The 55754-nt window shown below is 65.4% G+C and carries 53 protein-coding genes, 1 tRNA gene and 1 pseudogene; 23 read left to right on the forward strand and 32 right to left on the reverse strand.

Features of this window, described 5'->3' with window-relative positions; all coding sequences use genetic code 11:
* Window positions 1-254: 254 nt before the first annotated feature.
* Window positions 255-602, forward strand: a complete 348-nt coding sequence (locus AC1D34_RS11630) for a hypothetical protein (protein ID WP_441493071.1) — start codon at window positions 255-257, stop codon at window positions 600-602.
* Window positions 603-743: 141 nt separating this feature from the next.
* Here AC1D34_RS11630 and cimA read toward each other — a convergent pair whose 3' ends face one another.
* The 3 genes from cimA to cysS all read right to left on the reverse strand — a co-directional run bounded on the left by cimA (window position 744) and on the right by cysS (window position 4532).
* Window positions 744-2339 carry a citramalate synthase gene (gene cimA / locus AC1D34_RS11635; RefSeq protein WP_476824269.1) on the reverse strand — a complete coding sequence of 532 codons (1596 nt, stop codon included), beginning with the start codon at window positions 2337-2339 and terminating at the stop codon, window positions 744-746.
* A 112-nt stretch (window positions 2340-2451) separates the two neighbouring features.
* Complete coding sequence (locus AC1D34_RS11640; protein ID WP_476824295.1) at window positions 2452-2829, reverse strand: endonuclease domain-containing protein; 378 nt, start codon at window positions 2827-2829, stop codon at window positions 2452-2454.
* A gap of 173 nt (window positions 2830-3002) precedes the next feature.
* The gene (cysS, locus tag AC1D34_RS11645; RefSeq protein ID WP_476824270.1) at window positions 3003-4532 is read right to left on the reverse strand and encodes a cysteine--tRNA ligase; all 1530 of its coding nucleotides are present in this window, start codon (window positions 4530-4532) and stop codon (window positions 3003-3005) included.
* Between the two features lie 314 nt (window positions 4533-4846).
* On the opposite strand from cysS, the gene AC1D34_RS11650 reads away from it, so the two are divergent.
* Window positions 4847-5179, forward strand: coding sequence for a hypothetical protein (locus AC1D34_RS11650; RefSeq protein WP_476824271.1), 333 nt, complete (start codon window positions 4847-4849; stop codon window positions 5177-5179).
* Window positions 5180-5188: 9 nt separating this feature from the next.
* On the opposite strand, the gene AC1D34_RS11655 is transcribed toward AC1D34_RS11650, so the two are convergent.
* A complete protein-coding gene (locus tag AC1D34_RS11655; RefSeq protein WP_441493075.1) occupies window positions 5189-5716 on the reverse strand; it encodes a CreA family protein in 528 nt (175 codons plus the stop codon).
* Window positions 5717-5791: 75 nt separating this feature from the next.
* On the opposite strand from AC1D34_RS11655, the gene AC1D34_RS11660 reads away from it, so the two are divergent.
* Complete coding sequence (locus AC1D34_RS11660; RefSeq protein WP_476768790.1) at window positions 5792-6397, forward strand: GNAT family N-acetyltransferase; 606 nt, start codon at window positions 5792-5794, stop codon at window positions 6395-6397.
* On the opposite strand, the gene AC1D34_RS11665 is transcribed toward AC1D34_RS11660, so the two are convergent.
* Genes AC1D34_RS11665 through AC1D34_RS11690 form a run of 6 tightly spaced genes read right to left on the reverse strand, consistent with a single transcriptional unit; the run spans window position 6378 to window position 11258 of the window.
* Entirely contained in the window at window positions 6378-6911 is a 534-nt protein-coding gene (locus AC1D34_RS11665; protein ID WP_441493077.1) for a hypothetical protein, read from the reverse strand. The genes AC1D34_RS11660 and AC1D34_RS11665 overlap by 20 nt on opposite strands.
* A 33-nt stretch (window positions 6912-6944) precedes the next feature.
* Entirely contained in the window at window positions 6945-7142 is a 198-nt protein-coding gene (locus AC1D34_RS11670) for a DUF2783 domain-containing protein (protein ID WP_441507906.1), read from the reverse strand.
* Complete coding sequence (locus AC1D34_RS11675) at window positions 7139-8737, reverse strand: FAD-dependent oxidoreductase (protein ID WP_476824272.1); 1599 nt, start codon at window positions 8735-8737, stop codon at window positions 7139-7141. The genes AC1D34_RS11670 and AC1D34_RS11675 overlap by 4 nt, the downstream gene beginning before the upstream one ends.
* Entirely contained in the window at window positions 8734-9288 is a 555-nt protein-coding gene (locus tag AC1D34_RS11680) for a DinB family protein (protein WP_476824273.1), read from the reverse strand. The genes AC1D34_RS11675 and AC1D34_RS11680 overlap by 4 nt, the downstream gene beginning before the upstream one ends.
* Before the next feature lie 4 nt (window positions 9289-9292).
* Window positions 9293-10255, reverse strand: coding sequence for an MBL fold metallo-hydrolase (locus AC1D34_RS11685; RefSeq protein WP_476824274.1), 963 nt, complete (start codon window positions 10253-10255; stop codon window positions 9293-9295).
* Complete coding sequence (locus AC1D34_RS11690; RefSeq protein ID WP_476824275.1) at window positions 10245-11258, reverse strand: fumarylacetoacetate hydrolase family protein; 1014 nt, start codon at window positions 11256-11258, stop codon at window positions 10245-10247. The genes AC1D34_RS11685 and AC1D34_RS11690 overlap by 11 nt, the downstream gene beginning before the upstream one ends.
* A 62-nt stretch (window positions 11259-11320) precedes the next feature.
* On the opposite strand from AC1D34_RS11690, the gene AC1D34_RS11695 reads away from it, so the two are divergent.
* Window positions 11321-12406 carry a TRAP transporter substrate-binding protein gene (locus AC1D34_RS11695; RefSeq protein WP_476824276.1) on the forward strand — a complete coding sequence of 362 codons (1086 nt, stop codon included), beginning with the start codon at window positions 11321-11323 and terminating at the stop codon, window positions 12404-12406.
* A gap of 31 nt (window positions 12407-12437) precedes the next feature.
* On the opposite strand, the gene AC1D34_RS11700 is transcribed toward AC1D34_RS11695, so the two are convergent.
* Window positions 12438-13370: a CHAD domain-containing protein gene (locus tag AC1D34_RS11700; RefSeq protein ID WP_476824277.1), complete on the reverse strand. Its 933-nt coding sequence runs from the start codon at window positions 13368-13370 to the stop codon at window positions 12438-12440.
* A gap of 80 nt (window positions 13371-13450) precedes the next feature.
* Window positions 13451-14809 (reverse strand): homogentisate 1,2-dioxygenase, encoded by a 1359-nt coding sequence (gene hmgA / locus AC1D34_RS11705; protein ID WP_476824278.1) that lies wholly within the window; start codon window positions 14807-14809, stop codon window positions 13451-13453.
* Between the two features lie 105 nt (window positions 14810-14914).
* On the opposite strand from hmgA, the gene AC1D34_RS11710 reads away from it, so the two are divergent.
* From AC1D34_RS11710 to AC1D34_RS11720, 3 genes are all read left to right on the forward strand, one after another.
* Window positions 14915-15415: a MarR family winged helix-turn-helix transcriptional regulator gene (locus tag AC1D34_RS11710; protein WP_441493086.1), complete on the forward strand. Its 501-nt coding sequence runs from the start codon at window positions 14915-14917 to the stop codon at window positions 15413-15415.
* Window positions 15416-15596: 181 nt separating this feature from the next.
* A complete protein-coding gene (locus AC1D34_RS11715) occupies window positions 15597-16760 on the forward strand; it encodes a DUF2865 domain-containing protein (protein ID WP_441493087.1) in 1164 nt (387 codons plus the stop codon).
* Window positions 16761-17005: 245 nt separating this feature from the next.
* The gene (locus AC1D34_RS11720) at window positions 17006-18325 is read left to right on the forward strand and encodes an MFS transporter (protein ID WP_441493088.1); all 1320 of its coding nucleotides are present in this window, start codon (window positions 17006-17008) and stop codon (window positions 18323-18325) included.
* An 83-nt stretch (window positions 18326-18408) separates the two neighbouring features.
* On the opposite strand, the gene gltX is transcribed toward AC1D34_RS11720, so the two are convergent.
* From gltX to AC1D34_RS11735, 3 genes are all read right to left on the reverse strand, one after another.
* Window positions 18409-19749, reverse strand: a complete 1341-nt coding sequence (gene gltX, locus AC1D34_RS11725; protein WP_476824279.1) for a glutamate--tRNA ligase — start codon at window positions 19747-19749, stop codon at window positions 18409-18411.
* Between the two features lie 41 nt (window positions 19750-19790).
* Window positions 19791-21530 (reverse strand): NAD+ synthase, encoded by a 1740-nt coding sequence (locus tag AC1D34_RS11730; protein ID WP_476824280.1) that lies wholly within the window; start codon window positions 21528-21530, stop codon window positions 19791-19793.
* Between the two features lie 85 nt (window positions 21531-21615).
* Window positions 21616-21909 (reverse strand): Dabb family protein, encoded by a 294-nt coding sequence (locus AC1D34_RS11735; RefSeq protein WP_069877173.1) that lies wholly within the window; start codon window positions 21907-21909, stop codon window positions 21616-21618.
* Window positions 21910-22485: 576 nt separating this feature from the next.
* Here AC1D34_RS11735 and AC1D34_RS11740 point away from each other — a divergent pair.
* Window positions 22486-22746 (forward strand): PsiF family protein, encoded by a 261-nt coding sequence (locus tag AC1D34_RS11740; protein ID WP_476824281.1) that lies wholly within the window; start codon window positions 22486-22488, stop codon window positions 22744-22746.
* A gap of 464 nt (window positions 22747-23210) precedes the next feature.
* A complete protein-coding gene (locus AC1D34_RS11745; RefSeq protein ID WP_476824282.1) occupies window positions 23211-24059 on the forward strand; it encodes an outer membrane protein in 849 nt (282 codons plus the stop codon).
* A 74-nt stretch (window positions 24060-24133) separates the two neighbouring features.
* On the opposite strand, the gene AC1D34_RS11750 is transcribed toward AC1D34_RS11745, so the two are convergent.
* A complete protein-coding gene (locus AC1D34_RS11750) occupies window positions 24134-25501 on the reverse strand; it encodes a class II 3-deoxy-7-phosphoheptulonate synthase (RefSeq protein ID WP_476824283.1) in 1368 nt (455 codons plus the stop codon).
* A gap of 355 nt (window positions 25502-25856) precedes the next feature.
* Between AC1D34_RS11750 and AC1D34_RS11755 the strand changes: the two genes are divergently transcribed.
* Entirely contained in the window at window positions 25857-26888 is a 1032-nt protein-coding gene (locus AC1D34_RS11755; protein ID WP_476824284.1) for an alpha/beta hydrolase, read from the forward strand.
* A 36-nt stretch (window positions 26889-26924) separates the two neighbouring features.
* Here the strand turns inward: AC1D34_RS11755 and gor are convergent, their stop codons facing one another.
* Together gor and AC1D34_RS11765 are read right to left on the reverse strand one after the other, a co-directional pair.
* Window positions 26925-28289: a glutathione-disulfide reductase gene (gene gor, locus AC1D34_RS11760; protein ID WP_476824285.1), complete on the reverse strand. Its 1365-nt coding sequence runs from the start codon at window positions 28287-28289 to the stop codon at window positions 26925-26927.
* Complete coding sequence (locus AC1D34_RS11765) at window positions 28282-29520, reverse strand: O-antigen ligase family protein (protein ID WP_476824286.1); 1239 nt, start codon at window positions 29518-29520, stop codon at window positions 28282-28284. The genes gor and AC1D34_RS11765 overlap by 8 nt, the downstream gene beginning before the upstream one ends.
* Before the next feature lie 182 nt (window positions 29521-29702).
* Between AC1D34_RS11765 and AC1D34_RS11770 the strand changes: the two genes are divergently transcribed.
* From AC1D34_RS11770 to AC1D34_RS11780, 3 genes are all read left to right on the forward strand, one after another.
* Window positions 29703-30668, forward strand: coding sequence for a Bug family tripartite tricarboxylate transporter substrate binding protein (locus AC1D34_RS11770; RefSeq protein WP_441480839.1), 966 nt, complete (start codon window positions 29703-29705; stop codon window positions 30666-30668).
* A gap of 149 nt (window positions 30669-30817) precedes the next feature.
* Complete coding sequence (locus AC1D34_RS11775; protein ID WP_113512879.1) at window positions 30818-31294, forward strand: tripartite tricarboxylate transporter TctB family protein; 477 nt, start codon at window positions 30818-30820, stop codon at window positions 31292-31294.
* A 12-nt stretch (window positions 31295-31306) separates the two neighbouring features.
* A complete protein-coding gene (locus AC1D34_RS11780; RefSeq protein WP_476824287.1) occupies window positions 31307-32806 on the forward strand; it encodes a tripartite tricarboxylate transporter permease in 1500 nt (499 codons plus the stop codon).
* Between the two features lie 265 nt (window positions 32807-33071).
* Here the strand turns inward: AC1D34_RS11780 and AC1D34_RS11785 are convergent, their stop codons facing one another.
* From AC1D34_RS11785 to AC1D34_RS11800, 4 genes are all read right to left on the reverse strand, one after another.
* Window positions 33072-33596 carry a DUF2059 domain-containing protein gene (locus tag AC1D34_RS11785; RefSeq protein WP_441489223.1) on the reverse strand — a complete coding sequence of 175 codons (525 nt, stop codon included), beginning with the start codon at window positions 33594-33596 and terminating at the stop codon, window positions 33072-33074.
* 185 nt (window positions 33597-33781) lie between these two features.
* Window positions 33782-34483: a ribose-5-phosphate isomerase RpiA gene (gene rpiA, locus AC1D34_RS11790; protein ID WP_441489222.1), complete on the reverse strand. Its 702-nt coding sequence runs from the start codon at window positions 34481-34483 to the stop codon at window positions 33782-33784.
* Window positions 34484-34500: 17 nt separating this feature from the next.
* A complete protein-coding gene (locus AC1D34_RS11795; RefSeq protein ID WP_476824288.1) occupies window positions 34501-35952 on the reverse strand; it encodes an NAD-dependent succinate-semialdehyde dehydrogenase in 1452 nt (483 codons plus the stop codon).
* A gap of 108 nt (window positions 35953-36060) precedes the next feature.
* Window positions 36061-36465, reverse strand: coding sequence for a hypothetical protein (locus AC1D34_RS11800; protein ID WP_476824289.1), 405 nt, complete (start codon window positions 36463-36465; stop codon window positions 36061-36063).
* A gap of 131 nt (window positions 36466-36596) precedes the next feature.
* Here AC1D34_RS11800 and gph point away from each other — a divergent pair, with 131 nt between their 5' ends.
* The gene (gene gph / locus AC1D34_RS11805; protein ID WP_441489219.1) at window positions 36597-37298 is read left to right on the forward strand and encodes a phosphoglycolate phosphatase; all 702 of its coding nucleotides are present in this window, start codon (window positions 36597-36599) and stop codon (window positions 37296-37298) included.
* A gap of 165 nt (window positions 37299-37463) precedes the next feature.
* Here the strand turns inward: gph and AC1D34_RS11810 are convergent.
* Window positions 37464-37538, reverse strand: a tRNA-Val gene (locus AC1D34_RS11810).
* A gap of 351 nt (window positions 37539-37889) precedes the next feature.
* Between AC1D34_RS11810 and AC1D34_RS11815 the strand changes: the two genes are divergently transcribed.
* Window positions 37890-38195, forward strand: a complete 306-nt coding sequence (locus AC1D34_RS11815) for a hypothetical protein (protein WP_113514830.1) — start codon at window positions 37890-37892, stop codon at window positions 38193-38195.
* A gap of 84 nt (window positions 38196-38279) precedes the next feature.
* Here the strand turns inward: AC1D34_RS11815 and AC1D34_RS11820 are convergent, their stop codons facing one another.
* From AC1D34_RS11820 to AC1D34_RS11830, 3 genes are all read right to left on the reverse strand, one after another.
* Complete coding sequence (locus AC1D34_RS11820; RefSeq protein WP_476824290.1) at window positions 38280-38726, reverse strand: hypothetical protein; 447 nt, start codon at window positions 38724-38726, stop codon at window positions 38280-38282.
* Between the two features lie 88 nt (window positions 38727-38814).
* Window positions 38815-39024 (reverse strand): hypothetical protein, encoded by a 210-nt coding sequence (locus AC1D34_RS11825; protein ID WP_476824291.1) that lies wholly within the window; start codon window positions 39022-39024, stop codon window positions 38815-38817.
* 104 nt (window positions 39025-39128) lie between these two features.
* Entirely contained in the window at window positions 39129-39329 is a 201-nt protein-coding gene (locus tag AC1D34_RS11830) for a hypothetical protein (RefSeq protein ID WP_441489215.1), read from the reverse strand.
* Window positions 39330-39445: 116 nt separating this feature from the next.
* On the opposite strand from AC1D34_RS11830, the gene AC1D34_RS11835 reads away from it, so the two are divergent.
* Together AC1D34_RS11835 and AC1D34_RS11840 are read left to right on the forward strand one after the other, a co-directional pair.
* Entirely contained in the window at window positions 39446-40441 is a 996-nt protein-coding gene (locus AC1D34_RS11835; protein ID WP_441506568.1) for a lytic transglycosylase domain-containing protein, read from the forward strand.
* Window positions 40442-40613: 172 nt separating this feature from the next.
* Complete coding sequence (locus AC1D34_RS11840) at window positions 40614-41195, forward strand: L,D-transpeptidase (protein WP_113514822.1); 582 nt, start codon at window positions 40614-40616, stop codon at window positions 41193-41195.
* A gap of 94 nt (window positions 41196-41289) precedes the next feature.
* Here AC1D34_RS11840 and AC1D34_RS11845 read toward each other — a convergent pair whose 3' ends face one another.
* Complete coding sequence (locus AC1D34_RS11845; protein ID WP_441489213.1) at window positions 41290-41658, reverse strand: gamma-butyrobetaine hydroxylase family protein; 369 nt, start codon at window positions 41656-41658, stop codon at window positions 41290-41292.
* Window positions 41659-41832: 174 nt separating this feature from the next.
* Between AC1D34_RS11845 and moaA the strand changes: the two genes are divergently transcribed.
* Window positions 41833-42834 (forward strand): GTP 3',8-cyclase MoaA, encoded by a 1002-nt coding sequence (gene moaA / locus AC1D34_RS11850; protein WP_476824296.1) that lies wholly within the window; start codon window positions 41833-41835, stop codon window positions 42832-42834.
* 190 nt (window positions 42835-43024) lie between these two features.
* Here moaA and AC1D34_RS11855 read toward each other — a convergent pair whose 3' ends face one another.
* On the reverse strand, window positions 43025-43558 hold the full coding sequence (locus AC1D34_RS11855) for a GrpB family protein (protein ID WP_441506569.1): 534 nt from the start codon (window positions 43556-43558) through the stop codon (window positions 43025-43027).
* Between the two features lie 127 nt (window positions 43559-43685).
* The gene (locus AC1D34_RS11860) at window positions 43686-45458 is read right to left on the reverse strand and encodes a methyl-accepting chemotaxis protein (RefSeq protein ID WP_476824292.1); all 1773 of its coding nucleotides are present in this window, start codon (window positions 45456-45458) and stop codon (window positions 43686-43688) included.
* 212 nt (window positions 45459-45670) lie between these two features.
* On the opposite strand from AC1D34_RS11860, the gene solA reads away from it, so the two are divergent.
* The 5 genes from solA (at window position 45671) to AC1D34_RS11885 (ending at window position 51495) form a co-directional block, all read left to right on the forward strand.
* Window positions 45671-46813, forward strand: coding sequence for an N-methyl-L-tryptophan oxidase (gene solA, locus AC1D34_RS11865; protein ID WP_476824293.1), 1143 nt, complete (start codon window positions 45671-45673; stop codon window positions 46811-46813).
* 63 nt (window positions 46814-46876) lie between these two features.
* Window positions 46877-47779 carry a DMT family transporter gene (locus tag AC1D34_RS11870; protein ID WP_441489209.1) on the forward strand — a complete coding sequence of 301 codons (903 nt, stop codon included), beginning with the start codon at window positions 46877-46879 and terminating at the stop codon, window positions 47777-47779.
* Complete coding sequence (locus AC1D34_RS11875; RefSeq protein WP_476824294.1) at window positions 47776-48966, forward strand: multidrug effflux MFS transporter; 1191 nt, start codon at window positions 47776-47778, stop codon at window positions 48964-48966. The genes AC1D34_RS11870 and AC1D34_RS11875 overlap by 4 nt, the downstream gene beginning before the upstream one ends.
* A 118-nt stretch (window positions 48967-49084) precedes the next feature.
* Entirely contained in the window at window positions 49085-49684 is a 600-nt protein-coding gene (locus AC1D34_RS11880; protein WP_441489207.1) for a TRAP transporter small permease subunit, read from the forward strand.
* A 104-nt stretch (window positions 49685-49788) separates the two neighbouring features.
* Window positions 49789-51495 (forward strand): TRAP transporter large permease, encoded by a 1707-nt coding sequence (locus AC1D34_RS11885; protein WP_441489237.1) that lies wholly within the window; start codon window positions 49789-49791, stop codon window positions 51493-51495.
* A 75-nt stretch (window positions 51496-51570) separates the two neighbouring features.
* Here AC1D34_RS11885 and AC1D34_RS11890 read toward each other — a convergent pair whose 3' ends face one another.
* The 3 genes and pseudogenes from AC1D34_RS11890 to AC1D34_RS11900 all read right to left on the reverse strand — a co-directional run.
* Complete coding sequence (locus tag AC1D34_RS11890; RefSeq protein ID WP_441489206.1) at window positions 51571-51951, reverse strand: porin family protein; 381 nt, start codon at window positions 51949-51951, stop codon at window positions 51571-51573.
* Window positions 51952-52143: 192 nt separating this feature from the next.
* Window positions 52144-53238 carry a TRAP transporter substrate-binding protein gene (locus AC1D34_RS11895; protein WP_113514737.1) on the reverse strand — a complete coding sequence of 365 codons (1095 nt, stop codon included), beginning with the start codon at window positions 53236-53238 and terminating at the stop codon, window positions 52144-52146.
* A 1509-nt stretch (window positions 53239-54747) separates the two neighbouring features.
* Window positions 54748-55647 (reverse strand): annotated as a pseudogene (locus AC1D34_RS11900) (IS110 family transposase); the annotation flags it as partial.
* Between the last annotated feature and the right edge of the window lie 107 nt (window positions 55648-55754).

Below are 55754 nucleotides of genomic sequence, written 5' to 3' on the forward strand. Positions count from 1 at the left end.
CTGAAGAGAGTGATCGCCATCCTTGGCGCTGGGCCGCTCATTCTGGCGATGCGGACCTGAAAGGGTCGCCGCGACTCTCGTCCAACTTCACCCGCAGACGACGCGGCGCACACCTCAGGCATCCCAATAGCGCGTTTGCACACGGCCTCCGGGGATTGCGGAACACGCGCGCCGGCTTGGCCTTGTTCTCGTCGAAGGACCGGTGTGAGATGGCGTCGGAGCGGTCAACGCTCGGATCGGGGAAAGAAACAGCCATGAGAGCTCAACGGGTTATCCTTGCCGGCCTGATCGGCGCCAGCGTCTCACTCTGCCTCGCGACGCTTCCCGCCCTGGCGCAATCAGCGCGGCCGCCGGCACAGATCAAGGTAACCAATGCCCGCAGCGTGCCATTGAACACGCTCGAAATCACCACCTCGGGTGAACAGCCCCGCCTCGTCGCCAAACTCGCCAAGCCGCTCGCTCCCGGAAAGAGCGCCGTGCTGAAACTCAACAAGCCGGCGGGCTGCAGCTATTTCGTGCTCGGTCGCTTCAGCGACGAGGTCGAAAACGACAATGACGGCGTCGATCTCTGCAGGGAAAAGACGATCCGCCTGACGGATTGAGCCGCCAGGGCCATCATGGCCGGGCCTCGTCCCGGCCATTCCCGACCGCGGCGGCACCGCCGAACGCTCATCCGCAGAATGATTGCCAGGTGGGCGCTGCGCCTCACCCGGGAATCGCGGCGGATCAAAAGCCCTCGTCGCTTACGCCGTCGCGCCGGCCCGCATCAGCTTGTAGGTGATCGAGTCGACCAGCGCCTGGAACGAGGCGTCGATGATGTTGGCGCTGACACCGACCGTGGTCCAGCGTTCGCCGGTCTCGTCAGCGGATTCGATCAGGACGCGCGTCACTGCATCGGTGCCGCCCTGGAAGATGCGGACCTTGTAGTCGACGAGCCGCAAGCCACCGATCAGCGACTGATAGCGGCCGAGATCCTTGCGCAAGGCGACGTCGAGCGCATTGACCGGACCGGCAGAGCCCTCGGCAGCCGAGATCAGCAGCTCGTCGCCGACCTGCACCTTCACGATCGCCTCGGAGAAGGTGACGAGCTCGCCATTGGCGTTGTAGCGGCGCTCCACATTCACCTTGAAGCGCTCGACCGTGAAATAATCCGGCACCTCGCGCAGGATCCGCTTGGCGAGCAGGAAGAAGGAGGCGTCGGCCCCCTCGAAGGCGTAGCCTTGCGCCTCCTTGTCCTTGAGCTCGTCGAGCAGGCGCCCGAGCCGCGGATCGTCGCGCCCAAGCGTCACGCCGATGCGCTCCAGCTCGGCAACGAGGTTGGACTTGCCGCCCTGGTCGGAGATCAGGACCTTGCGGATATTGCCGGTCGCTTCCGGCGCGACATGCTCATAGGTGCGCGGGTCCTTCAGCACCGCTGAGGCATGGATGCCGGCCTTGGTCGCGAAGGCAGACGAACCGACGAAGGGCGCGTGCCGGTTCGGGGCGCGGTTCAGCATCTCGTCGAGGGTCCGCGAAACATGGGTCAGCTCGCCGAGCTGCTGCTCGTCGACATTGATGCTGAAGCGCTCGCGATACCTGTCCTTCAGTTTCAGCGCGCCGATCAGCGTCACCAGATTGGCGTTGCCGCAGCGCTCGCCGAGCCCGTTCAACGTGCCCTGGATCTGGCGGACCCCCGCCTCGACCGCCGCCAGCGAATTGGCAACGGCGCAGCCGCAATCGTCATGGGCATGGATGCCGAGATGATCGCCCGGCACGACCTTGGCGACCTCGGCAACGATGGCGCCGACCTCGTCCGGCAAGGTGCCGCCATTCGTATCGCAAAGCACGACCCAGCGTGCGCCCGCCTCATAGGCTGCCCGCGCGCAGGCCAGCGCATAATCGGGATTGGCCTTGTAGCCGTCGAAGAAATGCTCGCAGTCGAGCATCACCTCGCGTCCGGCCGCCTTCGCGGCCTTCACGCTGTCGGTGATCCCCTCGAGATTGTCCTCGAGCGAGATCTCGAGCGCGACATGGACATGGTAGTCCCAGCTCTTGGCGACGAAGACGATGGCGTCCGCCTTCGCCTCGAGCAGGGCCGCGATGCCCGGGTCGTTGGCGGCCGAGCGCCCTGCCCGCTTGGTCATGCCGAAGGCAGCGAACTTGGCCTTCGAAGTCGGCTTCTCCGCGAAGAAGGCGGTATCGAGCGGGTTCGCTCCGGGATAGCCGCCCTCGACATAGTCGATGCCGAGCTTGTCCAGCATGGCGGCGACCGCGCGCTTGTCGTCGAGCGAGAAGTCGACTCCGGTAGTCTGGGCGCCGTCGCGCAGCGTCGTATCGAAAAGATGGACGCGGGCGCTCATCGCCCGGCCCTCATCCGATAGCGCAGCACACGCGGCATCACCATGGCGAGCATGACGAGTTTCATGGCGACCGAGAGCGCACCGGCGCGCCGGATCTTCGGGGCATCCCGGTTCATCGTTTCACTTCCCATGTCATGTCCGTCTCATGGAGCGTCGCTCCATCGAGATCGTGCCAAAGCGTGTCCTGGACCTCGTCGCCACGACGAAGAATATCGGCGTTCCAGAAGCGACGAATGCGAAAGCCCTGCTCTTTCAGCCAAGCGTCCCGAACGGCGTCATACGTGCTTTCTGCATGCTGGCCGCCATCGGCTTCGACGATCAGTCGCTTCGACGGACACACGAAATCGACGATATAGGAACCGATCTGGACCTGCCGACGGAACTTGAAACCGCTGAACCGCCTGTCGCGCAGGAGGTGCCAAAGCTTGCGCTCGGCCTCCGTCGGCTCCTTGCGCATCGAGCGCGCGCGCTGGCCGAGCTTGGCACGCAGCGACGGCGCATGCTCCCCTTCTCCCCCTGCGGGAGAAGGTGGCCGCGCAGCGGCCGGATGAGGGGTCGCGCTTCCCTCTCCGGTTGGAGCAGAATGAGACGAAGGCCGGCAAGCGTCGCGCGACCCCTCACCCCAACCCTCTCCCGCAAGGGGAGAGGGGGTTTGGTCGCGGTTCATCGTTTCACTTCCCATGCTGTCGTGGGCTCGCCGGTCGCCGGGTCCTTGCCATCCTTGAGTTGGATGCCCATCGCCGCAAGTTCGTCGCGGATGCGGTCGGACTCGGCAAAGTCCTTGGCGCGACGCGCTGCAAGCCGGCGCTGGATCAGATCGTCGACACGCGTCGCGAAGCCGTCATCGGTCGCCGTCCGGATGAGGAACTCCTGTTCCTTCCGCCCCCAGGCCTGACGATTCAGGCCGAGGAAATCGACGCTTGCCGCCAATGCGCGCGCAGCCTTCGGATCGCCGGCCTTCGCTTCGCGTGCGAGACCATGAAGCCGCGTCATCATCTTGGCCGTGTTCAGGTCATCGGCCAGCGCGGCGATGATTTCGGCATCCACGTCGCTTGGAGCGGCCTGCGGTTCCGTCGGAATGCCACGCAGGACTTCCTCCCAGCCACCGATGATGGACTCGACCTCCTCCAGCGACTTCACCGTCCAGTCGATCGGCTGACGATAATGCGTCTTCAACATCGCAAGGCGCAGCACTTCGCCCGGCCATGTCCGGCCGCCGAAGACATCGGTCTGCAGCAACTCGTTGATGGTGACGAAGTTGCCGAGCGACTTCGACATCTTCTCGCCTTCGACCTGCAGGAAGCCGTTATGCATCCAGATATTCGCCATGCGGCCGGCGCCGTCGGCCCCGCCGAAGGCGCAGCAGCTCTGGGCGATCTCGTTCTCATGATGCGGAAAGACGAGGTCGATGCCGCCGCCATGGATGTCGAAGACATTTTTGGTGGGGTCATCGCAGGCGAGCCCGCCGCCGAAGGGCGCGAGCAGCTTCGCCATCGACATGGCCGAGCACTCGATATGCCAGCCGGGGCGGCCGAGCGTGGCGATGCCGGCCGGGGACGGCCAGCCGGGGTCGATGCCGTCGCGGCTCGGCTTCCACAGCACGAAATCCATGGCATCGCGCTTGTAGGGCGCGACATCGACACGAGCGCCGGCCATCATCTCGTCCAGCGAACGACGGGCGAGCGAGCCGTATTTCGGCGCCTTCCCCAGGCTCGCCACCGCCGGCACGTGGAACAGGACATGCTCCTCGGCGACATAGGCGATGCCACGGGCGATGAGGCGCTCGATGATCGCCTTCATCTCCTCGATATGGTCGGTGGCGCGCGGCTCGGCATCGGGGCGCAGATTGCCCAGCGCATCGACATCATTGTGGAACTGCGCCGTCGTGGTCTGCGTGACCCTGGCAATCGCCTCGTTCAGCGGCAGGCCCGGAAAGTCGCGGGCGGCGCGCGCATTGATCTTGTCGTCGACGTCCGTGAGGTTGCGGGCATAGGTGACATGCTCGGGGCCATAGAGATGGCGGAGCAGCCGGTAGAGCACATCGAAGACGATGACCGGGCGGGCATTGCCGATATGGGCGTAGTCATAGACCGTCGGACCGCAGACATACATGCGGACATTGCCGGGATCGATCGGCGCGAACGTCTCTTTCGTCCGCGTCAGCGTGTTGTAGAGCCTTAAAGTCGGCGTCATCGAAACGGTCCTGGCGAATAGGCGACGAGAAGCGTGGTCCGGGCCGCTGGCCGGGGGCGCTTTCTGTCGGGTCGTTTCAGGACGATGACGTGAGCAGCCGGCCAGCGAAAGCTAGCGGCAAATAATGCAAATCCGGATGGCGGCCTGCGTCATGAAAAACTGATTGCCTGTGCGCGGGCTTTGCGTCAAGAGGGCGCCCGAGTTTGTTGCGCCGCAACATAGCTGACGCCGAATTCATTCAAATTTAACGGACTGGAACCATCCTCATGCTTCGAAGGTTCTTTGGCCTGTCGGGTCACGAGGAAAGATCGAGAATGCGCCGCGCCATCGCCCTGATCGGCCTGTTCGGAATCGTCGGAGCCGGCCTCTCGCTCGCAGTCCTGCCGACCTCGAAGACGGTGGCCGCATCCAACGACCAGCGCATTTTCCTGATTCCGGCGAGCGACGGTTATGGCGTGGCCGACTGCCTGTCCTCGAAGACCTCGGAATGCGGCAAGATCGTCGCCKATGCCTGGTGCGAGGCCCAGGGTTTTGCGAAGGCGACAGCCTTCGGCATCGCCTCGCGCGAAGATTTCACCGGTTCGGTCTCGAAGCCTGTCATCACCGAACCGGCCGAACAGCCGCTCTCGATCACCTGCGGCGGCTGAGCCTGCGGCTCACCTCACCCAATCCGAGCATTTCGGCGCCTCGCCTACCCCGCCCCAGGGCATGATCGGGACGGTGGATGTCGAATTCTGCGGCGACCCGTCGATCAGCTTGTCGGAATAGACGAGATAGACCAGCACGTTGCGCTTGATGTCGCAGCCGCGCACGATCTGCATCTTCTTCCAGACCATCGAGCGGCGCTCGCGGAAGACGACATCGCCCTGCTCGAACTTCTCCTTGAACTTGATCGGACCGACCTGACGACAGGCGAGCGAGATCTCCGAGACCTCCTCCGCCACCCCGAACATGCCGGAGACGCCGCCCTTCTCGGGGATAGTGTAGTGGCAGGCCACACCCTCGACGATCGGATCGTCGACGCCATAGACGGCGAGCTTGTCGTTCGGCGTCAGCATCTTCCAGACGGTCGATTTCCTGAAGATCAGGTCCTCCTGGGCCTGTGCGGCCCCGGTCAGACCGAGCCCTAGCGCCAACAGAGCCAGGGCCAGGGCGCGTGAAGACGTGGTACCACAGGCGCGCATTCTCGATCTCCTGACTGTTCCGCGTAGCCGGCGCCGCATATGGGTTCTGAGGCGAAGCAATGCCAGAGGCGTCCGATGCAGACCAGCAAGATGCCGGCGACGACGCAGCCGATCCTCGCGACGGACCGCCTCATCCTCAGGCCGAGAACCATTGAGGATCTCGACCATGTCATTGCAATGAATTCCGATCCGGAGGTGATGCGACACATCGCGCCAGTCGGCACCGCCTTCATGAGCAGGGAGGCAGTGGCGAAGCGCAGCTTCACCCATGTCGATCGGGGGCTGGGCTACTGGTCGATCAGCCCGCGCGAAAGCCCTGGCGCGTTGCTGGGCTATGTCGCGCTGTTCCCCGGCGCTCCGGCGACGGCGCAGATCGAGCTGAGCTACCGCTTCGAGACGCGCCATTGGGGCCGGGGTTATACGACGGAGGCRGCCTCGCGCCTGCTCCAGCACGGTTTTGGCCCATTGGACCTAACCGAGGTGGTCATCCTCACGCACCCGTTGAACGCGGCATCCCTTCGTCTGGCGGAGAGGCTCGGTTTCCAGCGCGAGAGCGACCGGTGCTCATGGCTGATGGGCGATCCGCACTTCCTCTGCGCCTTCTTCCGCCTCGGCCGCGCCGGCTGGCTTGCCACCCATGACGCAGCCGCGGCACCGGTCGTCACACCGCCAGTGGCTTGAACACCAGATAGGCCGCGGCCAGCGCGCCGAGCACGCCGAGCGTGAACAGCACCAGCTTCAACTGCGTGAAGCCGCTCGCCATGGCGACATCGCCCGCCTCGACCCGGGGGTATTTGTCGAGCAGCCGGGCAATGACAAAATTCTCGACGACATCGCAGAGCCCGCCGAAGAGCCAGCCGCCGCCGCATAATGCCGCCACCCACCAGGGATAGCCGCGCATCGCGACGCCCGCGACGATGATCGCGCCGACGATCGCATAGGTCAGGGCGAAGGCGACATCGGCCGGCAGCACCCGGTGACGGTAGCGGTTGCGGCGTTCCTCGCCATAAGCTGCGAAGAGCTTTTCGACATCGGCAGCGTTGAAGCCGTTCCAGTCGCTCTCGAGCATGCGGGCCACGCCCTGACGGCTCGCCCAGAGCCCGGTGAGCCAGAACATCAACATCACCAGCGCCGGCCCCCACAGGAAGAACGAGAGCGGGATGGCGCTGGAATAGAGCGGAACGGGATCGATCATCGCGGCCAAGGCTCCGGCAGAGGAAATGCGACGTTACCGCGCCTCGCGCGCCAGCGCCAAGGCCTGACGCAAGATCTCCACGTCACCGATATGATTGACGAAGATCAGGACGAGCCTTGCATTGAGCGCCACGCTCTCGGCCTCGGAGAGATCGCGATGCGCCTCCGCGATCATCCGGAACGCCGCGTCGGGATCGGAGAGATTCGGTTCCGTGACAAGTTCGCTGCTCATGCTGCGGCGCGCCCTTCCAGCCTCTCGATCGCGGCCGCCAGTTGCACAGGTGTCGCCTGGCGAAACCGCGCCGCGACATGGCCGTCAGGACGCAGCACGACGGCATCGCCCGGCGTCAATCCGTAACGTCGCGCCAGGGGCTCGTCTCCCCCATCTCTGGCGGGAACGTCGACCCACAAGGCGGCGGCAGGCGTCATGCCCTCGGCCGCCACCCCGCAGGCGATGATGACCGGCCGGCCCTCGGCCAGCGTCTCGCTCAGCCAGCGCCGCCCGCCGGCTGTGGATGGCAGCGCAGCGTCGTGGAAGGAGGTGCCCGCCGCGAGCCCCCCCTGCCAATCCGGGCCAGGCGTCGAAAGCGGCGACGCCAGATAGGTCGTCGGCTGCGAGAGACGCCCGGAATTGACGAAGCCCCGGGCGAAGCCGGCCTTGCCGGCCAGGGCAAGGGCCGCATCGCGCAAGACCCGCTCGCCTGGCGAGCGCGGCGCGATGAAATCCGTGGCGCGGGTCGAATGCAGGATATTCTCCTGCGCTGCTTCGACACGCTCCCTGTCATAGCTGTCGATCAGAGAAGCGGGACTCTGCCCTTTCACGACCAATGCCAGTTTCCAGCCGAGATTGTCGGCATCCTGGATGCCGGAATTGGCGCCGCGCGCGCCGAAGGGCGAGACCTGATGCGCCGCATCGCCGGCGAAGACCACCGGACCATGAACGAAGCGCGCGAGCCTGCGGCACTGGAAGCGGTAGACCGAGACCCATTCCAGCGCGAAATCGTCATGGCCGAGCATCTGCCGGATGCGCGGCCGCACGATCTCGGGCTGTCGTTCATGCTCGGGGTCGGCGTCGCGATCGAGTTGCAGATCGATGCGCCAGACATCGTCCGGCTGCTTGTGCAGCAGGGCCGACTGTCCGGAATGGAAGGGCGGCGCGAACCAGAACCAACGCTCGGTGGGGAATTCCGCCCGCATCTTCACGTCTGCGATGAGGAACTTGTCCTCGAAGGCCTCACCGCGAAACTCCAGGCCAAGCAGCGCGCGCGTCGGCGATCGCGCTCCGTCGCAGGCGACCACCCAGCCGGCATCGAACTGGTAGGGCCCATCCGGCGTCGCGATGGTCAGGAGCGCACCGTCGCTACGAGGCTGGATGCCGGTGAGACGGTTCGACCAGCGCAGATCGATCAGCGCCTCCGCAGCCGCAGCGTCGGCCAACGCCGCTTCGACGTAATATTGCTGCAGGTTGATGAAGGCCGGCTGCTTGTGGCCAGGCTCGGGCAATAGATCGAACTCATAGAGCTGCTCCTGCCCGCGAAAGACCCTGCCCCGCTGCCAGGTGACGCCTTTCGCGACCATGCCTTCCGCGAGGCCGAGCCTGTCGAAGATCTCGAGCGTACGCTTGGCAAAACAGATCGCGCGCGAGCCCTCGCCGATGCGATCGGAATCATCGATCAGCACGACGGGAACGGCACGGCGCGCCAGATCGAGCGCGAGCGTCAGCCCGACCGGGCCGGCGCCAATGATGACAACCGGATGATGGGCCGGTTCGCGTGCATCCTGGTCAGGGCTGCGGCGATAGGCGAAACGGCGCAGCTCCGTCGTCATCCGATCGCCTCCGGCCCCTCGATCCCGAGCCCCCGCAGATCCGAGGCACGCCGGCCGGCATCGAAAGCGAGGAAATACTCATCGAGCTGCGGCGGCGCGACCGTCGTGCCGGCGAGCATGGCGTGGGCCTGGCCGCGATGATGGATCTGATGCTGGAAGAGATGCGCGAGCAGATCGTCGATCCGCCCGGGCACCTTGCCGTCATCGCCGCGATCGGTCTCGACCTGCCGTGCCAGCTCTGCCTCGCTCAACGCATCGCAGAAGGCGATCAGGCGGCGATCGGTCTGCCCCTGCACGATGAGGAGCGCGGCCGCGTCGAGCGGCCGGAAGGTATCGAAGACGGCGAGCCCGCGCCCGCCCTGCTCCAGGGCGTCGAGATAGAACTGATCGACCGAGAGATTGTGGTTCAAGGTCTCGTGGAGCGAGGGAAAGAAGCTCGTTCGCGTGGCCCTGAATGCCTCGTCGTCCAGTTCGGCGCAGGCGCGCAGCAGCCGGTCATTGGCCCAGCCATTGTTGCGGGCCGCCTTGCGCAGATAGGCGACGAGCGACACCGCCCTACCCTCGCAGGTCGAGCCACATCTGGCGATCGCGCTCGTCGGTCCAGATGCGCGGATGATCGAGCCCGTTGGCCTCGTCATAGGCACGCGAAACATTGAAGGGCAGGCAATGCTCGAAGATCACCCAGTCGCCATAGCCTGGCTTCAAAACGGCATGGACACGCTCGAAGGTCTCGCGGAGCGAGCGGCCCGCGCCGGCGTTCTGCTTCACCGCGTCATAGAGGTCGCTGAGAAAGGCGCGCGTGCCGCTGATGCCATCGGCGACCATCGCCGCATCGGTCAGCGCAGCGCCCCGGCCAGGCACCATCGCGACCGAGCCGAGGGCCGACAAATGGTCGAGCGTCGTCGGCCAGTCCTCGAAATGGGCATCGCCACAATAGGGCGTCGCACCATATTCGACGAGATCCCCCGCGAAGGAGACCTCGGCATCGGGAATCCAGGCGACGATGTCGCCTGCGGTATGACCGCGCCCGAGCTTCATCAGCCTGACCTCGCGCTTGCCCAGCCAAATCGAGGCGGTGTCGGAAAAGGTCATGGTCGGCCAGGTCAGGCCCGGGCGGATCGAATCTGCGCCCTGGAAGAGCCGCGGAAACCGGCCGATCTCGCTCGCCTTGTCCTGTTCGCCGCGTTCCACGATCATCTCGCGGGCGACATCGGAGGCGACGATCTCGCGGGCGCCGTAGGCTGGCGCCCCCAGCACGCGGACCGCGTGGTAATGCGAGAGCACGACATGGCTGATCGGCTTGTCGGTGATCCTGCGGACGCGTTCGATCACGGTTTCCGCCATCTTCGGCGTCGCCTGCGCATCGAAGACGAGCACGCTCTCGTCACCGACGACGACCCCGGTATTGGGGTCGCCCTCGGCGGTATAGGCGTAGATGCCCCGGCCGATCTCATCGAAGGAAATGGTCTTCTCACCGAGATCGGCACTGGAGGCGAAGGCGGGCTTGTCAGTCGACATGGGGCAGCACGTCCTGTTCGATCGCACCGAAAACGGAAGAACCATCCCCGTCCTTCATCTCGATACGAACCGTATCGCCGAAGCGCAGGAAAGGCGTTGCCGCGGTGCCCGACTTGATGATCTCGACCATGCGCTGCTCGGCGATACAGGCGTAGCCGACGCCACCCTGCGCGATCGGGCGCCCCGGGCCACCTTCGTCGTCGCGGTTTGAGACCGTGCCGGAGCCGATGATCGTGCCGGCCGAAAGCGGGCGTGTCCGCGCGGCATGAGCAATCAGTGTGCCGAAATCGAAGGTCATGTCGATGCCGGCATTCGGCTGTCCGAAGGGCTGGCCGTTGAGCAGCGAGAGCAGCGGCAAGTGCAGCTTTCCGCCCTGCCATGCCTCGCCCAGTTCATCCGGTGTCGCGGCCACCGGCGAGAAGGCCGTCGGCGGCTTCGACTGGAGAAAGCCAAAGCCCTTCGCCAGTTCGTCCGGAATCAGGTTGCGCAGGCTGACGTCATTGACGAGCATCACGAGGCGGACATGGCCATGCGCCGCTTCCGCAGAGACCCCCATCGGCACGTCGCCGGTGATGACGGCGATCTCGGCCTCGAAATCGATGCCGTCCTCCTCCCTGCGGGTCCGGATCGGCTGGCGCGGCCCCAGCACGGCGTCGGATCCGCCCTGATACATCAGAGGGTCGCTCCAGAAACTCTCGGGCATCTCGGCGCCCCTCGCCTTCCTGACGAGCGCGACATGGTTCACATAGGCCGAGCCGTCCAGCCACTGATAGGCGCGCGGCAAGGGGGCTGCGCRATCATGCTCGTGGAAACGGAAGGATGGGACGGAGCCATGCTCCAATCCTTCTGCTAGATCGGCCAGGCGCGGCGCATGGCGGCCCCAGTCGTCGAGCGCGGCCTGCATGGTCGCGACCACGGGAAAAGCGTCCGTGGCGCGCGTCAGGTCTTTGGAAACCACGACAAGGCGGCCATCACGACCGTGCATGAGGGAAGCGAGTTTCATCTCTTTCCAATCCGTGACGAACACGCGAGATTGCGCGCAACAAACCTCTGGGAGATCAGCTTATGAAACGCCGCGACTTTTTGAAAACCGGTGCGCTGGCAGCGGCTGCGACGCCGGTCGCGATGCCGGCGATCGCGCAGTCGCAACCTGAGGTGAAGTGGCGCCTGACCTCGAGCTTCCCGAAGGCGCTCGACACGATCTACGGCACGGCCCAGCAGTTCGCGAAATACATGTCGGACGCGACCGACGGCAAATTCCAGGTCCAGACGTTCTCCGCCGGCGAGATCGTGCCGGGCCTGCAGGCCCTCGACGCGGTCACCTCCGGCACGGTCGAATGCGCGCATACGCCGACCTATTTCTATATCGGCAAGGAGCCGGCACTCGGACTCGGCACCGGCATCCCGTTCGGTCTCAATGCGCGTCAGCAGCATTCCTGGTGGTTCTTCGGCGGCGGCGAGGAGATCATCAATTCGGCGCTGGCCAAATTCAATGCCTATTCGATCCCCTGCGGCAACTCCGGCTGCCAGATGGGCGGCTTCTTCCGCAAGGAACTGACCTCGCTCGATGATCTCAAGGGCCTGAAGTTCCGCATCGGCGGCATGGGCGGAGCCGTGCTCGCCAAGCTCGGCGTGGTGCCCACGCAGATCGCAGGCGGCGACGTCTACCCGGCGCTGGAGCGCGGCACGATCGACGCCGCAGAATTCGTCGGCCCCTATGATGACGAGAAGCTCGGCTTCGTGCGCGTTGCCAAATACTACTACTATCCCGGCTGGTGGGAGGGCGGCGCCATGCTGCATCTCGTCGTTGGTCAGGAGGCCTGGAACAAGCTGCCGAAGCACTACCAGGCCATCGTCCACAACGCCTGCGAGGCTGCCAATAACTGGATGCTGGCCAAGTATGATGCGGTGAACCCGGGTGGCCTGCGCCGGCTGGTCCAGCAGGGCGCACAGCTCAAGGCCTTCCCGATGCCGATCATGGAAGCGGCTCTCAAGGCGGCGGACGAGTACTATGCCGAGACCTCCGCCAAGAGTGAGTTGTTCAAGAAGGGCTACGACTCGATGGTCGCCTTCCGCGGTGAGAACCTGCTCTGGTGGCAGGTCGCCGAGCTGTCGTATGACTCGTTCATGAACCGGCTGCGGTCGCGCTGAGGCGCCGCCGGGACCACTAGATGGCGCCGGGTCAGACAAGTTTGATCCGGCGCGGTGCATGCGCCACCATCGCCTCGGCCAGGTGGGCGCAGACGGCTTTCGGGCGTGTGTCGAGCACGGGCTCGACCATCCCCGCCGCCTTGCCACGCTGCTTGCCGGCGCGCCGGCGCAGTTTCTTCCTGACCTTCCTCAGGGGCTTGATCGCGGCGGTTTCCGCCAGTTGCCGTTCTGCCAGGTCGAGATCGACGACCGCGCCGAGATGGGTGCGTAAGCGCTCGACCGCCTCGATCTGCTCCTTGTAGTGACCGGGATCGGCGGGCTGGAAGAAGCTGAGCTGATAGCCGAGATCGATGATGCGGGTGCGCCAGGCGTGCAGGTGCTTCAGGCTCATCCGACGCGGATCACGGCGGGCCGCGCGTCGGGCCTTGCGATAACTGCGCCGGAATGCCGCGAGCAGGAAGCCACCGCGCTCGCCGGCGACCGACCATTCCTCCATCCTGGCGGCGAGACGGTCGAGCTCCGTCTGCATGGACACGATGGTTTCCGGCAGCGGCATCGGGTCCGGCGGGGGCTCGAGCAGCCTGCCGCGTTCGCCGGGCAGCAGCTCCTGCAAGGTCCGCGCGACGACCGCGGCATCACGCGTCGCGCCGAAGTTCTGACGCAGGCGCTTGATATCGGCCCGGAGCTGCGCCGAATCCTGCTCCAGTGCGGCCGGCGAGAGCTTCAGCAGGGAACGCCACGCCTTCATCAGTCGCCGGAAATCATGAATGCCCTTGGCCGGATCGTTCTCCAGGCGGTCGAGCAACCGCCGGCCGTGCAACGGCATCTCGCGACAAACTGCGAGCCAATGCTGGGCCCAGAGCCGCATCAATGCCGGACCGCTGGGCACCGCAGTGCGCGACGTCCGGGCGCGCGGGCTCCTGCCGCGGCTCGGCCGAACCGGTGCTTTCGCGGGTGTCGCCAAGGCGCGCTCCTTGCGAAGTTCGGGAGCGCATTGAGCGATAAGCATTCGGGCTCCGCAAGTGCCTTGCAGGGATCGGAACGCTACCAGGCCTCGCGTCTCGTCGGATCGAAACGCTTCTTCAGGCCCTCCCAGCAGGCGCTGTAGTCCGGCTGCAGGGCCGGCAGGCTCGCGGCGTAGCCGGTGACGCGCTGGGGGAAGCGGGTCTCGAACATGAAGGCCATGGTCCCGGTCAGCTTCACGGGTTTGAGCTCGACCGTGCTTGCATGTTCGAACGCCTGCGCGTCCGGGCCATGCGGCAGCATCATGTTGTGGAGGCTGAAGCCGCCAGGCGTGAAGCCCTCCGGCTTGGCGTCATAGACGCCGTAGATCAGCCCCATGAACTCGGACATGATATTGCGATGATACCAGGGCGGGCGGAACGTGTTCTCCGCGACCATCCAGCGCTCGGGGAAGATCACGAAGTCGATATTCGCAGTGCCGGGTGTCTCCGAGGGCGCGGTCAGGACCGTGAAGATCGACGGGTCGGGATGGTCGAAGGAGATCGCCCCGACCGGCGAATAATGGCGCAGGTCGTATTTGTAGGGCGCGTAATTGCCATGCCAGGCCACGACATCGAGCGGCGACTGGCCGATCGGCGTGGAGAAGAGTTCCCCGCCCCATTTCGCATAGAGCGTCGACGGCGTCTCGTCGTCTTCATAGGCCGCGATGGGAGTCAGGAAATCGCGCGGATTGGCCAGGCAATTCGCGCCGATCGGGCCGCGATCCGGCAAGGTGAAGGAGCCGCCATAGTTTTCGCAGACATAGGCGCGGGCCGGTCCGCCCATCAGCTCGCAGCGGAAGACGACGCCGCGCGGAATGATGCAGATCTCGCCGGGCTCGATCTCGATCACGCCGAATTCGGTGCAGAAGCGCAACGCCCCCTCCTGCGCCACGATGAGCAATTCGCCATCGGCGCAGAAGACGTATTCGCGTTCCATCGAGGCCGTGACGAAAACCATATGGGCGGCCATGCCGGCCTGGGTCTCGGCATCGCCAGCGGTCGTCAGCGTGCGCAGCCCGGTCAGGAAGGTCAGCGACTCCGATGGCATCGGAATCGGGCTCCAGCGCAGCTGTCCGATCGGCAGCTCGGCCTCGTCGCGGCAGGGCGCACTGCGGATCAGCCCCTTATCGACCTTCTTCCAGCGCCCGCCATGCTTGACACTGGGCCGGATGCGGTAGAGCCAGGACCGCTCGTTCGAGGAGCGCGGCGCGGTGAAGGGCGAGCCGGAAAGCTGCTCGGCATAAAGGCCATAGGCGGGCCTCTGCGGCGAATTGCGGCCGACCGGCAAGGCGCCGGGCAGCGCCTCGGTCTCGAAACTATTGYCGAAGCCCGACATGTAGCGCGTGCCGGTCGCGGCCTGGCGCAGCGGGGCTGTATGAATCTGTGCCTGGACATTCATGAGCATTTCCCCTTCCGCTGCCGGACCGCTTTGACAAGAACGCAGGTTCCGGAAAGATCGGAGCGGGCATCCCGCCCCGACCTCAGCTAGTTACAGATGAAACTAATGTCAACGCAGCCCGAGCCTCCCCCACCCGGCGACGAAACGACCTTGCGGCTGGAGCAGTTTCTGCCCTATCGGCTGAACGTCGTCGGCCATTTCGCCAGCCGCGCGCTCGGACGAATCTATAGCGAGCGCTTCGGCATAGGCATTCCCGAATGGCGTGTGATCGCGCAGCTCGGCGAATTCGGAAAGCTGACCTCGCGCGACATCGGCGAGCTGTCCCAGATGCACAAGACCAAGGTTTCGCGCGCCGTCAGCGAACTCGAGAAGCGCGGCCTGACGTCGCGCAGCGAGAATCGCGAGGACCGGCGCGAGGCCTTCATCAGCCTTACCCCCCGCGGCTCCCGAACCTATGCCGAGATCGTGCCGCTGGCGCTCGCCTTCCAGGCGCGCTGGACCGAGGGACTTCCGGCAGAGGAGCTGCGCGTGTTCGAACGCGTGCTTTCGATTCTCACCGAACGGGGCCGCCATCTCGCCGGCAGCTATCACGAACGCGAAGGCTGAATTGCCGCTTGCCGCCAAATATGGCATGCCGGGCCTTGCCATGGCCGTCCGCCCGAATCCGCGCCGCGCCATCGCAGGACCCGTCCTTAGTTCCGTCGCGTTTGGCAGGTGAAACTCCCGCAAAGCGATTGCCCGGTTTCCGGGGCGGATCGAACAAGCAGGTAATATGGCCCGACCGGCGATGAGACTACGACTAACCCGGCGCCTCGGCGCGATGCTGCTGGCCTTCTCGGCGATGGGTGGAGCGGCGCTGGCGCAGTCGCCCGCGTGCAATGCCTGGCGCAGCGAACTCGCGAGCCTGCAGGGCCAGCGCGGCGGCGATCCGCGCGCCGCGCAGCAGGCGCAGCGCGTCGGCGCCCAGCTCTCGCAAAGCGTCAGCCAGTTCCGCGCAATGGGCTGCGAACGTGGCGGTTTCCTCTTCTTTGGTGCGCAGGCGCCCCCGCAATGCGGCGGCCTGCAGGCACAGATCAACCAATTGCAGTCCCAGTACACGGCACTCCAGCGCCAGGCACAGGGCGGAGCTGCCGAGCAGCGCCGCATGCAGCTCGCCGCAGCGATCGAGACCAATTGCCGGGGGGGCGGGCAGCAGCGCGGCTTCTTCGAGACGATCTTCGGCATCGAGCCTCGCCGCGGTGAGATCGATTCGACCATACCCGAACTCGATCCGGACATGCAGCCGCTCGATTCGGAGAAGCCCCGCCAGGGCGGCCCCAATACGGTCTGCGTCCGGACCTGCGACGGCTATTTCTTCCCGCTCGCCAACAGCCCCGGCGGCCGCGACGGCCAGGATGAAATGTGCCAGGCGCTCTGCCCCGGGACGGAGACGCTGGCCTTCGGCATGAGCACCGGCGGCGACATTCAGAATGCGGTCGCCCGTGGGAGCGGGACGCCCTATTCGTCGCTGGCGAACGCCGGAAAATACATTCGAAGCTTCGATTCCGCCTGCACCTGCCGGGCGCCGGGCCAAAGCTGGTCCCAGGCGCTGCGCAATGCCGAGGAGCTTCTCGACAAGCGCAAGGGCGACGTCATCGTCACCGAACAGCGCGCAGCCGAGCTGTCGCGGCCCAAGCCCGATCCCAAGCGCAGGACCGCGACTCCCGCGCCGGCTCAACAACAGCCGATCCTGTCTGATGCCGACGACAAGCCGATGCCGTCAGAGAATTCGCCGACTTCGGGCACGGAGTCGGCCGGCATGGGTCCGCAGAACGTCGAGCCCGAGAAGGTCGTGCAGCAAGGCGACGGCGTGAAGAAGGAGAGCCGCAGCGTCACCGGCGAGCGGCGCACGGTCAGGATCGTTGCGCCCAACCTCGCACCCAATCTGGGCCCCGCAGTCGCGCGGCCCTGACGCCGGCAGCGCCGCCGCAACGGCGCCTCGTCCGTCGGCGGCGAAGGCTGCGGCATGCGCCAGAGCGGAGAGCGGCGTTTAAATACCCCGCGGATCAAGCGCTGGACGCATGACGCCGACAGGCGCATATACAGGCAAGACCACCCCGGCCGGCCTGGATACGCGCCAGATCTCGTCAGGATTGCTCTTCCAGCGCGCAATCCTACTCTGACGGCCTCCTTGGCAGAGCCCAGCAGAGGCGTCCCATGTCAGAGACAACCGCCAACACGCATACCGGAATGGATCTGGCCGACACCCGTCGTCGCCTGAAGGCGATCTTCATGGGCTCGGTCGGCAATCTCGTCGAATGGTATGATTTCTACGCCTACACGGCCTTCGCACTTTATTTCGCGCCGCATTTTTTTCCGTCGCACGATCCGGTCGTCCAGCAGCTCAACGCCGCGACGCTGTTTGCCGCCGGCTTCATCGTCCGCCCGATCGGCGGATGGCTGTTCGGTCACATCGCCGACCGCTATGGCCGCCGGCTTTCGCTGACGATCTCGGTGCTGATGATGTGTTTCGGCTCGCTGATCATCGCGCTGACGCCGACCTATGCGACAATCGGATTTGCAGCGCCCGCGCTGCTCGCTCTCGCGCGGATCATCGAAGGCCTGAGCCTCGGCGGCGAGTACGGGGCAAGCGCGACCTATCTCACCGAGATCGCCGACCCGAACCATCGCGGGTTCTATTCGAGCTTTCAGTACGTCACGCTGATCGGCGGCCAGTTGACCGCCATCGTGGTACTGCTGCTGCTCCAGAACGTGTTCCTGACCCATGAACAGCTCGTCGCCTGGGGCTGGCGCATTCCTTTCGTGATCGGAGCCCTGCTCGCGATCACCGCGATGTTCATGCGCCGCCACATGCATGAGACGGAATCCTTCGTCGAAGCCAGCAAGACGAAGAAGCGCGAAAGCTCGCTGCGCGGGCTGCTGAAATACCCGCGCGAGGTTGCGATCGTGGTCGGCCTGACGGCCGGCGGCACCGCGGCCTTCTATACCTTCACCACCTATATGCAGACCTTCGTGAAGCAGACCGTCGGCCTGTCCGACATCACGACGACCTATGTCATCGCCGGTTCGCTGATCTTCGCCTCAATCCTGCAGCCGATCTATGGCGCCATCTCGGACAGGATCGGCCGCAAGCCGCTGCTGATCTTCTTCGGCGTTGCCGGCTCGCTGCTGACGGTGCCGATCCTGACGATGCTGTCCCAGACCAAGTCGCCCTGGATGGCGTTCCTGCTGATCTCCGGAGCCTGGATATTCGTCGCCGGCTATACCTCGATCAACGCCGTGGTGAAGGCCGAACTGTTCCCGACCGCGATCCGCGCCACAGGCATCGCCGTGCCCTACGCCGTGACGGTCTCGATCTTTGGCGGCACGGCGCCTGCGATCGCGCTGTTCTTCAAGCAGCAGGGCCACGAGCAGTGGTTCTTCTACTACCTGGCGGGCGTGATCTTCCTGTCGCTGCTGGTCTACGCGACCATGCGCGACACCAAGCATGAATCGGCGATGCACCGGCACGAGTGATCCACGGCGCCATTGCCCGCTGGACCGATGTCGTTCCCGGACACGTAGCGCAAGCCGCGCTGATCCGGGGCGATGCGAAGCCTTCAGGCCGCCTCGCCCCCGAGCCGCTTCAGCGCTTTGTCACGGCCAATGAGCGGCAGCAGTGCAGCCAGCTCCGGCCCGTGCTCGAGGCCGGTCAGCGCCTGGCGAAGCGGCATGAAGAGCCCCTTGCCCTTGGTGCCGGTCGCCGCGCCGACGGCCTGTGTCCAGCTCTTCCAGGTTGTCGCATCGAAGGGCTCGGCCGGGAGCAGTGCGGCTGCGCTCGCGGCAAAGCCGGCATCGGTGATCACGGGCGTGATCGGGCCACGAACGACCTGCCACCAGGCCTGCACCTCGGGAAGCTTTGCGAGATTGCCGCGCACCGCCAGCCAGAAGGGTTCGCCGGCCGCGATCCCAAGCTCCTGCAACCGGTGCGACACCGCCTCGAACGGCAGCTGATGCAGCGTGCGCGCGCTCAGTGCTTCAAGCTCATGCTCATCGAACTTGGCCGGTGCGCGCGAGACATGGGCGAGGTCGACGAGATCCGCGAGCTCATCCAGGCTCGCGACCGGCCTGACGGCGTCGGAGGAGCCGACCAGGACGGCCAATGCCGCGACGGCGAGCGCCTCCACCCCGGACTCGCGCAGGCCGCGCAGCGAGAGATGGCCGAGCCGCTTCGACAGCCCCTCCCCGCTCGCCGTGGTCAGCAGGTTGTGGTGGCCGAACGCCGGAAGGGCGGCGCCCAGCGCCTCGAAGATCTGGATCTGGACCGCGGTGTTGGTGACATGGTCCTCGCCGCGAATGACATGGGTGACGCCGGTCTCGACGTCATCCACCACCGAGGGAAGCGTGTAGAGATAGCTGCCATCCTCACGCACCAGCACCGGGTCGGAGAGCGAGGCGCAGTCGACATGCGACGCGCCGCGCACGAGATCATCCCAAGCGACCTCGCGGGCCTCGAGCAGGAAGCGCCAATGCGGCTTGCGCCCTTCCGCCTCGAGCGCCGCCCGCCGCTCGGCCGTGAGCTTTAGCGCAGCGCGGTCGTAGATTGGCGGCAGGCCGCGAGCGAGCTGGCGCTTGCGGCGGCGATCCAGTTCGTCGGCGGTCTCAAAGCAGGGGTAGAGTCGTCCGGCGGCGCGCAGCCGGTCGGCCGCCGCATCATAGATCGGCAGCCGTTCCGACTGGCGAATGACGAGATCGGGTTCGATGCCGAGCCAGCCGAGATCCCCGGCAATCGCATCCGCGAATTCCGGCTTCGAGCGCGCAAGGTCGGTGTCGTCATAGCGCAGCAGGAAACGCCCACCATGGCGGCGGGCAAAGAGCCAGTTGAACAGCGCCGGACGGGCATTGCCGATATGGAGATAGCCGGTCGGCGACGGCGCGAAGCGAACGAGTGGYGTTGTCATGACGAGGCTTATGACGCCTTTGCGCGAGGCCGACAATCGGCTCAGAAATCGAAGCTCTCGCCCCCGGCCTTGCCGACGCCCTTGACCAGCGCAGCGTCCGGCCGATGCGCAGGTTCGCCGGGATCGCGGAAGCGATTGACGATCRGGTAGCGCCGGTCGCGGCCGAAATTCTTGCGCGTCACCTTCACGCCGGGCGCGGCCTGGCGGCGCTTGTACTCGGCGAGATAGAGCAGGCGTTCGACCTTCTTGACCGTCTCGAGATCGTGGCCACGGGCGACGATGTCGGCGAGGCGCATTTCGTGCTCGATCAGGCAGGCGAGGATATCGTCCAGCACGTCATAGGGCGGCAGGGAATCCTGATCCTTCTGGTTCTCGCGCAGCTCGGCCGTCGGCGGCTTGACGATGATATTGTGCGGAATGACCTCGCCGTCCGGCCCGAGCGCACCGGCGGGCTTCCAGCGGTTGCGCAGCGCCGACATGCGAAAGACCTCGGTCTTGTAGAGGTCCTTGATCGGGTTGTAGCCGCCATTCATGTCGCCATAGAGCGTGGCATAGCCGCATGACATCTCGGATTTGTTGCCGGTGGTCACCACCATCGGCCCGAACTTGTTCGAGATCGACATCAGCAGCGTGCCGCGCACGCGGCTCTGCAGGTTCTCCTCGGTGACGCCGCGATTGGTTCCGGCGAAAAGGCCGGCGAGCGCCGCTTCGAAGCCCTCGACCGGCTCGGCAATCGGCACGATCTCGTAGCGGACGCCGAGCGCATCGGCGCAGCGCTTCGCATCGTCCAGGCTCTCCTGCGAGGTGAAGCGATAGGGCATCATCACGCAGCGGACCTTGTCGGCGCCGAGCGCATCGACCGCCATCGCCGCGCAGATCGCGGAATCGATGCCGCCGGAGAGGCCAAGCACCACGCCGGGAAAGCGGTTCTTCTCGACATAGTCGCGCAGGCCCAGCACGCAAGCCGCGTAATCAGCCTCGTCGCTGCTCTCGATGGGCGTGATCTCGCCCGGCAGGCAGCGCCAGGACCCGTTCTCGCGCACCCAATCGGTCAGGCGCAGCACTTCGCGAAACGCCGGGAGCTGGTGAGCAAAGGTCTTGTCGGCATTCAACACGAAGGAGGCGCCCTCGAAGACGAGTTCGTCCTGGCCGCCGAGCTGGTTCAGATAGACCATCGGCAGCCCGGCCTCGACGACGCGAGCAACCGCGACATTCAGGCGTTCCTCGGTGACGCCGCGCCGATAGGGCGAGCCATTGGGAACAAGCAGGATCTCGCCGCCGGTCTCGGCGATGCACTCGACGACCTCCTCGCCCCAGATATCCTCGCAGACCGGCAGGCCAAGGCGGATATGGTTGCGGAAGACGACAGGACCGGGCAGCGGGCCGGGTTCAAAGACGCGTTTCTCGTCGAATACACCGTAATTCGGCAGGTCGACCTTGAAGCGCACCGACTGGATCATCCCGGCGTCGAGCAGCGCGTAGGCGTTGTAGAGCTTGCCGTCCTCAAGCCAGGGCAACCCGACCAGCAGAGCTGGACCACCATCGGCGGTCTCGCGCGCCAGATCCTCGCAGGCCCTGCGGCAGGCATCCTGGAAGGCGGGCTTCAGCACCAGATCTTCCGGCGGATAGGCCGACAGGAAGAGTTCCGGGAACATCACCAGATCGGCGCCGGCGGCCGCTGCGTCGCGCCGCGCAACGCGCACCATGTCGGCATTGCCGGCGACATCGCCGACGATGGGATTGAGCTGGGCCAGAGCCAGGCGGAACGAGGTCGCTGTCATGCTTCGGCTTTACCGCGCGGCGGCAGGGCCAGCAACGGGCGCGCGCCCTGCCCCGACCTGCATTTGCGCGTGATCAGCCCTTCGATCAACGCAAGGTCGAACGGAAATCGGCGGAATAGCGCAGCTCGCGCAGCGGACGCACGCGGCGCGTCGTTTCGTCATAGATCGGATGGGCCTTGTAGGCCGCCAGCGCCGCCTCATCGGCAAATTCGCCGTAGACGACGACATCGATGTCATTGCCCAGCGGATCGACCTTGGCATTGGCCACGACCTCGAAGGCGAGCGAATGCGGGATATCGCCGAGCCGGGACAGAGACAGGCGGATCGTCTCGACATCCTCGCGCCGCTGCGCCGTGAAGAATACGATGTGGCGGATCATGCGCCCTCCCTCGCAGGCAGCCGGGAATCGCGCCGCCCTTTCGGGCCGATGTCTTCCCGACGGTGCGCAAAACGCAACCTGCGTTAACGCCGCATCGGCATCGATCCAGCCAAGCGCTTAATCTTGCTTGCCTCCGCTTCCCGCGGTCGCCGGAACAGCCGCGTACGAACGCGGAATCGCGCGGCACGCTGAAAACTCCCTCTCGCCCTGTTCACCCCTCCGCGAGGTGGCGCCATGAGCAGGCGCGCGCCTCAACTGACCGCCAAACGGATTGCCGTGCTCAAAATCCTGGCTCGGCATCGCGGCGCGGAACATCCGGTGACCTGCGCCGAGATCGGCGCCAAGAGCGTCCCGCACGGCCCCCCCAGCGGCTGCCGTGAATGGGCCTGCTCGGGTTCACGGTCTCACCTCAAGGAAACGCCCCGCCGGAGCGAGGCTGAAAATGCCACAGGTCGAAGACGTGGCCAGCCAGCTGTTCAGTAGCCATTCAAGTCGGGCAGCGCGATCATTCGCCATCCGACAGCCGACCCGGCGACTGCCTGGAACCGATCATCCGGGTTGATGGCGGACGTTGCCATGAACCTCTCGCACTATCTGCTGCCGGTTGCCGCGCTCGCGATGATGACGGGATACGGGTTTGCGCAAACACCCGTACAGATGGGTCCTGACACAAAGCCGGCCATGACCTCCCCGGCACCCGCGGCGCCTGCCAAGAAGGCTACGGCGACCTCCTCCGACAGGACCGCCAAGTCAAAGGCGTGCTCTGTCCAAGCCGATCAGAAGGGGCTTCATGGGAAGGCCAGGAAGAAGTTTCGCGACGAGTGCAAGAAGGCCTAGGCTCGATGAAATCGGGCGCCATCGTGGATGTCAGGTGGGGCCAATTTGTCAGCCGGCCGTCAGTTTAGCTTTCCTTCGGCGCCGCACTTACGAACTGAGTAGACGCCCCGGAGCGCTTCGGAGACAGGTGGAACGGCATCACATAGCTCTCGCCCCGGTCGTCGCAGACGATGGCATGAGTGACTTGCCGCCCTGTTCGGCATGTCGATTGGCATGGTCGAGCGCTACACGAAGCACATCAATTGAGAGGCTTTGGCCCGCAAGGCGCGGTCTGGAATGAGACGCTGAGGGAACGAGGCTGCAAACTTTCTCTAATGAATCTGCAAACTCTGACGCCTCCCCCGAGAAAAGAAGGCCTGACAGAAATGAGCACGTTAACGCAGCATTAGGGTTACCAATGCATCAATCTCCCCCAGAGCAGTGCGACAAGGGCCGGGTTGCGGCCCCTGCTCGGGGAGACCACGATGCGTATCCGCTCCATTGCGCCGGCCCTGGGCCTTGCCGCGCTCGGACTGTCCATCGCCGCCGTGCCGGCGGCTTCGGCCGACTATCCGGTGCTGCGTGGCTCCCAGATCGAAGATGTACCACCGCCGCCCTCGGATTACTTCTCGGGTGGGTTCAATTGGACGGGCTTCTATGTCGGCGGCCTCGTCGGGGGGACCCAGACCAGGTTTGAAACCGATCGCGGGTTGTTCGAGCTCGCACGGTTTGCCTACAACGCGACAACAATCGGCAACCAGTTCAATCCGGACGCGCTGGTGATCAGCCGTCCGACCCGCGACAGCGGCCCCTCCTATGGCGGGTATATCGGGTACAACCTGGCCTTTGGCGACGCGATGATCGGCATCGAAGCCGACTACTCCCGTCTCGACCAACGCGTCGCAGCCTCGACATTCGAGGCGCGCCGCATCGGCGGCGACTATGTCGCGATTGCCACGAACCAGGACATCAAGCTCGAAGATTACGCATCCCTGCGTGCCCGGTTCGGCTACGCCTTCGGCCGGTTCATGCCCTATCTCACCGTCGGCGCTGCCGCAGGTCGCTTCACCACCAATATCGCGCTCGCCGCCGATTGGGGCCAGGTAGGCCCGACCGGAGGGAGGGTCGGCAGCTATATTGGGTGGCCTCGCAGCTTTGGCGGCCCGAAGAACGATGTCTGGGGGTTTGGCGCCGTCGCCGGCGGCGGCATCGAAGCCGCCCTTGCGGAGAACATCGTGCTCAGAGCAGAGTATCTCTATACCCGCTTCGACAATGTCGAGGGCGTCACCGCCAGCCTAAATACGGCCCGGGTCGGCGCTGCGATCAAGTTCTGAGCCTTACACGGGACGCAAGGAAAAGGCCGCGGCTCACGCCGCGGCTTTCTTGTTTCTGCCAGGGTGACGCCTGCTTATTCCGCCGCCTCGGCCTCGGGCCGGGCCCGGCCCGAGCGTGCAACCAGGAACGCCATCTCCAGCGCCTGCTCCGCATTGAGGCGCGGGTCGCAGAAGGTGTGGTACCGGTCGTTCAGGTCGGCGTCGGTCATGCCGCGTGCACCACCCGTGCATTCCGTCACGTTCTTGCCGGTCATTTCCAGATGCAGGCCGCCGGCATAGGTGCCTTCGGCCTGGTGCACGGCGAAGAAGTTCTTCACCTCGCTCAGGATCAGGTCGAAAGGCCGCGTCTTGTAGCCGCTCGCAGCCTTCACCGTGTTGCCGTGCATCGGATCACAGGACCAGACGACATTGCGCCCTTCCCGCTTGGTGGCGCGTACCAGGGCCGGCAGATGGTCGAAGACCTTGTCGGCGCCGAAGCGTGCGATCAGCGTCAGGCGTCCGGCCTGGTTCTGCGGATCGAGCGTGTCGATCAGCCTCATCAGGTTGTCCGGGGTCAGGGACGGGCCGCATTTCAGGCCGATCGGATTGCGGATGCCACGGAAGAACTCGACATGGGCATGGTCGAGCTGGCGGGTGCGGTCACCAATCCAGACCATATGGCCGGAGGTGTCGTACCAGTCGCCGGAGGTGGAATCGACGCGGGTCATCGCCTGCTCGTAGCCGAGCAGCAACGCCTCGTGGCTGGTGTAAAAATCCGTGCTCCGCATCTCGGGATGCGTCTCAGGATCGATGCCGATGGCGCGCATGAAATCGAGCGCCTCGGTGATGCGCCCCGCCACCTCCTGGTAGCGGCCCGATTGCGGACTGTCCTTGACGAAGCCGAGCATCCAGCGATGCGCATTGTCGAGATTGGCATAACCGCCGGTCGCGAAGGCGCGGATCAGGTTCAGCGTCGCCGCCGACTGGCGATAGGCCTCGAGCTGACGGCGCGGATCTGGAATCCGGGATTCCGCCGTGAACTCGTTGTCGTTGATGATATCGCCCTTGTAGCTCGGCAGCTCGACGCCACCGATCGTCTCGGTCGGGGTCGAGCGCGGCTTGGCGAACTGGCCAGCGACGCGGCCGACCTTCACCACCGGCGAGCCGCCGGCAAAGGTCAGGACGACCGCCATCTGCAGGAACAGGCGGAAGAAGTCGCGGATATTATCGGCCGAATGCTCGGCGAAGCTCTCGGCGCAGTCGCCGCCCTGGAGGAGGAAGGCCTCACCGGCGGCAACCTTGCTCAACGCCCGTTTGAGCTTGCGCGCCTCGCCTGCAAAAACGAGCGGCGGAAAGCCGGCGAGCTGCTGCTCAACCGCCTTCAAGGCTGCCTGGTCCGGATATTCCGGCATCTGCTGGACGGGCTTTGCCCTCCAGCTCTCGGGCGTCCACCGCTCGGACATCTCACTTGCTCCTGATGATAACATCTCACGCCCACCCCTCCCCACGGAAAGGCAGTGTGATCCCGGCGCTATACACCCGCACCGCAGCAAAGACCATAAAGCCGTTGACGGTTACGTATGCGCGAGCTGGGCGTCGCAGGGCGGAGCTGTTCCGGCGACCAGGACCGGGCCGCGTGAACGAGAGCGCCCAAGAGCACGGCAAGGGCATGCCGCTTCGTTCGCCTCTGCGTGTCGGCCGAGGAGTTCATCCCGTCGGCGATGCAAGCCGCCGGCTGCCGGGCATCGTTGTATTCGCCTCGACAGCTCCCTAACGTCACCTGCCAATCACAAGAACATCGGCAGGGAGAAACAAGGCATGGTCATTCGCGCGTTCGCGGTTGCTGCTTTCATGGTTGCCGCAGCATGGGCTGCACGGGCCGAGGAGCCCCTCGCGCTTCGCGGCATGGGCTCGTTCCATGTCGGCGGCAAGTTGGTCGAGATCTCGGGCCGTCCCGTGAAGGAGGTCACCTTCACCCCTGGCGGGGTACCGGCCAAGGTCGACCCCAACGGCACTTACCAGACCGGCCAGATGTATGTGCAGTATTTCCTGCCGCAGAACGAGCGCGGTGCAGCGCCGCTGCTGTTCTGGCATGGCGGTGGCATGACGGGCGTGAACTGGGAAAGCACGCCGGATGGACGGCAAGGCTGGCTCGAGTACTTCCTGCGCAAGGGCTGGGCCGTCTATAATTCCGATGCCGTCGAGCGCGGCCGGGCCGGCTGGGCCATGTATCCCGACGTCATTCCCGGCGAGCCGGTCTTCCTGACCACCGCGAACCCGTTCGAGCGTTTCCGTATCGGCGCTGGCGCCAATGCCTATGATAAGGACCCGGCCAAGCGGACATTCCTGGCCGGCAGCCAGTTCCCGCCCGATGGCTACGACAATTTCGTCAAGCAGATCGTGCCGCGCTGGACGTCGACGGACCAGATGATCATCGACGCCTATCTGGCCGAAGTCGACAAGGTCTGCCCCTGTGTGATCGTGTTCCACAGCCAGGCCGGCCAGTTCGGCTTCAAGGTTGCCCAGGCCCGGCCCGACAAGATCAAGGCCCTGATCGCGGTGGAACCGGCAGGCCTCGGAGACCCCGCCAAGGCCGATGTTTTGAAGAACATCCCCGTCCTGATGATCTATGGCGATTACATCGAACAGGATGCGCGCTGGCCGACGATCCGCAAGAACGGCACCGAGTTCGGCGACAAGATCAGGGCGGCGGGCGGCTCAGTCGATGTCGTCAACCTCCCCAGCATCGGCATCAAGGGCAATTCCCATATGCTGATGATGGACAAGAACAATCTCGAGGTGGCGCAGGTCGTCCAGGATTGGCTCGTCCGGAAGGGATTGACCAAGTGATGCAAGGGGGCGCCCCAAGGGGCGCCGCCTTGCTGCTCAGTGGCGCGCCGTCCGCATCGTCACGAGTTCCTCGGCCGCGCTCGGATGCAGCGCGATGGTGCGGTCGAAATCGGCCTTGGTCGCTCCCATGGTGACGGCAATCGCCACCGCCTGGATGATCTCGCCCGCGTCATGGCCGATGATGTGGACACCCAGCATCCGGTCCGTTTTCGCGTCGACCACGAGCTTCATGTAGATGCGCTCGTGGCGGCCCGAGATCGTCGCCTTCATCGGCCGGAAACCGGCCTCGAAGACGCGCAGTTCGTAACCAGCGGCGATCGCCTGCTGCTCGGTCAGGCCGACCGTTCCGATCTCCGGCGTGGTGAACACTGCCGAGGCCACCACGTGATGGTCCATCGCCCAGGGTTTTCCGCCGAAGGTCGAGTCCGCGAAGGCGTGTCCCTCGCGAATGGCGACGGGCGTGAGATTGATGCGATTGGTGACATCGCCGACCGCGTGGATCGACGGCACGGTCGAGGCCGAATTCGCATCGACCATGACCTGACCGATGGGCCCGAGCTTGACGCCGGCGGTCTCCAGGCCGAGCCCCACCGTATTGGGACGACGGCCGGTCGCCACGAGAACCACGTCCGCATCGATCGGCTCGCCCGTGGCGCAATGGGCGCGGCGCGTACCATCGGCCAATTGTTCGATCCGGTCGATGGTGCAGCCCAGCCGCAACGTGATGCCCGCATGGACCAGCGCATCGCGGAGACGCACGCGCAGATCCTCCTCGAAGCCGCGAAGGACATTGTCGCCGCGGTGCAGCACCGTCACCTCGACGCCGAGGCGGCGGAACACGCTGGCGAATTCGAGCGCGATATAACCGCCGCCCACCACCAGCATGCGCCGCGGCAGGCTCGGAAGATGAAAGATCTCGTTCGAGCTGATGCCGAGTTCGCCGCCAGGGATCGGCGGATCGAAGGCGGGGTAGCCTCCCGTCGCGACCAGGATGTGCCGGGCCCGGACGGTCTCGCCGGATTTCAGCAGGCGCAGCGTGTTCGGCCCTTCGACCACAGCGCGCTCTTCGCGGATCGCGACCTTGGCGCCTTCAAGCCCCTTGCGGTAAAGGCCGGAGAGCCGGGTCACTTCGTTGGCAACGGCATCCCGCAAGGTCGGCCAGTCGAAGCTCGGCTTGTCGAGCGTCCAGCCGAAGCCGGCAGCATCCTCAAACTCGTCTGCAAAGCGGCTGGCATAGACGAAGAGCTTCTTCGGGACACAGCCGCGAATGACGCAGGTGCCGCCGATGCGGTCTTCCTCGGCGATCATGACGCGCGCCCCGTGCCCGGCCGAGATCCGCGCCGCGCGCGTACCGCCGGAACCAGCGCCGATCACGAAAAGGTCGACATCGAAATCAGCCATGCTCTGCTCCTCGGCCGACATCTCGGCCCGACTCGAACCAAAGGGCGGCGGCAGCCAGGGCCGCGATCCACCAGCCCTGCCAGGCGCCATGTCCCACCGATGCCATGACGAAGGCCGCCGCAAAAAGTGCAAGCCGCGGGGCGCGTTCGCGCGCGGACAAGGCGCCAAGCCTCCGGAAGAACAACAGCCCAGCAACCAGCAGCAATGCCGCGCCGACGATGCCGGTCTCCGTCCAGAGCTGAATCGGCGCGCTATGCGGGTGTCCAACCGCCAGGAGCAAGCGACGTGGCGGCGAGACCTGTTCTGCGACCGGGTGCGTCTGGAGGGCCGAGGAGGAGCCGAAGCCAGAGCCGATGAACGGGCGGGCCGCGATCGCCTCCCCGAAGCTGAGCCAGATGTCGACGCGGTCACGCGAATGGGATTCGGCCGTCTGCTCATAGAGCGCGGGCGGCAGAAGCCGGTCGACCAAATGTCCGATCACCGGCGCCAGCACCAGCGTCGCCGCGAAGCCAAGTGCCGTCGCGGCCAGTGTCAGGCGTGGAAGCGGGCGGGCCAGCAGCCAGGCAAGGACGAGAATGCCCAATCCCAGTTTCGCAGTGCCGCTATCGGAATAGAGAATGATGCCCGCAACCGCTGCGGCTGCGGCCCCCGCCAGCAGGCGATCGGCGACGCGTTTCGAACCGCCGCGCCAGAGCAAGTGCACAGCCGGAGCCAGGAGCACGAGGCAGGCGATGACCGGCCGGTTGAATATAAAGCTCATCTGTTTGCCGCCCAGGCCCAGCGTAATGCGCTGAGCGAGGCCACTCTGCAGCTCCAGGAAGATCAGGCCCGAGGCCAGTATCAGGGAAATGGCCAGGGCCCGCACCAGTGCCTGCTTCGGCCTGAACCAGGCACTCGCCGCGATCACCAGGGCAAAACCAAGTGGCAGCAGCAACTCCGCCCAGGCAGCGAAGCCGGATGCGGGCCGATGCGTCCACAGCAGCGAGACCAGGGCCCATGCAAGGAAGGCCGTCAGTGCGAGGCCGATCGGGCTTCGCAAGCCTGCAAGGATGCGCCGCAACAGGGGGCCGACATCGCGGCCCGCCGCGGCAACGGCGGCGGCAGCGAATACCGCTGCCGACAGGAGGATGCCGCCCAGCGCTGCGAGTCTAAGGGCCAGGCGCGACGGGGAAGGGTCGGTGATCACAGCGCGATCGACATCCCGCGAGTTGAAGTTCAAGCTCATGGTCATGCGATTACGCGATCGCACCAAGCCCGCCTAGCGTGAATTCCGCCGGCTCGCGTGCGTTGATGCGCAAAAGACCTTGACTTGAGATTATGCAATCAGGCGCAATTGACCGGCGGAGCGTCAAAGTGTCACTCGCGGAGCGCGGACACCAAAACAGTGCGGGAATCCGCAAGCGGAGGAACAACATGCTCAAATCCATTCTGTCGCGCGGGGCCGTGACGGCTCTGGCGCTCGCTGGCCTGACGACTGCCGCATTTGCGCAGCTCGAACTCAAGATCATGGCTCCGGCCGCGCCGGGTGGTGGCTGGGACGGAACCGCCCGCTCGATGCAGCAGGCGCTGACCGCGTCCGGCATCGCCAAGAGCGTGCAGGTCAACAACGTCAACGGCGCGGGCGGCACGATCGGCCTTGCGCAGTTCGTGAACGGCGCCAAGGGCGACGGCTCGCAGCTGATGGTCAACGGCTTCGTCATGGTCGGCGCCATCCTCCTGAACAAGTCGCCGGTCAATCTCAGCCAGGTGACGCCGATCGCCCGCCTGACCGCCGAGGCTCAGGTCATCGTCGTTCCCGCGGATTCGCCGATCAAGACCGCCAAGGACCTCGCTGACCGCGTCAAGGCCGACCCGGCCAAGGTGACCTGGGCTGGCGGCTCGGCCGGCGGCGTCGACCACATCATGGCTGCCCTCTTCGCCGGCGCTGTCGGCGGCGATGCCACGAAGATCAACTACATCCCCTTCTCCGGCGGTGGCGAGGCCCTGGCCGCGCTGCTCGGCGGGCGCGTCACGGCCGGCATCTCGGGCTATGGCGAGTTCGAGGGTCAGATCAAGGCTGGCAAGCTGCGCGTCGTCGGCGTGAGCTCCGGCACCCGGCTCCCCAACGCCCCCGATGCTCCGACCCTGAAGGAGGGCGGCGTCAATCTCGAGGTGCTAAACTGGCGTTCGGTCGTCGCCCCTCCCGGCATCACCGCCGAGCAGCGCAAGGTGCTGGCCGATGCCATGGAGAAGATGGCCAAGTCGAAGGAATGGGCCGAGATCCTCAAGGCTCGCGGCTGGGATGACGCCTATCTCGGCGGCGCCGAGTTCGAAGCCTTCCTGAAGGCCGAAGATGCCCGCGTCGGCAAGGTCCTCCGTGACGTCGGCCTTGTGAAGTAACGCCACAGGCGACTGACGAACATAGGCATGGGCGGGCGGTGCCATCACCGCCCGCCCATTCTCTCCTGCCAGTTATCTCTGGCAGTCGCCGCTTTGCCATCAGCTGGGCGCACCGGTTCTGGTCCGCGTCAAACCAGGTAAGGAACGACATGGCCTCCACCTCCTCGGCCAAGGGCGCCGACATCCCCGCCCTCGTCGTCGCAGCTCTGCTGCTGATCGCGGCGGCTCTCGTCGCCTATGACGCGAAATCGCAGACGATCGTCTCGACCTATGGCGTCGGCCCGACGGCGATGCCCTACGTGGTCAGCGCCGTCCTTGGCGTGCTGGGCCTGTGCCATCTCGTCGTCGCGTTCCGGGAGGGACTGCCCAAGCCCGAGGCGGTCGACAGCACCGCGGTGCTCTGGCTGACGGGCGGATTGATCGGCCTGATCGCCTGCATCGGGCTCGGCGGCGGCTTCATCATTGCGACGGCCATCGTCTTCTCCGCGACCGCGCGCTCCTTCGGCCGTCAGGCACTGGCCGTCGATTTCGGCATCGGCCTCGTGCTCGGGCTTGCCATCTTCCTGATGTTCTCCAAGCTGCTGCAGCTGACGCTGCCGTCCGGTCCGCTTGAAAAGCTGTTCTGAGGAGCCGGGACAATGGACACATTCAACGCACTGATGCACGGCTTCGCCGTCGCGATCGAGCCGTCGAAACTGCTCTTCGCGCTGGTCGGCGTCTTCCTCGGCACCGCAGTCGGCGTCCTGCCGGGCATCGGCCCGGCGCTGACGGTGGCACTGCTCCTGCCGGTGACCTTCAAGCTCGATCCCGCCGGCTCGCTGATCATGTTCGCCGGCATCTATTACGGCGGCATGTATGGCGGTTCGACCACTGCGATCCTGATCAACGCGCCAGGAGAGAGTGCCTCGCTCGCAACCGCGCTCGAAGGTTCCAAGATGGCCAAGGCCGGCCGCGGCGGCCCGGCACTGGCAACCTCCGCGATCGGCTCCTTCGTCGCCGGCACCATCGCGACGCTGGGCCTCGCCTTCCTCGCGCCGTGGCTGGTGGAGGTCGCGGTCAAGTTCGGGCCGTGGGACTATTTCGCGCTGATGATCCTCGCCTTCGTCACGGTATCGGCGACCTTCGGCGATTCACCTCTGCGCGGGATCACCAGCCTCGCCATCGGCGTCACGCTCGGCCTGATCGGCATCGACCGCCTGACCGRACAGGCGCGCCTGACCTTCGGCGTGCCGGAACTGCTCGACGGCGTCGAGGTGACGACGCTGGCCGTCGGCCTGTTTGCGGTCGGCGAGGCGCTCTATGTCGCCTCCAAGCGCTTCCGGGACCCGGAGGAGATCGTCCCGATCAAGGGCTCGCTCTGGATGACCAAGGAGGACTGGAAGCGCTCGTGGGCGCCATGGCTGCGCGGGACCGCCTTCGGCTTCCCGATCGGCGCGCTGCCCGCTGGCGGCGCAGAGGTGCCGACCTTCCTGTCCTATTCGACCGAGAAGAAGCTCTGCAAATATCCCGGCGAGTTCGGCAAGGGCGCGATTGAAGGCGTCGCCGGCCCGGAAGCCGCCAACAATGCCTCGGCGGCGGGCACGCTGGTGCCGCTGCTGACGCTCGGCCTGCCGACCTCGGCGACGGCCGCGATCATGCTGGCTGGCTTCCAGCAATACGGGCTCAACCCTGGCCCGCTGCTCTTCGCCGAGCGCCCCGATCTCGTCTGGGGCCTGATCGCATCGCTCTTCATCGCCAACACGATGCTGGTGATCATCAACCTGCCGCTGATCGGGCTCTGGGTCAGGCTTCTGGCGATCCCCCAGCCCTGGCTCTATGCCGGCATCCTGGTCTTCGCGGCGATGGGCACGCTCGCGGTCAAGGCCTCGGTGGTCGAACTCTCGATGCTCTTCGTCTTCGGCTTCCTCGGCTTTCTGATGCGCCGCTACGACTATCCGGTCGCTCCGATGGTGGTCGGGCTCATCCTCGGCCCGATGGCGGAGGCGCAGTTGCGCCGCGCGCTCCAGATCAGCMTCGGCGACCCGATGATCCTGCTCGAGAACCCTGGCTCCGCGATCCTGCTCGGCCTGGCCTTCATCGGGCTCGTCGCGCCCTTCGTGATGAGCGGGCTGAACAGGTTCAAGGCTTCCGAAGACTAAGATATCGGCCCGKAAGCGGATTGCAGTTTTCGGGCCGATGCAATCACTGAAGCTCAGACATCGGACCGGATGCGACTATCCAGCCCGATGGTCTGAGCGACCCGCCCTGGTCATATGTCCCGCCGGGGCGCCTCAGTTGCTGCCCGTGCAAGGGATGATCGAGCCGGATGCGGGCCGCGCGGTGAACCGCCCCCCGTCTCGAAAACCAAAAAGGCCGCCGGTTCATCACCGGCGGCCTTCTCTTTGGACGGCTTGTGTCGGCTGCTCAGAGCTGGTGGCCGCGCTTGCGCATTTCCTGGCTGAACCGATCGAACAGGAAGTTGCTGGTCTGCAGGGTCCAGGGCTGCAGCACGACGAAGATCTCGTCGATCGCCTGCGGACGGAAGGCGTTGTAGCGCTGCCCGACCGGCGACTTGAAGAAGGCGGCGACCTCCTTGAGGTCGGACTCGGTCATCTTCTTCGCGAAGATCTCGCCTGCCGCGGTGATCATCTCCGCGATCTTCTGATCGGATTCCGGCTTCAGCGTATCGATCACCTCATTCAGATCCTTCTGGATCTCGGGACGGGTGGTGCCGACGATCTGGCGGACGCGATCGCGGAACTCGCCGTAAATCGACTCGAAGGACTGTGCGATGCCCGAGGAGATCACGACATCGCGGCCAGCCTGGAGCTGCGAAGCCGTCACCGTGGAGGCCGGAGCCGGGGTCGCAGCCGGAGCCTGGGCCTGCGCAGGCACGGCGAATACAAGCGCCAGACCGACGGCCACGCCGGCGAGGTGGTGACGGAACATTGCGTTGGGCCCCTTCATTATCAGGCTGACTCACACAGCCCGGGCATGACCCTCGCCCGCCCTTCGGCAAGCGAGCCGGTCCACCCGGCGGTTTCGGTATCGCCGCGATCGGCGTGGTGACGTATCCGTCCGGTTCCGGGCGGCGTGGTGCGCGTCTCCTTAGCGCGGATTGCGCCGGAATGGAATCATTCGATCGTGCCGAGAATCTTCAGGCCCGAGCTGCTGGCGAGGATGGCGCAGGAGGCAATGCCGAGGAAGAGCCCGTGCTCGACCACGCCCGGAACGGCGTTCAAGGCGGCGGCGAGCGCCTCGGGCTGTTCGATGCGCCCGAGATGCGCATCAAGGATGAAATGGCCGCCATCGGTGACCAGCGTCGAGCCATCCGGGCGCAGCCGCAGCTTGATCTCGCCTGCCGCCCCCGATGCCGCGATCGCGGAGGCCACGGCGCGACGCGTCGCCTCAAGCCCGAAAGGCACGACCTCGATCGGCAGCGGGAAACGCCCGAGGGTCTCGACCAGCTTGGTGTCATCGGCGATGACGACCATGCGCTTCGAGGCCACCGCGACGATCTTCTCGCGCAGATGGGCTGCTCCGCCACCCTTGATCAGGCGAAGCTGCGGATCGACCTCGTCTGCGCCATCGACCGTCAGGTCGAGCTCCGGCGTCTGATCGAGCGTCGACATCGGGATGGCCAGCGCCATGGCCTGGGCCTGCGTCGCTTCGGACGTCGCGACGCAGAGCACATCCAGCCCCGCCGCAACGCGAGCGCCGAGCAGGTCGACGAAATGCTTCGCCGTCGAGCCCGTGCCGAGGCCGAGCCTCATGCCTGGGCGAACCAGTTCGAGCGCGCGCGCTGCCGCCTGCTTCTTGAGGTCGTCGGGACTCATCAGCTTGTCCTGACCTGTCACGCGCCCAGCCCGCCGAGGAGCATGTACTTGATCTCGACGAACTCATCCATGCCGTGGAGGGAGCCCTCGCGGCCGAGGCCGGATTCCTTGACCCCGCCGAAGGGCGCGACCTCGGTGCCGAGGATGGCGGAGTTGATGCCGACCATGCCGTATTCGAGCTCCTCGGCGACGCGGAAGGCGCGACCGAGATCCCGGGTGTAGAAATAGGCGGCGAGCCCGAAGGGCGTGTCATTGGCCATGCCCACGACCTCGTCCTCGCTGGTGAAGCGATAGACCGGAGCGAGCGGGCCAAAGGTTTCCTCGCGCGTCACCAGCATCTTCGTGGTGACGCCGGCAAGCACGGTTGGCTCGAAGAAGGTGCGACCGAGCGCATGGCGCTTGCCGCCGACCACGACCTTCGCCCCATTGGCGACGGCATCGGCGACATGACGCTCGACCTTCTCGACCGCGCGCTCATTGATCAGCGGCCCCTGCACGACACCGATTTCGGCACCGTTGCCGACCTTCATCTTTGCGACCTCGCCGGCGAATTTCGCGACGAAATCGTCATGGATGCCGTCCTGCACGAAGAGCCGGTTGGTGCAGACGCAGGTCTGACCCATGTTGCGGTACTTGGCGATGATCGCGCCCTGCACGGCAGCGTCGAGATCGGCATCGTCAAAGACGATGAAGGGCGCATTGCCGCCGAGCTCGAGGCCAACCTTCTTCACCGTCGAGGCGGCCTGCTGCATCAGGAGCTTGCCGACCGGCGTCGAGCCGGTGAAGCCGATGAAGCGCACGGCCGGGTGGGAGGTCATCACGCCGCCGATGGCCTGCGCATCGCCGGTGACGAGATTGATGACGCCCTTGGGGAAACCGGCCCGCTCGGCCAGCTCGACCAGAGCCAGCGCCGTCATCGGCGTATCCGGCGCCGGCTTGACCACGAAGGTACAGCCGGCGGCGAGGCCGGGAGCGCATTTGCGCGTGATCATCGCGGCCGGGAAATTCCAGGGCGTGATCGCGGCGCAGACGCCGACCGGCTGCTTCTGGACGATGATGCGCGAATTCGGGAAGGGCGAGGGAATCGTCTCGCCATAGATGCGCTTGGCCTCTTCGGCGTAGAACTCGACGAAGGAGGCGGCATAGGCGACCTCGCCGCGCGCTTCGCTCAGCGGCTTGCCCTGCTCGGCGGTCATGATCTGCGCCAGGTCCTCCTGGTTCGCCATGATCAGGTCGAACCATTTGCGCAGGATCACCGAGCGCTCCTTGGCGCTCTTCTTCGCCCAGGGCTTGAAGGCGCGCGAGGCGGCTTCGACCGCAGCGGTGGTCTCATCGGCGCCGAAGCGCGGCACCTTGGCCAGCAGCTCGCCGGTCGCGGGATTGTCGACCGCATCGACGCCCGCGCCGATCCAGGCGCCGTCGACATAGCACTGCGATTTCAGGAGCGACGGATCATTCAGCTTCAGCATGGCGGGCCTCGACGCGATTGCGGACATGCCCGGGCCTCTAGCACGAGCGATCGCGTCGCGCCGATTCAAAATGCCGCATGCTGCAGGTGCTCGAAGCGCAGGACGGGGCTATTTCGTCTGCGGCGTACAGACCACCTTGTCGTCGAAGACGTAGCAGATGCTCATCTCGCCAGTGCGAACATTGACGCGAAAGATGCCGCCTTCGCGCTCGTGGCGCGACGGCATCAGCAGGTAGTCGCTCGGCGCCTGCGGGCCGGCCCCCTCCCCCGCCGGGAAGCAGACAGTGACGCCGACGCCGCCTTCCTTGAGCTGGAACTGGCAGGCGCCGACCTCGCCGGTGGCACGATCGACCCTGTAGACACGGTTGAGATCCGTCTGCGGCGCAGGCGCAAACTCGAAGGGCGCGGCCTGAGCGGAGACGTGCGGCACGATGCAGGTGCCGAGCGCCAGCAGCGCCCCGAGCACCGACCGGCGGAAGCCGGCGTTTCCAAGATATTCAGACACCACTGCCATCCTTCACGCGAATCAAGGCAAAGATAGCATTGTTGCTGCCTGCCAAGATGACGATCCGGCCCGGCTCGCTTGCCAAACCGGACCAGACCGCCTTTAGAGGCCCAAAGCACCTGCGCACCGGAACCCCGCCCATGAGCTTGCTCCCCATCGTCGTCTTCGATCTCGACGGCACCCTCGCCGAGACCGCGCCCGATATCATGCGCACGCTCAATGTCATTCTCGAGCAGGAAAAGCTGTCGCCCCTGCCGCTGGAACGCGCGCGCGAACTCGTCGGCGCCGGCGCCCGCGCCCTGATCGAACGTGGTTTCCGCGTCTCCGGACGGCCGCTCGACGAAGAGACGCTGGAGCGGCTGTTCCAAGATTTCCTGCGAATCTACGCCGAGGACGTCGCCTCGAACAGCTATCTCTATGACGGCGTCGTTGCTGCCATGCATGCCCTGGCGGAGGACGGATATGCGCTCGCCGTCTGCACCAACAAGCCGATCCTGCACACGCGCCTGATCCTCGAGCATTTCGGCATCAGCGGGCATTTTGCGGCTGTGGCCGGGCGCGACAGCTTCGCCTTCCACAAGCCCGACCCCCGCCACCTGACGCTGACGATCGAAGCCGCCGGCGGTGACCCCAGGCGCGCGGTGATGATCGGCGATTCACGCACGGATATCACCACCGCGCGTGCCGCCGGTATCCCCTCGATCTGCGTTCCCTTCGGCTATACCGATGTCCCGATCGAGGAGCTGGAGCCCGATCTCGTGATCCAGCATTTCGACGAGTTGCACGGCGCCGTGCGGCAGATACTGGAGCCGGCGCCCGCGCTTTGCGCATCGGCGAAATAGCGATCGGCGGGGCTTTGATCGGCTCCGCTGCTGACCGATCAGGTCGGGTGACGCGGCCCGTCGTTGAGGCAAGCCGCGCGATATCTGCGTCACAACTGGATAGCCATGCTGATGCACGCAAAGCGCGCTCTGCACAGATCTCGATAGCGATATGAAGAGGAAAAATGGTGGGCGGCACAGGGATCGAACCTGTGACCCCTCCCGTGTGAAGGGAGTGCTCTACCGCTGAGCTAGCCGCCCGGACCGGCGCTTCTCCTAGTCGCGGACACATGCGCCGTCAAGGCGCAGTTCCGCCAAGCCCGCACGCAGCCGGGGAAATCTCAGCACCGCCCCAGCCGCAGTGCTGTAGGAGGCCCTCCCCGCGCCCATCAGGCGGCAACTCCGCACAACGCGACATTGCGGCGAATCCCGACAGCTTCCTCCGCTGGCACGGACCGCCAGGCCGCAGAGCACGCACGTCACCTGCCGCTCACGCCGCGCATATCCGTTGCCCAGGGGGAAAGCGCGCCTTTGGCTCTGGAGGGAACAGAGCGGGTCACGTTCCGTTCATCCGCAGCGAGCTATTCACGCCTCGAATCGGAGGACCCATCGATGCTGCTCAGAAAACTGATCCTCACGTCGGCAGTGGTCTCGGCGCTGATCCCGGCGGCAGCGGCGCACGCACAGTATTATGACCCCTATGACCGCCCGCCGCCGCGCTACGGCTATGATCGGGGCTGGGACTACGACCGGCCACCGCCGCCGCGCTACGGCTATGAGCGCCCCTATCGCCAGCCGCGCTATGGCGACATGTGCGTCACCTCCCGCGGCTCCTGCGAAGCGCCGCCATCGCCAAGAGGCGCCCCTTGCCGCTGTTATTTCGACGGTTTCGGCCCCAAGCGCGGCGCCATTCAGTAGAAATCTCGGCGAGATCGCGAGCAAGCCCTGGCTCGCGATCTCGTCAGGTCCGATTGTGTCAGAGCGCGGGCCTTCGGCCCCGGATCACTTGAAACCGATCAGGATGCCGTCTGCCCCAAGCGCAAGCTGCAGACCCTGGCGGCGCGTGTTCAGCTTCATCGTGACGCCATTGCTGTTGCGGAACCAGACGCTGCCCTTGCCCTGCGCTCCCAGCGCCCAACTCTCGCGCAACTGGACATAAGCCCCCGTGAAATCCTGCAAGCGGTGAAGGCCGTAGACCGTCCCCGACGCCGTCATCCGTGAGGCGCCGAAGCCCACACCGCCGACCGTGATGCCGTAGGAACGGCCGCCGAACTTCAGCGTTCCGCCGCCGACCTCGCCGGAGCCGATGAAGGCAACCTGGACCTGCTGGATGCGGACCGAGCCTGTCGACGGACCGAGCGTCCGCTGCTGGGCTGCGGCGGGGGCGGCGCCCGAGGCGATGGCAAGGAAAACTGCGGCAAGGACAGGCAGAGGAGACCCGATCGGCATTGAGCGAACTCCTTCGCTGGACTGGTTTGCTCAGACTGGCGGAGTGTGTCCACGATGCCGGATCGTGTCCATTGCGCCGGCTTCGCGGTCAGGGGGAATCCCCTGCAGGGGCGCGCTGGAACATGGTCCCGATATCCCGCACCGCGTCGGCATAGCGGATGACATTTCGCTGGTTTTCGAAGGAGAGCGACCGGTAAAGCCTGACGAGCGCTTGCTCCTCAGCGGAAACCTGCATCAGACGACCGCCCTCGCGCGCCTTTGCGGCACCATCCACCGGCCCCTTGCACGGCTCGGACACAGGAATTCCCTATGGCGGTTGCAGATGAAGCAACTACGCGCGAACACCCGATTGGTTTCAGCCTCGCCCCGGCACGGCAGCAGGCGCGTCCCTCGAACACCTGATCATGCCCGATCGCGGGGCCGACGGTTCCGGCGCCAGATAGCCAATGTCGGCCAGAAGGCCGCGAGCGCCACGAAGACCGTCAGCAGGAGAAGCGCAACCACCATCTGAACAAAGTCGAAATTGGGAGCGCTGGGAGCAACGAACCAAGCGGCGACGATCCCGGCCAAGGCCAGCAATGCCTGAATGATCCAGTTGAACATCGTTAGGCCCTTCCGCAGACTTGTCCGGTCAAACACAGGTTCCGGACCCGAGACGGATTGTGACCGAGACGGGCGGGATGTGTCGAGCAATCAGTGCGCCCATGCGATACAGAGCCATGCCGATCCGCCCAACCCCTCGAACTGTGATCGCAGACGCCTTTGAGGCCGCGGCTGACATCCTGCCGCGCCTGTTGCGGCGGCTCGGCGGGGCGGCAACGGCCTGTCCGCGGCGGCGTCACCGCCATCTGGTCCCAGTGACATGCCTCGCAGGCGCGCTGCTCGCGTGTCCGGCCTTGGCAGCGCCGGAGGAGCCAGCCTCCTCCGGAATCGACCAGGCCCTCTGTCGGCTGATCGACGAAGCGGCGCGGGGCCAGGGGGTTCCGGCCGCCTTCCTCACCCGGCTGATCTTTCAGGAATCGAGCTTTCGCCCGGGCGTCACCAGCCCGGCGGGAGCCCAGGGCGTGGCGCAGTTCATGCCGGGCACGGCGCGCGAGCGCGGCCTGCTCGACCCGTTCGACCCGGAGCAGGCCGTGCCGAAGGCTGCCCATTTCCTGGCGGAGTTGCGCCAGCGCTTCGGCAATTGGGGACTTGCCGCCGCCGCCTATAACGGCGGCCCGAACCGGGTCGCATCCTGGCTGGCCGGTCGCGGCGGCCTGCCATTCGAGACTGAGAATTATGTGCTCTCGATCACTGGCGTCGCCGCCGAGACCTGGGCCGAGGATGCGCGCGCGGCCGTGAACGGCGACGGGCGCGACCGCCCTGCCCGGCGCGCAACGCGAGACGAAACCTCGTTCTGCGCAACGACGGTCGTGGCGATCCGCGCCGGCAGCAAGCCGCTCGAGCTGCGGGAGGCGCCCTTCGCGCCATGGGGCGTGCAATTGGCCGGAAACTTCTCGAAGGCCCGGGCGCTGGCGTCGTTCCAGCGGGCGAGCGAGAAGCATCGGACGATCATTGCCGAGCTGCAACCGATGATCATCGGCACACGGCTGCGCAGCCGCGGGACGCGGGCCTTCTATCGGGTGCGGCTGCCGGCCGCCACACGGACCGAGGCAACCGCGCTGTGCCGTCGCATCCAGGCGCAGAACGGGGCCTGCGTCGTGCTCAAGAGCTGAGCGGCCAAGTTTATGTTGCAGGTGCGCAACGCGGCGGTCGAAAGCCCGTGCCTCGCGTCGATGTGATGCCACAATGATTGCACGCCAAACGTGAGTCTGACAGGAGATTGAGGAGATGTTGACTTTTTCCGGTCAACTTCATGTCCGCGCGAATCCACGCCCTGAGGTCCCGATGAACCGCTCTTTCCGAATGGCCATGTTCGCAGGCTTGGGCCTGATGGCTGCCGCGTCGACTGCCAATGCCTATGAGATCGATCCGCTGACGCGCCAGCCATTGATGCAGAACCCTGAGGCCGCCAAGGCGCAGGCTACCGCCATTCCCCGCGAGATCGTGTCCTATGACACCCGGCAGCGGCCCGGCACCATTGTGATCAACACGACCGAGCGCCGACTCTATTTCGTGCTGCCCGAAGGCAAGGCCGTGCGCTATGGCGTCGGCGTCGGCCGCCCCGGCTTCGACTGGTCCGGCTCGCAGGCCATCACGCGCAAGGCGGAGTGGCCGACCTGGACCCCGCCGTCGCAGATGCTGAAGCGGCGCCCCGACCTGCCGCGCTTCATGCCCGGTGGCCCGGAGAACCCGATGGGCGCCCGCGCCATGTATCTCGGCTCGACCCTGTATCGCATCCATGGCTCGAACGAGCCGGAGACGATCGGCCAGGCCGTGTCGTCGGGCTGCATCCGCATGCTGAACGATGATGTGATCGACCTTTACGAGCGCACCAAGGTCGGCACCCGGGTCGTCGTCGCCCGCTGAGCGACCCGCTTCCCTGGATAAGGAAGGCCGGCCTCGTGCCGGCCTTTTTGTTGTTCGAGCCGGGCGGTCCTGACCGCGCCGGTTCGGAAGCCGGTCACCTCCGTCTGACAGGCTCCCGCGACAGCCCCTTGGCGGCGAGAGCGTCGAGATAGGCCTGCGTCTTCTCCTGCGCATGCTCGCCGAGCTCGCGCAGATAGTCCCAGGCAAAGATGCCGGTATCGTGCATGTCGTCGAAGGAGAGCTTGACGGCGTAGTGGCCGACGGGGTCGACGCCGATGATCTCGACCTCGGCCTTGCCCGGCACCGTCTTCTTCTGGCTCGGGTCATGGCCCTGGACTTCGGCGGACGGGCTTTCCACCCGCAGCAGCTCGGCCGCCAGCGCGAAGCTCGCGCCGTCCTCGAAGGCAATGTGGAGGGTGCGCCGATCCTTGGAGAGGCGGATTTCGGTGGGCCAGGCTGACATCTTCGTTTTTCACCAAGGGGATGTGACGATCGCAGCTATTGACGCCACGCACGCCAGTGCCAATGTCTGAACATGATATAGCTATGCGGCTGCCACCACGCACGTGCGAGCAGCGGATGGTGGAAACGCTGTAGAGACGAAACCAGAGTGCTGATCGACTCCCACAAGCCCGTGATGCGCCCGCCGCTGATCGATCCGTTCGGCCGGGAGATCAGCTATCTGCGCATCTCCGTGACGGATCGCTGCGATTTCCGCTGCGTCTACTGCATGTCCGAGGACATGACGTTCCTGCCCAAGCGCGATCTGCTGACGCTGGAAGAGGTCGACCGGGTTGCGACCGCCTTCGTGGCGCGCGGCACCCGCAAACTGCGCATCACCGGCGGCGAGCCGCTGGTCCGGCGCGACATCATGAACCTGTTCCGCTCGCTCTCGCGGCATTTGACCAGCGGCGCGCTGGATGAGTTGACCCTGACGACCAACGGCTCGCAGCTGGAGCGCTATGCGAGCGAGCTCGCAGCCTGCGGCGTGCGGCGCATCAATGTCTCGCTCGACACGCTCGATCCGGACAAATTCCGCGCGATCACGCGCTGGGGCGATCTCGGCAAAGTGCAGCGCGGTATCGAGGCTGCGCGCGAGGCCGGGCTCAGGGTCAAGATCAATGCGGTGGCCCTGAAGGGCGTCAACGAGGATGAGATCGAGGGCCTGATGCAATGGGCCCATGGACTCGGCATGGACCTCACCTTGATCGAGGTGATGCCGCTCGGCGAGATCGAGCCCGGACGCATCGACCAGTTCCTGCCGCTCTCGATCGTCCGCGCGAGGCTGATGGACCGCTATACGCTCGACGAGGATCCCTATCGTACCGGCGGCCCGGCGCGCTATGTCCGAGTTCGCGAGACCGGCGGGCTGCTCGGCTTCATCACGCCGATGACCCATAATTTCTGCGAAAGCTGCAACCGGGTGCGCCTGACCTGCACCGGCACTCTCTACATGTGCCTTGGCCAGGAGGACGCCGCCGATCTGCGCGCCGCCGTGCGCGCCTCCGGCGACGATGCCCTGCTCTACCGTGCCATGGACGAGGCGATCTCGCGCAAGCCGAAGGGCCATGACTTCGTCATCGACCGAAGGCATGCCCGCCCTGCCGTCAGGCGCCATATGAGCGTGACGGGGGGCTGACGGTCGGCGCGCGCAGCCGAATGTGCCAGACTTGTCTCCAGCGGCAATAACCTGCGCCCCTGTCGCCCAAGCGGGCAACTCCCGACGATCCGGAAGCGCGACCTGCGGCCTGCGGTTATCCACGGGGACGGCCTGTCATCCCCGCCGGCTGGCTCAGGTCGGGGCCGGCCGGTCTCAAAGACGTCGCAGCTCAGTGGCTTTGATACCACGCGAGAGCATCTGCCTCCGCCTGTCTGATCCACGCATCCTTGCAGTCGCCATAAGCGTGGGAGTCGTCGGGGTGCCGGCTCCGGCAGTCCGCCTTTACGCGATCATAGGCGGCTGCGATGTCGGGACGGGCCCGGAGATAATCGCGGAACGCCAGGTGTCGCGTGATCTCCGGGGAGCCTTCGGGATAGCAATGGAGCTGGACGAGCCTGCGCCCCGTCTCCGTATCGGCTTTCGTAAGGTAGCGCCGGCCGGCCAAGCCAAGCTCTCCCCACCATTCGTATCCGAGCGTTTCCAGCTCGCCTTGCCGGGCATCGAGCGCAGCCAGGCTCCCGACCACTGGCAGAAGGTCCAGGATCGGCTTGGCGTGAATGGCCGGGATCGCTGTCGAACCGACGTGATGAACGATGAGCAGGCATGGCCCGATCGCCTCCGCAAGACGTTGCGCCTCGCGCCCGGCGAGATCGGACCAATGGGGATCATGGGGGTGCAGTTCGACTGTGATGGGCGGCGGCATGCCAGTGCTCTTCCATTCAGGGCAGAGCTCTTTCTACGATGCCGCTGCCCGGCGCAAGGACGAGCACGTTGAGGGAACCGGTCACTCTCCAGGTGGCTGCGGCCCGTCACGCAGGCGCCCCGGCCTCCTACATCCGATAGGCCATCCGCACACCGCCCCAATGCCGGCCATTCACGCGGAGCGGCGCGTCGACCTCGCGCATGAGCTGGGTGACATCGCCCATGTCGCGCCGGTAGGACTGGACGAGGAAGGGGCGCACGGAGCGGGCCGACATGATGCCGGCGCGATCGTGGAACATGCGGCGGTTGCGGCTATGCGGCGCGTTCCAGGCAGGATCGCCCTTGCGCTGCGGATGGGCGAACTCGGGGTGGTGCACCGGAATATAGCCGTTGCGATCGATCGGCAGGGCGAAGACCAGCCGCGGATCGCTGGCCAGTTCCTCGGCGAGCGCCGGCGGCAACAGCGCCTCAAGGGCCGGCAAGGCGCTGTTGGTGTATTGCTGCGGCTCGGTCTCCGGCACGGGCAGATAGTTGACGTCAAAGAGCTGGGCCTCGGACAGTTTCCCATCCCGCAGTGCCTGCTCGAAGAGCGTGCCCAGGCGAACCGCGAAGAGCTGCGCGCGCTCGATCAGCGGCCGATAGGATTCTTCGATCTCGTCGAGCAGACGGCGCAGGGGCTCATGCTCCCTGACGGTCGCTTCGCCGAAGGCGACATGCAGGCCGAGCTGGCTCGACGCCATCAGACGGCAGGCCAAAGGCGGCAGGCCAGCGATGGTGATCGTCCCGCCCGTGCCTGGGCGGATGCCGGGATCGGACTGGGCGAGCAGCAGCGTTCCACCCAAGCCGAGGTCGATCGTCTGCGCGTTGAAGGTCGTGGCGCCGAAGTGTCCCTCGACCGGATACTCCGCAGGGAACCTGTCATGCTGGCGGCGGTCGGCGAAGACGGTGTGCCGCAGCAATGGCACGAAGCGCCCCATCAGTCCTTCGGCCTGGCGCGCGCCATCCGACATGGCGGCGCGCGCCTCGGCGCTGCGGGCCGCTGCGCCCAAGGCCATTTCGTCGATCTCACCGACCTGCCGGGAAACCGTATCGATGAAGCGGGCCGTCTCGTCGGCGCTGCGCGACAGTTCCGAGGCCGCTGCTGCCTGCTCGAGCGAGGCGCTGCCGATCGCCGCGATCACCGGATTGACGTCCCGCACCATTTGCAGCGCATCATTGACGATCGCGGCCGAGCCCTGGGCCGTCTGGGTCAGCCGATCGACACGGTTGCGGATATGGTCGACCGCGTCGCGCACCTCGATGGAAAGCGCCTTCACTTCCTGGGCAACCACGCCGAAGCCGCGGCCGGCCTCGCCGGCGCGCGCCGCTTCGATGGTCGCATTCAAGGCAAGCAGATTGGTCTGGCGCGCGATCTCGGCAATGGAATCGACGATGCTGCGGATCTCGACCGTGGCGGAGGCGAGGCCTGTCATCATGTGCGTCGCCTCGCCGGCACGCATGGCCGCCGCCTCCAGCATGTCGCGCGCGCCATTCATCGAGCTGCCGACCTGCTCGGCCGCGTCGGAGACCTGCTGGGTGGCGGTCGCGAGCGCGCTCGAATTCATGCTGGCCGTCTCGGCCGCCTGCCTCAGATCGCCGGTACGCCTGTGAATGCCGATCGAACCACCCTCGGCCTGGCTCGACGTATGCTCTGCCTCATAGAGGCGCCCGGTGAGGCGTCGCAGGGCGGCAACGACATCCTGCTCGAGCGCATTGACGGCTTCGCGGATCGAGGCATCGTCGAGCGGATCGGGAAGTTCGATCGCTCCTGCCGGCGACGTCGGCTCCGCAGTGGCGACAGGCCCGGCTGCAACGGCACGGTCTTGGGTGCCCAACCAGCGCCGGACCCTTTCGCGAAACATCAGCCAATCCCGGACAGCGCAAAGTCGAACCTTTATGGTCGGGCAATGTTAACAAAGCTTCTCCCGAAGCCACGACTTGCCCAAACGAGAGGCCGAAAGCGCGCAGGGCCATGCGCCGGAAGCGGGATTCGCCGTCCCGGACCGGCATGGACCCAATGCGAGGCTGCAGCTAAAGCTCTGATCATCCGCATCGCCCTCCCCCAGGCCAGCCCATGACCAGTCATAGCTACGATGTGATCGTTGCCGGTGTCGGTGCCATGGGCTCCGCCGCCTGCTGGCATCTCGCGCGGCGCGGACTGAAGGTCCTTGGCCTCGAGCGCTTCGACCTCGGCCATGCGATGGGCTCGTCACATGGCATGACGCGGATCATCCGCCTCGCCTATTTCGAAGGCTCGCATTACGTGCCGATCGTCCGGCGCGCGCATCAGCTCTGGTCCGAGACCGGCGCGGAAGCGGGCATGCAGTTGCTGCACGTCACCGGTTCGCTCGATCTCGCACCCGAAGGCGCCGGGCCGGTCGAGTCCTCGCTGCGCTCCTGCCTCGACCACGGGTTGACGCATGAGGTGCTCTCGGGCCCGGAGATCGCGCGCCGTTTCCCTGGCTTTCAGCTGCCGGCGGGACATGTCGGTCTCTGGCAGCCCGATGGCGGGTTCGTCGCCTCCGAGAAGGCGATCTATGCCCATGTCGGCCTCGCCCAATCGCGTGGCGCCGAGATCCGGACCAATGAGCCGCTGCTCGACTGGGCGCCGACCGCGCAAGGCGGCGTGGTCGTGCGCACCGACCGCGGCACCTATTCCGCTAGCCGGCTGGTGATCACCTCCGGCGGCTGGATCGCCGACGCGGTCCCGGCATTGGCCGCGAATGTCTCGACGGTGCGGCAGGCCATCGGCTGGTTCACGACGCGACGGCCGGAGCTGTATCGTCCGGGAGCCTTCCCGGTCTTCATCCTCAGTGTCGAGGAAGGCACCTTCTACGGCTTTCCGCTCTACGAGCATCCTGGCTTCAAGCTCGGCGGCCCGCATTTCGGGCGCGAGCCGATGGATCCGCGCGAGCCGGACCGCACTCCGAGCCCGCGCCAGGTGGCGCTGATCCGCGATTGCCTCGCCCGCTACCTGCCCGATGCCGCCGGAGAACCGCTCAGCCTGAAAGGCTGCGTCTACACTGTGACGCCGGACGAGGATTTCGTGATCGACGCCGTGCCGGGCGTCCCGCAGGCCGTGTTCGCATCCGCCTGTTCCGGCCATGGCTACAAATTCGCCAGCGCCATCGGCGAAATCCTCGCCGACCTCTCCACCACCGGCCAATCCGCTTTCGATCTCAAACCCTTCTCGCTCAGCCGCTTTCCGGAAGCGTGAGCCGCCGAGAGCCCGGCGCAGAACTTCTGCGCGACGGCCTCCCGACGCCACCAGGACCTTGCCTTGGCCAGTTCAGCCGAAAACCGTCGCGGAATCATCGCCATGCTGCTGGCGATGTTTCTCTTCACCTGCAACGACGCGCTCATGAAGCTGGCACGTGAAGTCTACCCCGTCGGGCAGGCAATCTCGCTGCGGGCCGTCTTTGCGGTGACGACGGCCCTCGCCATGATCTGGATGATGGGCGAAGGCCGCAAGCTCGGCGAAATGTTCAGGCCGCTGGTCCTGCTCCGCGGGATGATAGAGGCCGCAATCGCCCTGATCTTCATCTGGTCGGTGGCCAAGCTCCCACTCGGGAACATCACCGCCATCCTGATGGCCTCCCCGCTCATCATCCTCGTCCTCGCGGTGGCGCTCGGCATCGAGAAGGTCGGCTGGCGCCGGACGGTTGCCGTCGCGGTCGGCTTCATCGGCGTGCTGGTCGTGATCCGGCCGACGCCCGAGCATATGAACATCGCCGCGATTGCGGCCCTCGTCAGCGCGATATTGGCCGCGGCTCGCGATCTGGTTACCCGCAGGATCGGCAACCACGTCCCTTCGACGGTGATTTCGTTCACGGCGACGATCATCGTCGGCCTCTCCGCCTTCGCACTCGGCTTCTTCGAGACCTGGGTGCCGATCCGCCGGATCGAGACCGTCTATGTCGGCGGCGCGGCCGTGCTGGTTTCGCTTGGCAGCTTCTGCATCGTCAACGCCTTCCGGAACACCGATGTCGGGGTCGTCACCGGCTACCGCTATTCCGGCGTCGCCTTCGCGGTGCTGATCGGGTACCTGCTCTGGGGTGAGGTTCCCGACGCCTGGGCCGTGACCGGCATCGCGCTGATCGCCGGCAGCGGCCTCTACACCCTGCATCGCCAGCGCGTCGTCCCCAGTGCCAAGCTCAAGATCGAGGGTGGCCCTGCGTCATGAGCGGCCGGCCTGTCGCAGCGAAGCCCGCCCTGCTCGTTCTGGTCGCGATTTCGACCCTGCAGCCGATCGCTCTCAACCTTCTCGCCCCTGCGACACCGGCCGTGGCGCGCCATTTCGGCACGAACTACGCGACGATCCAGCTGACGCTGACGCTCTATCTCGTCTCGGTCGCGCTGATCCAGTTGCTGATCGGCCCCCTCTCCGACCGCTTCGGGCGGCGGCCCTGCGTCAATGCCGGGATCATCGTCTTCATTCTCGGCTCGATCCTCGGAGCATTGGCCCCCACCACGGAAGTCCTGCTGGCGGCGCGCGTGCTGGAGGGCGCTGGTGCCGGTACGACTTTCGCGCTGGCCCGGGCCATCATCCGCGATAGCGCCCATCGCGACGAGGCGGCGAGCCAGATCGCCAGCGTCACCATGGTCATGGTGGTGGCGCCGATGATCGCACCCTATCTCGGCGGCCATATCGAAACCTGGTTCGGCTGGCGGATGATCTTCTGGGCGATGACCGCAGCCGGCGCGCTCGTTCTCCTGCTGACGGCGGCCCGATTGCCGGAAACCGCTCCGAATGTCGGCATCAGGACATCGCTGCTCGGCGTGTTCCGCTCTTTCCCGCACCTGGCGCTCGACCGGGAGTTCATCGTCAACGTCATCGCGCTTTCGATGACATCGGCCGCGTTCTTCGCCTTCGTCGCCGGAGCCCCCTTCATCGTCGTCGAGACGATGGGCCGGGGCTCGGATGTCTATGGYGCCTATTTCATCCTGAGCGCGTTCGGCTACATGGTCGGGAACTTCGCGATGTCGCGGCTCGCGGTCAGGCGCGGGGCCGCTCCCCTGGTGCGGATTGGCCTGATCATCTCTGTCGTGATGATGAGCATCGCGATGGTGTTCGCGATGAGCGATTACTGGACGCCGCTGACCCTCTTCCTGCCGCTGGCGATCAGCTCGGTCGGCAATGGCTTGACGATTCCCGGTGCGGCAGCTGCAGCGCTGTCCGCCAAACCCGAGCTTGCCGGCTCCGCAGCCGGGCTGATGGGAGCCATCCAGCTGGGGGTCGGTGCGTTGGCCACAATCGTGATCAGCTGGCTTGTCATACTTTGGCCGCAGTCCCTGATCGCCACGATGTGGCTGATGATGGCGATCGGGCTATTTTCCTTGCGTTTCAGCGGCTTCCGGCKACACGGCTGATCCCCAACCCGTCGCCCTGCGTAATCTTGTGCTGCCCCAGACCTTCGTATAACCAGCGCATAACCAGCGCGACATGGCCCTCATGCGCCGCGTGCATTCATAATCTGGGAGAGCGGGTGTGCAGGGACTTCTCAAGGTCAGCCGCATCATCGACGCGATCAACGGTCAGATCGGCAAGAAAGTTGCCTGGCTGATCCTGCTGGCCGTCATCGTCGCGACGGTAAACGCGATCGTGCGCAAGATCTTCAACATGTCGTCGAATGCCTGGCTCGAGCTGCAATGGATGCTGTTCGGCGCCGTCTTCCTGATGTGCGCCTCCTGGACGCTGCAGGTGAAGGAGCATATCCGCATCGACATCCTGAACAGCCAGCTGCCGAAGCGCGTTCAGCAATGGATCGACCTTCTCGGTCATCTTCTGTTCCTGCTGCCGTTCTGCGCGCTGATGATCTACCATTCCTGGCCGTTCTTCTGGCGCTCCTACGCGGTCAACGAACAGTCGCTCTCGGCCGGCGGCCTGCCCCAGTGGCCCGCCAAGGGGCTCCTGATCGTTGGCTTCTTCATGCTGTTCTGTCAGGGCATTTCGGAAGTCATCAAGCAGATCGCGATCATGCGCGGTCTCCTGGAGGACGAAGAGACGTTGCGTGGCCATGCGGCCGCTGCGGAAGCGGAAGCGCAACGCCTGCTGGATCAAGCCAAGGCCCAGGGCCTGGCTTCGTGAGCAACCCAGAAGAACTCCGGAAACCGCCGATGACCGCCTCCCGCTTCGCGCGCGCAGCCGGGCTTTTGCTCGCGCTCACCCTGACTGCCTTCTTCAGCCTGCATATGGGCGATGCCCATGCCGCGGGGATCGGGGATTTTCTGCGCGTCAACATGGCGCCGGTGATGTTCGCCGCCCTCGTGCTCTTCCTCCTGCTCGGCTACCCCGTCGCCTTCGCACTCGCCGCCAACGGTCTGCTCTTCGCGCTGATCGGCATCGACCTCGGCATGTTCCAGGAGAACTTCCTGCAGGCGCTGCCGGAACGCATCTACGGCACGATGAACAACGACGTGCTGCTCGCCATTCCCTTCTTCACCTTCATGGGATTGGTGCTCGAGCGCTCGGGCATGGCGGAAGATCTGCTCGACACCATCGGCCAGCTCTTCGGCCCTGTCCGCGGCGGCCTCGCCTATGCCGTGATCTTCGTCGGCGCCCTGCTCGCCGCCACGACCGGTGTCGTCGCCGCCTCCGTCATCTCGATGGGCCTGATCTCGCTGCCGATCATGCTGCGCTACGGTTATGACCGCCGGCTCGCCTCGGGCGTGATCGCGGCGTCCGGAACGCTGGCGCAGATCATCCCGCCTTCGCTTGTTCTGATCGTGCTCGCCGACCAGCTCGGCCGGTCCGTTGGCGACATGTATGAGGGCGCCTTCATCCCAGGCCTCGTCCTCGCCGGGCTCTACGCCGGTTACGTCTTCCTTGTCACCATCGTCCACCCGAAGCGCGCTCCCGGCCTGCCGCCGGAGGCACAGACCCTGCGCGACGCCGACGGCAAGACACGCCGGTTCTCGCTGCTGGTCGTCGCGATCATCTCCTTCTGCGTCGCCTACGCCTATATGAAGCTCTATACCAAGGTCGATGCCGGGGCCGATTTCGTCGTGCTGACGATGTCGATCATGGTTGGCGTCTCGCTGGTCATCGCGCTGATCAACAAGATGCTGGGGCTCAAGCTGCTGTCGCGCATGACCGAGCAGGTCATCTTCGTGATGGTGCCGCCGCTGGCGCTGATCTTCCTCGTGCTCGGGACGATCTTCATCGGCGTCGCGACACCGACCGAAGGCGGCGCGATGGGCGCGGCGGGTGCGATCCTGCTCGCCTTCAGCAAGCGCCGCCTCTCCTTCGAGTTGCTGAAGCAGGCGACGGAGTCGACGGCCAAGCTCTCGGCCTTCGTGCTCTTCATCCTGGTCGGCGCGCGCGTGTTCTCGCTGACCTTCTACGGCGTCAACGGCCATGTCTGGGTCGAGCATCTGCTGGTCGGGCTGCCCGGCGGCGCGACGGGCTTCCTGATCGTCGTCAACGTGATGGTCTTCCTGCTGGCCTTCTTCCTGGATTTCTTCGAGCTGGCCTTCATCGTGGTGCCGCTGCTCGGCCCCGCGGCCGAGAAACTCGGCATCGACCTGATCTGGTTCGGCGTTATCCTGGGCGTGAACATGCAGACGAGCTTCATGCACCCGCCCTTTGGCTTCGCGCTGTTCTTCCTGCGTTCGGTCGCGCCCAAGCACCGCTACAAGGACAAGGTCACGGGCCTGCAGATGGAGCCCGTCACCACCGGCCAGATCTATTGGGGCGCCGTGCCCTTCGTGGTGATCCAGTGCATCATGGTGGCGCTCGTCATCATCTTCCCGAAGATGGTGATGCACTACAAGGCGTCGGCCATTCAGCTCGACCAGAAGTCGATCGACAAGCAGTTCGACTCCATCCAGATCCCGGGACTGGGCGGCAGCATGCCAGGTCTCGACCTCAACGCCCCGCCGACGCTCAACCTCAAATAGGCGCCGGTCAGCGGAAACAAAAAGGGCGGGGAGCGATCCCCGCCTTTTTTCATGTCCGGACGGCAGCGCTTGGGATCAGCGATAGAAGCTGTCGCCGAACAAGCCCCGGTCGGATTGAACCTTGCCGCGGACGATCGCGCGCACCGGCCCGAGGGTGGACTCGCCGCGTGCCTCGAGCTGGGCCGTGGCACCGACGGCAGAGCCATAGCGATTATCGGAGCGCTTGCCGAATTCGGCCCGAACCGAGCCGCCCGCGCGCACGCAGAAAGAGGAACCATCGACCCTGACATAGCCGGGGCCATATTCCGGGCAGGGACGCGTCGCCTTGTCCAGCTTGGGTGCAGGCAGCTTGGCCGACGGGACGCCGCGGCCAGGGAGGGGCTCGCCGATCGACTGAGCCGCGGCGGGGACCGTTGCAGCGAACACGGCGAGCAGACCGACAATCAGACGCGGCATTCGCAAGACTTCCCGAACAGATGCGCAAGCGGCGCGCAAGGCGTGACCAGCCCTGAGTCTAGCCCGCAAGCGCGGCAAAGCAATGGCCGGCCGCCGCCCCATTGGCATGCCCGGCGGATGCGAAAAACCCCGGCCTCGCGGCCGGGGTCCGACAGGGATCGAGTTCGCCGGTTTCCCGGCGGGTCGCTCTCTTCAGAGCTGGTTGGCCGCGCGCGCGCGGATCAGGAAATTGTCGAAGCTGTATTCGGCGATCTGGAACCAGAGATATTCGTCGCCGCGGAAGGCCGACATCGCCTCATAGACCTTCTTGAAGTCGGGGTTCTTGGCTGAGGTCTCGGCATAGACCTCCTTGGATGCCTTGAGGCAGGCTTCCATGATCTCCTGCGAAAACGGTCGCAATTGTGCACCGGCGCCGACGAGACGCTTCAGGGCCGCGGGATTCCTGGCATCGTATTTGGCCTGCATGTCGACATTCGCCAGTGCCGCCGCCGTGGTCAGCACCGATTTGTAGACCTTCGGCAGCGATTCCCACTTCGCCTGGTTGATGAAGAAATGCAGCGCAGCGCCGCCTTCCCACCAGCCCGGATAGTAATAGAACGGCGCAACCTTGTTGAAGCCAAGCTTCTCGTCATCGGCCGGGCCGACCCATTCGGCCGCGTCGATCGTGCCCTTTTCCAGCGCCGGATAGATGTCGCCACCGGCGATCTGCTGCGGCACGACGCCAAGCTTGCTCATGACCTGTCCGGCGAAGCCGCCGATGCGCATCTTCACGCCCTGCATATCGGCGACGGTCTTGATCTCCTTGCGGAACCAGCCGCCCATCTGGCAGCCGGTATTGCCACCGGGAATCGCGTAGATGTTGTGCTTCTTGTAGAATTCGTTGAGCAATTCATTGCCGCCGCCATGGTAGAACCAGGCGTTCTGCTGGCGCGCATTGAGGCCGAACGGCACCGCAGTGCCGAAGGCGAAGGTCGGATCCTTGCCGACATAGTAATAGGAAGCGGTGTGGCACATCTCGACAGTGCCATTGGTCACCGCATCGGCGGCCTGCAGGCCGGGAACGATTTCGCCGGCTGCGAAGACCTGGATCTGGAAATTCCCGTCGGTCGCTTCCGACACGGCCTTCGCGAGAATCTCGGAAGCGCCGTAGATCGTGTCGAGGGATTTCGGGAATGACGAGGTCACTCGCCATTTCAGCTCAGGCATAGGCTGGGCGATGGCCGGGCTGGCAATGGCGCCAGCGGCAGCCCCCGCCCCGGCAACCTTCAAGAAATGGCGACGCTTCATCTGGATTTTTCTCCCCTCAGAGACGTTCAGCGGCACCGGTTGATCCGGCTTTGCGCGCGCGCTCCAGAAAAGCAGGTCCTGTGATCCGCGCAAGTGGAAAGCATGCCCCCTATGCATTTTCTGCAGGATAGTACTTTCGTCGCAAGGGAAACCGAGTTCCATCAAGCAAGACCGGCCCGCCTGCCCCCAAGGGAAGACCGATCTCGCGCGAACGACCAAAAAAAAAGCCCGGCTCACGACTTATACCCTAAGCATGCATACTTCGTGCGCGTTTAGGTGATAGATCAATTTTACCAAAGGCTTGGGCGATATCCCCCTGCGATGCGAACATACATCGAAGTACATAGCTAAAAGGGAGGGCGTGGCGTAACCACGCCCTCCCTTTTTCACTCGTTATGCACTCTCGGAGAGGTCACCTAGAACGTTGGCACGCGTCGTGGGGGCTAGGTGCAGGAGAGGCCTTTGCCGACATCCGGGGAGCCCGCTTTCGGGTGGGCAGTTCGTAAACTGGCCAACGGGCGACATTCGCCCTTTTCGGACGTCTGGGACGTCCGCTTTGAGGCGGTCCAGTTAGATGGTGGGCGAGGACGTCGAAGTCGGCCCCATTGCAGCAGTTGAGAAATTCCGCTTTTGGGCTCTCGATTGCGGCAGGCTTGGTCACCGAGGCCATCGGATGCATCACGGCCGGCATATGCAGCCTGTGACCAAGCGGCGTAGTGGTGCGGCGGCCCGTTACACCATTGAAAATCGCTGGTCAGAGGATCTCTTCCAATTGCGTCAGCTCAGGCCAATTCTTGAGGTTGAAAGAGCGTGGTGCGGATAAAAACCTGTAGATAAGCTTCTGCAGGCTTCTTTGCACTTGGCCTGTCATGCATGAATTGTATCTGGAAGGAATTCTGGGCCACGAAGCTCAGATTCGCTGAATGCAGGGGCGATAATGGGGCAGGCCAAACTCGCGAGCCATAACGAGAACCTGGTTTCCGTTCAGCCCGTTTCACCTTTGTCGCAAGAGCTCGTAATAGGTTTGGTCGGTTATGCCGGCGCCGGTTGCTCTACAGTGGCGCTCCGGCTTTCCGAGGACCTCGAGAAGAACGGCTATAAGGTCCAGACGATCAAGCTCAGCTTGCTAATCCAAGAGTGGTTTGCCGAACCTTCAGCGCCCGATCCCGCCCGTCCGGGCCGAGCCAAATTCAATCGTGCCCAACGCCTTCAGGATCTAGGCTCAGGACTTCGGTAACGGGGCCGTCTGAGTCAACTTGATTTTGGCGCGGATAATTATTCGGCCGCTCGGATAGGCGGTCGYGTRGCGATSCACATTGGYCGAYRCCGTCCAGCYTGGCTGGCTACGCGSCCTCSMCCTRAGATCTCCCCGGGTTCATGCTTCGGTCCGTGGTCAGCGCGACGGCTGCCAACATGATGCTGGTCCAATACGGCGTCCGATGTGCCTATCTCATAGGCGCGCTCGACCGAGGTCGGCGACAGTCCTGACCACGGCATCAATCGGAACCGCCGGTGCAGAATAGACCCYATCCGCCGCGCCAGCGCGACCATTGCACGCTTCGTACCCCTGCGCTTCGCCACCTGTGCCGCCCAGCTTCTCAGCCATGATGAGCGCCCACGGTTCATCATGACGGTGGCCGCCTGGCAAAGTGCTCTTCGGAGATTTGCGTCACCGGCGCGGGTGATGCCGCCCGAGACGTCGCGCTCGCCGGATTGGTTGCGCGATGGCGTCAGGCCGACCCAGGGTCCCACTTTTTTCGATGAAGAGAACCGCGTCGGATCATCAACCGCGGATCGGAAGGTCAAGCCGACGACAGCGCCGATGCCGGGCATCGTCATCAGGAGGCGGCAGATGGGGTCTTCCTGCGCAAGGAGCCGGACCTGTCGCTCGAGCCCGGCGAGTTCGTGGCGCAAGCTGGCGCGCGCCCGGAGCATGGGCGCTGTTGCGGCCTCCAGCATGGCATTGCCTTCGGCAAGTTCACGAATGCGGACGTCGAAGCGACCGCGGGAGATCGCGYCTACCTTCACCAGAAGGGCGCGGACTTCCTGCGCCGAAATGGATTTGCAGTGCACCGGGCGGAACCATCCGAGGTGAAGCAGCCGAGCAATCCCCTCGGCGTCACGACGATCGGTTTTGATCGGCATTGCCTTGAGCGCGCCCTTCACCTGGCGGGTCTCCATCAAAACCACATCCAGTCCGACGTCAGTGAGCCCGCGATGCAGCCACTGCGACAAAGGGCCGGCCTCCAGCCCTATCGTTGCAACCGTTCCGCCCAACGCCAGCACATATCCCGCCACGGCCTCTGGGTCACTGGCGACCTGCGCTTCCTTCACGATCTTGCCGTGCTCGGTGATGGCGCAGACCGCAGTCTTCGCCAATGACACATCCAATCCGATGAACAGCCWCATCCCGTAATCCTCCACCTTCAGGGTCGGTACGGGAACGGCGACAGCTTGCCCTTCYAGACGCAAGTGGCAATGGGCAGCGCGCGACGCAGGCCCCGTTACAGCATCTC

The sequence above is a fragment of the Allobosea sp. P1_A7 genome (genome assembly GCF_056406775.1).

What these genes read in the sequence shown, in the direction of transcription:
- AC1D34_RS11670 (WP_441507906.1), bottom strand. Translation starts at nt 7,142, where the DNA reads ATGAGCAGCGAACTTGTCACGGAACCGAATCTCTCCGATCCCGACGCG.
- cysS (WP_476824270.1), bottom strand. Translation starts at nt 4,532, where the DNA reads ATGACGCCGACTTTAAGGCTCTACAACACGCTGACGCGGACGAAAGAG.
- moaA (WP_476824296.1), top strand. Translation starts at nt 41,833, where the DNA reads ATGCGCCCGCCGCTGATCGATCCGTTCGGCCGGGAGATCAGCTATCTG.
- AC1D34_RS11750 (WP_476824283.1), bottom strand. Translation starts at nt 25,501, where the DNA reads ATGTCCGAGCGGTGGACGCCCGAGAGCTGGAGGGCAAAGCCCGTCCAG.
- gph (WP_441489219.1), top strand. Translation starts at nt 36,597, where the DNA reads ATGAGCTTGCTCCCCATCGTCGTCTTCGATCTCGACGGCACCCTCGCC.
- AC1D34_RS11895 (WP_113514737.1), bottom strand. Translation starts at nt 53,238, where the DNA reads ATGAAGCGTCGCCATTTCTTGAAGGTTGCCGGGGCGGGGGCTGCCGCT.
- AC1D34_RS11685 (WP_476824274.1), bottom strand. Translation starts at nt 10,255, where the DNA reads ATGTCGACTGACAAGCCCGCCTTCGCCTCCAGTGCCGATCTCGGTGAG.
- AC1D34_RS11835 (WP_441506568.1), top strand. Translation starts at nt 39,446, where the DNA reads ATGCCGATCCGCCCAACCCCTCGAACTGTGATCGCAGACGCCTTTGAG.
- AC1D34_RS11630 (WP_441493071.1), top strand. Translation starts at nt 255, where the DNA reads ATGAGAGCTCAACGGGTTATCCTTGCCGGCCTGATCGGCGCCAGCGTC.
- AC1D34_RS11770 (WP_441480839.1), top strand. Translation starts at nt 29,703, where the DNA reads ATGCTCAAATCCATTCTGTCGCGCGGGGCCGTGACGGCTCTGGCGCTC.
- AC1D34_RS11855 (WP_441506569.1), bottom strand. Translation starts at nt 43,558, where the DNA reads ATGCCGCCGCCCATCACAGTCGAACTGCACCCCCATGATCCCCATTGG.
- AC1D34_RS11735 (WP_069877173.1), bottom strand. Translation starts at nt 21,909, where the DNA reads ATGATCCGCCACATCGTATTCTTCACGGCGCAGCGGCGCGAGGATGTC.
- AC1D34_RS11675 (WP_476824272.1), bottom strand. Translation starts at nt 8,737, where the DNA reads ATGACGACGGAGCTGCGCCGTTTCGCCTATCGCCGCAGCCCTGACCAG.
- AC1D34_RS11845 (WP_441489213.1), bottom strand. Translation starts at nt 41,658, where the DNA reads ATGTCAGCCTGGCCCACCGAAATCCGCCTCTCCAAGGATCGGCGCACC.
- AC1D34_RS11885 (WP_441489237.1), top strand. Translation starts at nt 49,789, where the DNA reads ATGGGCGATGCCCATGCCGCGGGGATCGGGGATTTTCTGCGCGTCAAC.
- AC1D34_RS11755 (WP_476824284.1), top strand. Translation starts at nt 25,857, where the DNA reads ATGGTCATTCGCGCGTTCGCGGTTGCTGCTTTCATGGTTGCCGCAGCA.
- AC1D34_RS11720 (WP_441493088.1), top strand. Translation starts at nt 17,006, where the DNA reads ATGTCAGAGACAACCGCCAACACGCATACCGGAATGGATCTGGCCGAC.
- AC1D34_RS11840 (WP_113514822.1), top strand. Translation starts at nt 40,614, where the DNA reads ATGAACCGCTCTTTCCGAATGGCCATGTTCGCAGGCTTGGGCCTGATG.
- AC1D34_RS11815 (WP_113514830.1), top strand. Translation starts at nt 37,890, where the DNA reads ATGCTGCTCAGAAAACTGATCCTCACGTCGGCAGTGGTCTCGGCGCTG.
- AC1D34_RS11775 (WP_113512879.1), top strand. Translation starts at nt 30,818, where the DNA reads ATGGCCTCCACCTCCTCGGCCAAGGGCGCCGACATCCCCGCCCTCGTC.
- AC1D34_RS11795 (WP_476824288.1), bottom strand. Translation starts at nt 35,952, where the DNA reads ATGCTGAAGCTGAATGATCCGTCGCTCCTGAAATCGCAGTGCTATGTC.
- AC1D34_RS11765 (WP_476824286.1), bottom strand. Translation starts at nt 29,520, where the DNA reads ATGACCATGAGCTTGAACTTCAACTCGCGGGATGTCGATCGCGCTGTG.
- solA (WP_476824293.1), top strand. Translation starts at nt 45,671, where the DNA reads ATGACCAGTCATAGCTACGATGTGATCGTTGCCGGTGTCGGTGCCATG.
- AC1D34_RS11745 (WP_476824282.1), top strand. Translation starts at nt 23,211, where the DNA reads ATGCGTATCCGCTCCATTGCGCCGGCCCTGGGCCTTGCCGCGCTCGGA.
- cimA (WP_476824269.1), bottom strand. Translation starts at nt 2,339, where the DNA reads ATGAGCGCCCGCGTCCATCTTTTCGATACGACGCTGCGCGACGGCGCC.
- AC1D34_RS11740 (WP_476824281.1), top strand. Translation starts at nt 22,486, where the DNA reads ATGAACCTCTCGCACTATCTGCTGCCGGTTGCCGCGCTCGCGATGATG.
- AC1D34_RS11800 (WP_476824289.1), bottom strand. Translation starts at nt 36,465, where the DNA reads ATGGCAGTGGTGTCTGAATATCTTGGAAACGCCGGCTTCCGCCGGTCG.
- AC1D34_RS11890 (WP_441489206.1), bottom strand. Translation starts at nt 51,951, where the DNA reads ATGCCGCGTCTGATTGTCGGTCTGCTCGCCGTGTTCGCTGCAACGGTC.
- AC1D34_RS11715 (WP_441493087.1), top strand. Translation starts at nt 15,597, where the DNA reads ATGAGACTACGACTAACCCGGCGCCTCGGCGCGATGCTGCTGGCCTTC.
- rpiA (WP_441489222.1), bottom strand. Translation starts at nt 34,483, where the DNA reads ATGAGTCCCGACGACCTCAAGAAGCAGGCGGCAGCGCGCGCGCTCGAA.
- AC1D34_RS11695 (WP_476824276.1), top strand. Translation starts at nt 11,321, where the DNA reads ATGAAACGCCGCGACTTTTTGAAAACCGGTGCGCTGGCAGCGGCTGCG.
- AC1D34_RS11830 (WP_441489215.1), bottom strand. Translation starts at nt 39,329, where the DNA reads ATGTTCAACTGGATCATTCAGGCATTGCTGGCCTTGGCCGGGATCGTC.
- AC1D34_RS11665 (WP_441493077.1), bottom strand. Translation starts at nt 6,911, where the DNA reads ATGATCGATCCCGTTCCGCTCTATTCCAGCGCCATCCCGCTCTCGTTC.
- AC1D34_RS11655 (WP_441493075.1), bottom strand. Translation starts at nt 5,716, where the DNA reads ATGCGCGCCTGTGGTACCACGTCTTCACGCGCCCTGGCCCTGGCTCTG.
- AC1D34_RS11785 (WP_441489223.1), bottom strand. Translation starts at nt 33,596, where the DNA reads ATGTTCCGTCACCACCTCGCCGGCGTGGCCGTCGGTCTGGCGCTTGTA.
- AC1D34_RS11710 (WP_441493086.1), top strand. Translation starts at nt 14,915, where the DNA reads ATGTCAACGCAGCCCGAGCCTCCCCCACCCGGCGACGAAACGACCTTG.
- AC1D34_RS11820 (WP_476824290.1), bottom strand. Translation starts at nt 38,726, where the DNA reads ATGCCGATCGGGTCTCCTCTGCCTGTCCTTGCCGCAGTTTTCCTTGCC.
- gor (WP_476824285.1), bottom strand. Translation starts at nt 28,289, where the DNA reads ATGGCTGATTTCGATGTCGACCTTTTCGTGATCGGCGCTGGTTCCGGC.
- AC1D34_RS11860 (WP_476824292.1), bottom strand. Translation starts at nt 45,458, where the DNA reads ATGTTTCGCGAAAGGGTCCGGCGCTGGTTGGGCACCCAAGACCGTGCC.